Source organism: Flavobacterium chuncheonense (assembly GCF_042686145.1).
In the GTDB taxonomy this organism is placed as follows: domain Bacteria; phylum Bacteroidota; class Bacteroidia; order Flavobacteriales; family Flavobacteriaceae; genus Flavobacterium; species Flavobacterium chuncheonense.
In genome coordinates, this window is the sequence record NZ_JBHUPC010000017.1 from 173,014 (window position 1) to 218,581 (window position 45,568).

General features: G+C 30.9%; 49 protein-coding genes and 1 pseudogene (1 of these 50 cut by a window edge). 3 read left to right on the forward strand and 47 right to left on the reverse strand.

Annotation, left to right across the window (positions count from 1 at the left end):
* The 3 genes from ACFS5J_RS12060 to ACFS5J_RS12070 form a co-directional block, all read right to left on the reverse strand.
* Positions 1-234: the start of a class I SAM-dependent methyltransferase gene (locus ACFS5J_RS12060; RefSeq protein WP_379812463.1), read on the reverse strand. The gene continues 585 nt to the left of window position 1, outside the view; only the first 234 of its 819 coding nucleotides appear in the window; its start codon is at positions 232-234; the stop codon falls past the left edge of the window.
* 4 nt (positions 235-238) lie between these two features.
* Positions 239-751: an OsmC family protein gene (locus ACFS5J_RS12065; RefSeq protein WP_379812464.1), complete on the reverse strand. Its 513-nt coding sequence runs from the start codon at positions 749-751 to the stop codon at positions 239-241.
* An 83-nt stretch (positions 752-834) separates the two neighbouring features.
* A complete protein-coding gene (locus ACFS5J_RS12070; RefSeq protein ID WP_379812465.1) occupies positions 835-1,560 on the reverse strand; it encodes a hypothetical protein in 726 nt (241 codons plus the stop codon).
* A gap of 153 nt (positions 1,561-1,713) precedes the next feature.
* Here ACFS5J_RS12070 and ACFS5J_RS12075 point away from each other — a divergent pair, with 153 nt between their 5' ends.
* Positions 1,714-2,937, forward strand: a complete 1,224-nt coding sequence (locus tag ACFS5J_RS12075) for an OprO/OprP family phosphate-selective porin (RefSeq protein ID WP_379812466.1) — start codon at positions 1,714-1,716, stop codon at positions 2,935-2,937.
* A 77-nt stretch (positions 2,938-3,014) separates the two neighbouring features.
* Here ACFS5J_RS12075 and ACFS5J_RS12080 read toward each other — a convergent pair whose 3' ends face one another.
* The 19 genes from ACFS5J_RS12080 to ACFS5J_RS12170 all read right to left on the reverse strand — a co-directional run bounded on the left by ACFS5J_RS12080 (position 3,015) and on the right by ACFS5J_RS12170 (position 21,969).
* The gene (locus ACFS5J_RS12080; RefSeq protein ID WP_379812467.1) at positions 3,015-4,508 is read right to left on the reverse strand and encodes a YfcC family protein; all 1,494 of its coding nucleotides are present in this window, start codon (positions 4,506-4,508) and stop codon (positions 3,015-3,017) included.
* A 24-nt stretch (positions 4,509-4,532) separates the two neighbouring features.
* Complete coding sequence (locus tag ACFS5J_RS12085) at positions 4,533-4,937, reverse strand: OsmC family protein (RefSeq protein ID WP_379812468.1); 405 nt, start codon at positions 4,935-4,937, stop codon at positions 4,533-4,535.
* A gap of 93 nt (positions 4,938-5,030) precedes the next feature.
* Positions 5,031-5,642: a hypothetical protein gene (locus ACFS5J_RS12090; RefSeq protein WP_379812469.1), complete on the reverse strand. Its 612-nt coding sequence runs from the start codon at positions 5,640-5,642 to the stop codon at positions 5,031-5,033.
* A gap of 43 nt (positions 5,643-5,685) precedes the next feature.
* Complete coding sequence (locus ACFS5J_RS12095) at positions 5,686-6,258, reverse strand: hypothetical protein (RefSeq protein ID WP_379812470.1); 573 nt, start codon at positions 6,256-6,258, stop codon at positions 5,686-5,688.
* 235 nt (positions 6,259-6,493) lie between these two features.
* The gene (locus ACFS5J_RS12100; RefSeq protein WP_379812471.1) at positions 6,494-6,991 is read right to left on the reverse strand and encodes a hypothetical protein; all 498 of its coding nucleotides are present in this window, start codon (positions 6,989-6,991) and stop codon (positions 6,494-6,496) included.
* A 63-nt stretch (positions 6,992-7,054) separates the two neighbouring features.
* Positions 7,055-7,657 (reverse strand): CDP-alcohol phosphatidyltransferase family protein, encoded by a 603-nt coding sequence (locus ACFS5J_RS12105; RefSeq protein ID WP_379812472.1) that lies wholly within the window; start codon positions 7,655-7,657, stop codon positions 7,055-7,057.
* A 104-nt stretch (positions 7,658-7,761) separates the two neighbouring features.
* Positions 7,762-8,337 carry a DUF1287 domain-containing protein gene (locus tag ACFS5J_RS12110; RefSeq protein ID WP_379812473.1) on the reverse strand — a complete coding sequence of 192 codons (576 nt, stop codon included), beginning with the start codon at positions 8,335-8,337 and terminating at the stop codon, positions 7,762-7,764.
* 120 nt (positions 8,338-8,457) lie between these two features.
* A complete protein-coding gene (locus tag ACFS5J_RS12115; RefSeq protein ID WP_379812474.1) occupies positions 8,458-10,665 on the reverse strand; it encodes a S41 family peptidase in 2,208 nt (735 codons plus the stop codon).
* 334 nt (positions 10,666-10,999) lie between these two features.
* Positions 11,000-11,401 carry a hypothetical protein gene (locus ACFS5J_RS12120; RefSeq protein ID WP_379812475.1) on the reverse strand — a complete coding sequence of 134 codons (402 nt, stop codon included), beginning with the start codon at positions 11,399-11,401 and terminating at the stop codon, positions 11,000-11,002.
* A gap of 23 nt (positions 11,402-11,424) precedes the next feature.
* Positions 11,425-11,811 carry a hypothetical protein gene (locus tag ACFS5J_RS12125; protein WP_379812476.1) on the reverse strand — a complete coding sequence of 129 codons (387 nt, stop codon included), beginning with the start codon at positions 11,809-11,811 and terminating at the stop codon, positions 11,425-11,427.
* 162 nt (positions 11,812-11,973) lie between these two features.
* On the reverse strand, positions 11,974-12,801 hold the full coding sequence (locus ACFS5J_RS12130; RefSeq protein WP_379812477.1) for a PAS domain-containing protein: 828 nt from the start codon (positions 12,799-12,801) through the stop codon (positions 11,974-11,976).
* 301 nt (positions 12,802-13,102) lie between these two features.
* Positions 13,103-13,399 carry a hypothetical protein gene (locus ACFS5J_RS12135; protein WP_379812478.1) on the reverse strand — a complete coding sequence of 99 codons (297 nt, stop codon included), beginning with the start codon at positions 13,397-13,399 and terminating at the stop codon, positions 13,103-13,105.
* 11 nt (positions 13,400-13,410) lie between these two features.
* On the reverse strand, positions 13,411-14,400 hold the full coding sequence (locus ACFS5J_RS12140) for an exo-alpha-sialidase (RefSeq protein ID WP_379812479.1): 990 nt from the start codon (positions 14,398-14,400) through the stop codon (positions 13,411-13,413).
* Between the two features lie 107 nt (positions 14,401-14,507).
* The gene (locus tag ACFS5J_RS12145) at positions 14,508-16,271 is read right to left on the reverse strand and encodes a prolipoprotein diacylglyceryl transferase family protein (protein ID WP_379812480.1); all 1,764 of its coding nucleotides are present in this window, start codon (positions 16,269-16,271) and stop codon (positions 14,508-14,510) included.
* Positions 16,272-16,378: 107 nt separating this feature from the next.
* On the reverse strand, positions 16,379-17,140 hold the full coding sequence (locus ACFS5J_RS12150; RefSeq protein ID WP_379812481.1) for a hypothetical protein: 762 nt from the start codon (positions 17,138-17,140) through the stop codon (positions 16,379-16,381).
* Positions 17,137-17,736, reverse strand: coding sequence for an ABC transporter ATP-binding protein (locus ACFS5J_RS12155; protein WP_379812482.1), 600 nt, complete (start codon positions 17,734-17,736; stop codon positions 17,137-17,139). Before ACFS5J_RS12155 ends, ACFS5J_RS12150 begins: the two co-directional genes overlap by 4 nt.
* Complete coding sequence (locus ACFS5J_RS12160) at positions 17,733-18,548, reverse strand: hypothetical protein (protein ID WP_379812483.1); 816 nt, start codon at positions 18,546-18,548, stop codon at positions 17,733-17,735. Before ACFS5J_RS12160 ends, ACFS5J_RS12155 begins: the two co-directional genes overlap by 4 nt.
* Positions 18,549-18,554: 6 nt before the next feature.
* On the reverse strand, positions 18,555-19,349 hold the full coding sequence (locus ACFS5J_RS12165; RefSeq protein ID WP_379812484.1) for a hypothetical protein: 795 nt from the start codon (positions 19,347-19,349) through the stop codon (positions 18,555-18,557).
* A 1,507-nt stretch (positions 19,350-20,856) separates the two neighbouring features.
* Positions 20,857-21,969 (reverse strand): hypothetical protein, encoded by a 1,113-nt coding sequence (locus ACFS5J_RS12170; RefSeq protein WP_379812486.1) that lies wholly within the window; start codon positions 21,967-21,969, stop codon positions 20,857-20,859.
* Between the two features lie 1,034 nt (positions 21,970-23,003).
* On the opposite strand from ACFS5J_RS12170, the gene ACFS5J_RS12175 reads away from it, so the two are divergent.
* Positions 23,004-23,528, forward strand: coding sequence for a hypothetical protein (locus tag ACFS5J_RS12175; RefSeq protein ID WP_379812487.1), 525 nt, complete (start codon positions 23,004-23,006; stop codon positions 23,526-23,528).
* A 306-nt stretch (positions 23,529-23,834) separates the two neighbouring features.
* Here ACFS5J_RS12175 and ACFS5J_RS12180 read toward each other — a convergent pair whose 3' ends face one another.
* A complete protein-coding gene (locus ACFS5J_RS12180) occupies positions 23,835-24,614 on the reverse strand; it encodes a TlpA disulfide reductase family protein (RefSeq protein WP_379812488.1) in 780 nt (259 codons plus the stop codon).
* 362 nt (positions 24,615-24,976) lie between these two features.
* Here ACFS5J_RS12180 and ACFS5J_RS12185 point away from each other — a divergent pair, with 362 nt between their 5' ends.
* Positions 24,977-25,207, forward strand: a complete 231-nt coding sequence (locus ACFS5J_RS12185; RefSeq protein WP_379812489.1) for a uroporphyrinogen decarboxylase — start codon at positions 24,977-24,979, stop codon at positions 25,205-25,207.
* Between the two features lie 461 nt (positions 25,208-25,668).
* Here ACFS5J_RS12185 and ACFS5J_RS12190 read toward each other — a convergent pair whose 3' ends face one another.
* The 24 genes and pseudogenes from ACFS5J_RS12190 to ACFS5J_RS12305 form a co-directional block, all read right to left on the reverse strand.
* Positions 25,669-26,136: a 2,4'-dihydroxyacetophenone dioxygenase family protein gene (locus ACFS5J_RS12190; RefSeq protein ID WP_379812490.1), complete on the reverse strand. Its 468-nt coding sequence runs from the start codon at positions 26,134-26,136 to the stop codon at positions 25,669-25,671.
* Between the two features lie 706 nt (positions 26,137-26,842).
* Positions 26,843-27,091 (reverse strand): OST-HTH/LOTUS domain-containing protein, encoded by a 249-nt coding sequence (locus ACFS5J_RS12195; protein ID WP_379812521.1) that lies wholly within the window; start codon positions 27,089-27,091, stop codon positions 26,843-26,845.
* Positions 27,079-27,591, reverse strand: a complete 513-nt coding sequence (locus tag ACFS5J_RS12200) for an NYN domain-containing protein (protein WP_379812491.1) — start codon at positions 27,589-27,591, stop codon at positions 27,079-27,081. The genes ACFS5J_RS12195 and ACFS5J_RS12200 overlap by 13 nt, the downstream gene beginning before the upstream one ends.
* A 204-nt stretch (positions 27,592-27,795) precedes the next feature.
* The gene (locus ACFS5J_RS12205; RefSeq protein WP_379812492.1) at positions 27,796-28,293 is read right to left on the reverse strand and encodes a hypothetical protein; all 498 of its coding nucleotides are present in this window, start codon (positions 28,291-28,293) and stop codon (positions 27,796-27,798) included.
* A 237-nt stretch (positions 28,294-28,530) separates the two neighbouring features.
* A complete protein-coding gene (locus ACFS5J_RS12210; RefSeq protein ID WP_379812493.1) occupies positions 28,531-29,460 on the reverse strand; it encodes a DUF6268 family outer membrane beta-barrel protein in 930 nt (309 codons plus the stop codon).
* A gap of 219 nt (positions 29,461-29,679) precedes the next feature.
* The gene (locus ACFS5J_RS12215) at positions 29,680-30,276 is read right to left on the reverse strand and encodes a hypothetical protein (protein ID WP_379812494.1); all 597 of its coding nucleotides are present in this window, start codon (positions 30,274-30,276) and stop codon (positions 29,680-29,682) included.
* Between the two features lie 192 nt (positions 30,277-30,468).
* Positions 30,469-31,089, reverse strand: a complete 621-nt coding sequence (locus ACFS5J_RS12220) for a hypothetical protein (RefSeq protein ID WP_379812495.1) — start codon at positions 31,087-31,089, stop codon at positions 30,469-30,471.
* Positions 31,090-31,318: 229 nt separating this feature from the next.
* Complete coding sequence (locus ACFS5J_RS12225) at positions 31,319-31,672, reverse strand: hypothetical protein (protein WP_379812496.1); 354 nt, start codon at positions 31,670-31,672, stop codon at positions 31,319-31,321.
* 157 nt (positions 31,673-31,829) lie between these two features.
* The gene (locus ACFS5J_RS12230; protein ID WP_379812498.1) at positions 31,830-32,711 is read right to left on the reverse strand and encodes a TraB/GumN family protein; all 882 of its coding nucleotides are present in this window, start codon (positions 32,709-32,711) and stop codon (positions 31,830-31,832) included.
* 183 nt (positions 32,712-32,894) lie between these two features.
* Positions 32,895-33,932 (reverse strand): methyltransferase, encoded by a 1,038-nt coding sequence (locus ACFS5J_RS12235; RefSeq protein WP_379812499.1) that lies wholly within the window; start codon positions 33,930-33,932, stop codon positions 32,895-32,897.
* 125 nt (positions 33,933-34,057) lie between these two features.
* Positions 34,058-34,261, reverse strand: coding sequence for an integrase core domain-containing protein (locus tag ACFS5J_RS12240; protein WP_379812501.1), 204 nt, complete (start codon positions 34,259-34,261; stop codon positions 34,058-34,060).
* A 111-nt stretch (positions 34,262-34,372) separates the two neighbouring features.
* Positions 34,373-35,168, reverse strand: a pseudogene (locus ACFS5J_RS12245) (cation transporter).
* A 198-nt stretch (positions 35,169-35,366) separates the two neighbouring features.
* A complete protein-coding gene (locus ACFS5J_RS12250; protein ID WP_379812502.1) occupies positions 35,367-35,993 on the reverse strand; it encodes a hypothetical protein in 627 nt (208 codons plus the stop codon).
* Positions 35,994-36,207: 214 nt separating this feature from the next.
* Entirely contained in the window at positions 36,208-36,783 is a 576-nt protein-coding gene (locus ACFS5J_RS12255; protein ID WP_379812503.1) for a hypothetical protein, read from the reverse strand.
* A gap of 244 nt (positions 36,784-37,027) precedes the next feature.
* Positions 37,028-37,663, reverse strand: a complete 636-nt coding sequence (locus ACFS5J_RS12260) for a hypothetical protein (protein ID WP_379812504.1) — start codon at positions 37,661-37,663, stop codon at positions 37,028-37,030.
* A gap of 187 nt (positions 37,664-37,850) precedes the next feature.
* Complete coding sequence (locus ACFS5J_RS12265) at positions 37,851-39,110, reverse strand: hypothetical protein (RefSeq protein WP_379812505.1); 1,260 nt, start codon at positions 39,108-39,110, stop codon at positions 37,851-37,853.
* A gap of 474 nt (positions 39,111-39,584) precedes the next feature.
* Positions 39,585-39,914: a hypothetical protein gene (locus ACFS5J_RS12270; RefSeq protein ID WP_379812506.1), complete on the reverse strand. Its 330-nt coding sequence runs from the start codon at positions 39,912-39,914 to the stop codon at positions 39,585-39,587.
* Between the two features lie 132 nt (positions 39,915-40,046).
* The gene (locus ACFS5J_RS12275) at positions 40,047-40,823 is read right to left on the reverse strand and encodes a DUF6090 family protein (RefSeq protein ID WP_379812507.1); all 777 of its coding nucleotides are present in this window, start codon (positions 40,821-40,823) and stop codon (positions 40,047-40,049) included.
* A gap of 171 nt (positions 40,824-40,994) precedes the next feature.
* Entirely contained in the window at positions 40,995-41,534 is a 540-nt protein-coding gene (locus tag ACFS5J_RS12280; protein WP_379812508.1) for a hypothetical protein, read from the reverse strand.
* A 155-nt stretch (positions 41,535-41,689) separates the two neighbouring features.
* The gene (locus ACFS5J_RS12285; protein WP_379812509.1) at positions 41,690-42,136 is read right to left on the reverse strand and encodes a carboxymuconolactone decarboxylase family protein; all 447 of its coding nucleotides are present in this window, start codon (positions 42,134-42,136) and stop codon (positions 41,690-41,692) included.
* Positions 42,137-42,225: 89 nt separating this feature from the next.
* Complete coding sequence (locus ACFS5J_RS12290) at positions 42,226-42,792, reverse strand: Crp/Fnr family transcriptional regulator (protein WP_379812510.1); 567 nt, start codon at positions 42,790-42,792, stop codon at positions 42,226-42,228.
* A 190-nt stretch (positions 42,793-42,982) separates the two neighbouring features.
* Positions 42,983-43,462 (reverse strand): hypothetical protein, encoded by a 480-nt coding sequence (locus ACFS5J_RS12295; protein WP_379812512.1) that lies wholly within the window; start codon positions 43,460-43,462, stop codon positions 42,983-42,985.
* Positions 43,463-43,631: 169 nt separating this feature from the next.
* Positions 43,632-44,687 (reverse strand): ligand-binding sensor domain-containing protein, encoded by a 1,056-nt coding sequence (locus tag ACFS5J_RS12300; RefSeq protein ID WP_379812513.1) that lies wholly within the window; start codon positions 44,685-44,687, stop codon positions 43,632-43,634.
* A 249-nt stretch (positions 44,688-44,936) separates the two neighbouring features.
* Positions 44,937-45,455, reverse strand: a complete 519-nt coding sequence (locus ACFS5J_RS12305; protein ID WP_379812515.1) for a hypothetical protein — start codon at positions 45,453-45,455, stop codon at positions 44,937-44,939.
* Positions 45,456-45,568: the final 113 nt, after the last annotated feature.

Below are 45,568 nucleotides of genomic sequence, written 5' to 3' on the forward strand. Positions count from 1 at the left end.
TGAGATGTCTGTTGCGATAATTTTACCCTGTGGACCAATTTGCTCATGCATTCTAAATGTTAAAAGTCCTGTTCCAGCGGCTATATCCAGTATATGATCACTGGGTTGAATATTCGTTTTCGATAGTAACAAATCATGTGCGGGTTGTAATTGCTTCTGCCATGAATGTTCATAATAAGCAGCAGCTTTATCCCATCCGTATCGTTGTACCCTGCGTTGTAATTCTGGTTTCATAACGTTATGCTTTAATGAATTGTACCTGTCGAATGCAATTTTGGGCATTTGCAAAAACATCTAAATAGGGACTGTGTCGATCAGCTATGTTTAATAAAGATTCAATTTCCGATTCAGTTGCTGTACTTTTAATAGTAATCATATAACGAATTTCGGAATAGCCCGGAGCAGTATTGGACGTGCCAAAAAGAGCACCGTCATCATAATCGGCTTGTATTTCAACTTCTAAACTATCAATAGGGATATTCATTTTAGAGGCCCACATCATATAGGAAATGGCCAAGCAACTTCCTAATGCAGCACGACCTAAGACGCCCGGAGTTGGTCCTGTAGCAGTACCACCTACTTGTTCCGGCATATCGGTACGAAAAGTCCAATCTCCTTCAGTAATTTCACAAGAAAGCCCACTAACAATTCGTGTTTTAGATGTTCCACACCCCAATCCGAGGGAAGGTTTTAAAGTTAAGGCCTCGCTGATTCTCTCAAACTTGTTCTTGATTTCCGCTTGTTCTTCCATAAATCGTTGCTTTACTTAATATGATTTTATTTGTAAAGTATTCATTTACAGTTATAAAGGTACGATTTTTTAAAAGAATAGTGCTATTCGGTGTCAAAGCCATCAAACTCAAGAACTTTATATTGAGGACAATGGTTTACCACTAAATCAAAGTGTGTAATTCCATCTATTGTAGTAACATATTGTTTGTAGTTTTGGGAAAGACTAGTATAATGAAATTGATAAATATAATCTTTTATTTTTTCAATTGTCAAGTTGATGGTTTCAGCAGTATTCTCGAGACTTAATCCTTTTAATTCCAATTGAATCGATTCTGGGTTTAGAGCAACAATATTCTGAATGGGTAAAGCATACGATTCCAAAGGACCACAAAATAGAATTGCATTTTTATGAATTTCAAATCTTTGATCATTTCCATCGCATCTATCATATATAACAAATTGATTTTTTAATTTTCGTAAGCTGATGAAATGATTAGGAAAACTTTTTAAATGTTGTTCATATGATGGAGTATTATTTTCGATGGCTTCAAGAGTAGTATCCAAAGAAATAGAAAACCTTTCTGTTGTATTCCAATTGATTATTTTTTGATAAAATGTTGAGTTTTTGGTTGTGTCAATAAACAATTGATGTTGTGACAAATCTAATGAAAGTGGGTTATTGTTTTCAAGTATTGTATCGATTGTGTTTTCTATTTGAATAATATCCACAGAAGTATTGTCTAATTGTGATTCTGAAACAGTAGATAGCTTTTGGCTACAGCTGAAACAAGTAATTAAAGAAAGAAGTAAAAGTGTTTTAATGTTCATTTGTTATCAATAATATTTTTTCAAATTATGTTGAAATATACTAAAAAGTAGGATAAGGTTGAATATTATTTGTAAGAAAAATTAAAATATAATTTAATAAATGGTTAAATTTGAGAAACTTAATTGGACAAATTGTTCTTAAAATGGAAAGGTATGAATTTAAAAAAAGGTTTTCATTGGAATATTATAAAACAGTTTCCAACTTTATTTTTTTTACTCACAACGGCAATTGTCTTTTCGCAGCAAACACAAGATACTACTAAGCTTTTGAACGTTCGTTATGGAAGTAAAGGTTTTGAATTCCAAACAAAAGATAATAAATTTTTATTACAAATTCAGAGTCGTTTTCAGTTTAGAGTTGCTGCTCCATATGATCAAGATCCAGTAACGTATGATGATATTGATTTAAAAAACCAACAAGCTTTTAAGGTAAACCGTGCGCGTTTGAAAGTAGGTGGACATGCTTTTGAACCTTGGTTAAAATATTATTGGGAATATGAGTTGAGTCAATCCAATTTATTAGATTTCCGTTTGATGATAGAGAAATGGAAATGGTTAAGTTTAAAAGTAGGACAGTGGAAGGTTGAATATTCTCGTGAGCGTTTTATAAGTAGTGGACAACAGCAAATGGTAGAACGCTCTTTAATCAATAGACCTTTTACGGTGGATCGCCAACAAGGAATAGAGCTTTACGGACATTTAGATGGTAAAGGACCTGCTGATTTTAATTACTGGTTTGCAGCCTTAACAGGTACCGGACGTGGAAATAGAGAAAATGACGATCGCAATTTGATGTATTTTGGTCGTTTGCAATGGAACTTTATTGGTGATGTTCTCGATTTCACGGGTGGTGATTTGGAATTCCATGAAAAACCTTCGGCTAATATCGCTATGGCGGCCATTACTAATAGAAGTCCTTATACGCGTTTCTCACAATCTGGAGGTGGTAACCTAGAAGGTTTTGAAATCGATAATGCAGGACAATATCGCATCAATCAGTTTAATGTAGAAACAACCTTTATGTACAAAGGTTTTTCTTGGCAAAGTGAATGGCATCATAAGTATGTAATAGATCGTTTGAATGCTGATACCAAAACAAATATGAGGGGTTATTATGTACAAGCTGGGTATTTTTTCCATGAAATAGCCGATTGGTTTCCAAAAAACTTAGAAGTAGCCGGAAGGCATTCAGAGTATAGACCAAATACCGATATCCAACAAGAATTACAAATGGAATCTTCTCTTGCCTTCAATTGGTTCTTTAACGGTCATAAAAATAAACTCACTAGTGAAGTTACCTATTTTGATTTTCACGAGGCGAGTTTACCGTATAATCACGGTTGGCGTTTCAGATTGCAATGGGATATATCGTTATAATTTTTTGTGAATGTAGACAACTGGAACACATGCAATTGCTTTATTAATCGAAAGATTTAAAGAATTTTTAGAATGGATTAATAAACGGAAATCGTCAAGAAAACCATTGTGGTAATTAATAAAAGGAATAGTAAGGGTAAAATAAACTTTAACCATTTGTCAAAACCTATTTTTACGATGGCTAAAGCTGCTAAAATTAAACTTGTAGGGTTAATCAAGTAAAACAAACCCATGCCGTATTGATAGGTATCTACTATAGTTTCTCTACCAATAGCCACGGTATCAGCAAGAGGCGACATAATAGGCATGGTTAATACAGCCATTCCAGAAGAAGAAGGCATAAAAAAGGATAAACCTCCGTAAATAAAAAGCATAAAGTTGGTAAATACCCCTTTATGCATTCCTTCAGTAATGTGGCTGGCATAATACAAAACAGTGTCGCTAATAAGACCATCTTCCATCAATATGGTTATGCCTCGGGCTATACCAACAATGAAAGCTACGCCTAGTAATGTAGCGGCACCTTTTACAAACTCTTCTACAAATACACTTTCTTTAATTTTAGCAATAAATGCAATTATAATAGCACCTACAAGAAACGTGGTTGTCATTTCAATAAACCACCAATCCAAGAAGGAAACGCCAACAATCATTACAACAAAACTTAAAGAAAATACCAATGTAATAAGTCGTAATCGATTGGTGAATGTAAGATTGTTGCTTTTTTGGTTTATGCCAAAAAGGGCTTCCAACTCTTCTTTTTGATCGTATATTAGCGATTTTGTTGGGTCAGCTTTAACACGTTTGGCATATCGTAAGATATAAAGTATGGTAATTACCAAACATACAATCAACATTATAATTCGATTTTCCAGTCCAGTTGTCCAATTGATTCCTGCAGCATCTGAGGCAATAATAGTTGAAAAAGGGTTGATTGTGGAGCACATCGTACCTATACCAGAACCTAAAAAAATACAAGCAAGCCCAACAATGGCATCGTATTTGGCGGCTAAGAATACTGGAATTAAAATAGGGTAGAAGGCCATCGTTTCTTCAGCCAAACCGAAAGTAGTACCTCCTACAGCAATAAGTGTAGTCACTAAAATAATTAAAATGCACTCCATTCCTCGAAGTGTTTTGGACATCCAAGCAATTCCAGCATCAAATGCTCCGGTAAGATTCATAATGCCTATCAAGCCTCCAATAATTAGAATTAAAAAAATGATATCCGATGCGGCTATTATTCCTTTTATGGGCGCTTTTGCTAATGCTAGTAAACCTTGTGGTTTTGAAGTTAATTTTTTGTAAGTATTAGGAATTGCAATAGGTTTGTAAATAGCACCGCTGGTAAATTTTTCAATAGGAATTTTAATGTTGAGGTTTTCTAAAGTTTCTTGCGTAGCCGGTAATGCAATGCTTTTTGCTTCGCTATTTTTTATAAAAGTATTGGTTGTTGCATTATACGCCAAACTATCATATTTACCGGCAGGGACCAACCAAGTTAATACGGTTACAACCAAAGCAATTAAAATAAGGATAGTGTGCGCTGTAGGGAATTTTAATTTTTTCATATTGCTATGCTTTAGGAATATAAATCATAAAGTTATTTTTTCAATAGTACCTGTAAGGATACAAGTTGCTTTTACGGTATTGTAGATGGTTCCAAATTTCTCAATATTTTTTTGTAGCAAGTCGAGGTTTAAATTAGCATCCTGACTATAAATCTTTAACACGTAATGAATTTCATCCATTTTAGGTGGTTTTTCTTGGCGAATGGCACCGATAATAATTTCCGCATTATAATAGTCAAATTGCATTAAATTGGAAAACCGCTCTACATTTTTGAGAATACAAGCCGATAATGATCCTAAAAATAATTCAGCGGGATTCGGTAAACTATCAGAGGATTCTGCCGTGATACCAAAATCAATTTTAGATTGCTTAATTTGTATGGAAGCATTTTGATTGCCTACAGTAGTAGCTTTTACGGAGTAATTCATAAACAATTGATATTAGTGGTAATACTCAAAATAATTGTACGGAAAATCAGCATTAACAAATATAATCTATTTCAATAGAAAGTAGTTGTACGATTATGAAAAAGAAAAGGTTAGTTGTAAGAAAGTTGAAGTGAATTTATATTTTATTTTTTTAGGTACTATTGTACCACAATTCATTTGCTGTCCGTTAATTTTATAAATTAAGTTTTGATGTTCTAATTCGAAACCAGTTCGAACAATTCCATTTATACCTTGACTGTTTAATAACACAATATAAAAATTATAGGTTTCATTTTTAGCAATAGTGGTTCGTAATGAAGACCTTTTGTTTTCTTTATTATTAAAAAACATATTAATATCCAATCCATAATTAAATAGCGAATCCTTTTCAAATGTCATTTTTTGAAAGGGTAAGTACAGTTGAAAATTTATGGAGGGAGATGATTGGATTCCGAAGGTTGTGATTGGGAAATCGATTGTAAGCTCTATTTCTGATTTTGTTTTGTTGGTTATACTAGTCCAAAAAATAACATATACATACTTTTTGCCATCGAAATCAGTATAACTTAGACCTCCTTTTGGATAACTATTTTGAATCGTAATTCCATTATTTGTAGAATCAGTATAGTTGAATTCTGTATGAAAGTTTTGCCCCATAAATGTGAATGAGAAGCAGAGTAAGACTAAGGTTAATATACGTTTCATCAGTTTTGAATTTCTAGCGGTTTAGCGAAATACATTTATTCTTTTAATCCCAATAGTTTTGTATGAAATGATAAACCAAGCCATTTTCAGGATCTATAGCTAAGTAATTGGCATTCGGATATTTATTACAACGATAAAAAGTACAATTTTTAATATTTTTTATTTCATAGAAAAATGAAATTTTTTCTTTCATTTTAGGTGTTTTTTCTTCAATAAAAGTAAAACTATCTAAGATTTCTTGATCAACAGAAAGAACAACTACTTTATCTGAAATATCCGGAAGTCTCGTGTTTATTTCAGTGAGAAATTGGAATAACGAATCTTTATTGGCTTTATATTTATAATATCCTGAATAGAAATTTGGAGGAAAATTAATTTGAACGCCATTTATTTCCTCGGTCACTGGAATAGCTTTATAGAATTTTTTAATTGATTTTTTATCAGATGTAGTGAGTGATTCTAAAGTATAGTCTAATGATTTTTTCCAAGCTTTTTTGGAAAAGTCTTTTATCTCAGATTTTGATACTTCAATTAGTTCCTTTCCTTCATTTTTAACTTTTTGGCAGGAATATAAAACGGAAACAAATGATAAGAACATTACGATTTTAAATTTCATATTATTACATTTAATCTTTAGGGTTAAATTAATTCCAAACCTAATTAATAATGAATTGCTTTAATTTGATTTTTTCAATAGAATATCAAGTTCTAGGTATTTGTCTTTCATGATACTCAAAGCAAAGGCCGCTGCAGCGATGAATACCGATTATTGAATTTTTTAGAATATTCTTTCAAGTTGTCGTATAGTACTTTTTATTTGATATGTCTATGGACAGTAATTAATAACTTGGTTAATTAGGTTTTATTATTTCAACGGACGCGTTTGACCTTAATCGATAAGCAGTAGCAGATGTTACTTCTTTTTTTGTTAAAACAATGAAGTTCAATTCTGCTACAGTGTCAATATTTTCAATAGGTAATAGATAGTTTTTTCGATAAATATAGAAATTAGAATGAGTAGGAGATTTCTTAAGTTTTTTGGTATCCGTTATTTTACCAAGTACAATTGCAACATAGTTTTGATTTTCATTAGGAGTCTTGGGATTAGTCAAAAATTGTTGATCATTAACATTTATTTTCAAACCAAACCTACCATCTGTTTTAGGTAGGACAATTTTGTTTTTTCGTGTTGCTAATAAAATTGTATCGTTTTCATAAAACATGAAAACTTCTAGATTATTAATTTTCTGTTTTTTATGGTTATGGTAATAGTGTATTGGAACGTCATTTGATTGAGCAAATGAATGGCAACCTAAAAGTAATATAATGATGGACAGTAGATTTTTCATAAGGGATACCGTTGTTATTTTAAAAGTTAGAAAATATACTGATACTTTTTAGCGAAGTAATTTTTAACCATTAAACAATTTGTGTCGTTTGATTGCTTTTCCCTTTCGCAATTGTAGGGCGTGATAAAAGCTTGGAACATCATTGGTCCATTTTTTTAAGGCTATGATTATTCCTATGATTTCAATTCTTGTAGCTAATCCTAACCAAAAACATAAATTGAATAAAATAACAGATTCACCTTGAATGATAATTTGAACTAATGTAGCAAAAAGTACCAAAGTCCACAGCTTTGCACCTATAGTGTGTGTCGCAATTTCTTTTTTAAATTTTATATAACTTACAGCATAAGTTAAACTCTCCACTCCGATAAGGAGGAGCAGTTTTAATGCATTTGATTTAAAGAATTCAGGACATTGAATATACGTTGCAATTGTAAATGCAATAAAAAAGAATTGATCAATAGTAGAGTCTAAGCGTCTTAGTTTCTCAGAAGAAACATTGTATTTACGAGCAATTATACCATCAAAGATATCGGTGAGTAATCCAATACTTAAAAGTAGTACTGCTATAAAACTATAATATTCAAGTTGTAAAACACTGAATACAATTATAACACATCCAATTGCTAGTCTTGAATATAGTAATACTATGGGAAGTTTTTGCATGAGATTACTTTTTGCGGATTATATGATTTTTTTTATGTTAGTTCCAAATAAAAGTAACGTTTCTTGAACTTTTTGGTAAGTCATAATTATTGCTAATGTACCTTTTAATAGCGGTAATGTCCTATAATTTTAAATTTAAAAAGACAATCTTCTAAAACTTGTCCATTACCAATATTATGAACGATTAAGTTGCGCTTGCCGTCTTTTGATATTTTGTTTACAACAATTCCTATGTGAGTTATTGCGCCTCCTAAATTCCAACAAACAATATCTCCAGGTAAATAGTCTTTAGCTTCATAGGTTATGGCTATTTCAGCACCTTTTCGTTTGAAAAAGGTCATCAAATTTGGAACCCTACGATGATCAATATTTTTGTCGGTTGTTTTAAGTCCCCAAGTTTTAGGGTAAGCATTAAAATTAGCTTTCATATCTTCGTGCACTTCCTTTTGCAAGTCAATACCCGTTTTGCGATAGGCTCGAATTACGACATCAGTACAAACTCCTTTATCACTTGGTACATCACCATTTGGATAGGCAATTGAAAAATAACTTGGATCATAAGTTACCTTTTGTTGAGTCAGTTCCAAAGCGTATTTTGACAAGTTGCTTTGTTTGATTTTGTTTTGTGAAAAGCAAAAACTGAAACCTAAAAAAAATAGGAGTAGTGCGATTTTTTTCATTGATCTACTAATATTTGTTACTATAAAATGGAATAATCACTACCAAGTCATTATTTCAAATATAGGGCGATTTTTTTCAATATAAATACTTTGTTTTTTAGCTGAAGTTGTATTTGAGTATTATTTTTTTAAAATTACTTCAATCGCCTTTTCCATTAATTCATCTTTACCTTCTCTTATACCTTTAATTGTAGGATTAACTTCAATATCAGGAATTATTCCAATTTTTTGGGTCTCCTTTCCATTGGGGTAATATACTCCAATTCCTGAAATCATAGTTCTTAGTCCACCAGGAAGCATAATTGTTGATACATTTCCGTCAGCTCCAGCTGTTGTACTTCCTATAACAGTTGTATTATCACCAGCTTTGAAAGCCATAGTGGTATATTCAGCTTGACTTTGTGATAATTCATTAATTAAAACGACTAATTTTCCTTTGTATGTTTTCTCTTCATTCGGTATTTCTAGATTATTTGTAAAAGTAAATTCTCCTGGGTTATTGATAGTAGCATTTGTAAATTTAACAAATGGAGTAGGTGTTGACATAAAATAGGAACCTAGGGTAAAGGGAACGAATGTAGAGGGGTAATTTCGAATGTCAATTATAATCCCATTTGTGTTTTCAAATTCATTTTTTATTTTATCGATATCGTCTTCTTTTATCGATTGCAGCGTAATATACCCAATGTTGTTATTTAACATTTTAAAGCATTTATCATTATTTTTTCTGTACCAACGATAAATAGCAAGACTATCTTTTGGGTATAAATTTAGAGTCTTTTTTTGAGGAATATAATTCCCAGACACAAACTCAATGTCAATATTGTTTGAGTTTGAACGTAAAAGATCTGCTGAAATATCTCTTAGCCTAGTCGGATTATTTGAGGCAGGATAATATTTAGACTTTTCTTTGACGATTTCGTCAATGGAGACCCCATTTATTTTGGTAATTACATCCCCAATTTCCAATCCAACTTCGTTTTTTAGTTCTTCGTTGTAGTAATCGGTTACCGTTAATTGATTTTCAATGAAACGAACATGTATTGGTGCATAATGAACACCTTTCCACTGGTCAATTTTATCGGCCCCACCCCATAAATTTGCATGTGTATCTTGAATGTCACCAATTATTTGAATGGCTGCCAATTCGTATTCTAATTCGTCTTTAGCATTGATGAAAAGCGGAATATATTCTTTTAATTTTTTGTTCCAATCTTCATCCATTAAGTGTTTGTATGGAAAAAAGTAATGTATCATATTCCAATAGCGGTACAGCGACAACAATCTAAAACCAGCATCAGGATAAGACATGTTTTGATATGCTTTTTCATTTTTAAAATCAGGATTTCCAACATCTTTTATCATCTTAATATAATATTGTTTTCCTTGATTTCGATTGTTGTATAGGTGTACTAGTTTGTTTTTCAAAACTTTATTTTGATTGTTAATCCAGTTTAAGTCGGGTTTTAAAAAAGCATTTACTTCAGTTGGTTGACAATTTTTACATTCCTCTATAGAACCAAGTGAGTTAATCCAATCGATGATGAGTTGATCTCTTTCTTTATGGTTTTCTATTACAATGTATTTTGGAAGGAATCTGAAAAGTTCATAATCCCAATTGTAGTTTCCTTTTGCAATTTCAGGATGATGGTATTTAAGAAAGCCCCAAACTCTTCCTAATAGTTCGAGGTTATCTATTTTTTTTGCAGTTAAATTAGAAAGTGAAAGCATCGATCCATTATCAAACTCAGTATCAAGTTGAGCTTTTGGTATTTCTCTTTTGACTTCCTTCAATGTTTGAATATCCTTATCGTCAATGGAAAGTGTAAAGTTATCAAACCAAGCTTCTCCTTTTCCAGCAAGTATACCTGCTACAAAAATAGATTCTGCTTCTTCTGGATAATCAAGAGTAATAGTATATTTCTGCCAATCTCGAGTTCCTGCAATTTTTTGATTTTGCATATTATCAAAAGCCAAAGAACTTCCATTTCCGTCGATTCGTAATAATAAACCAGCAAATCCATTTTCTACATCTTTAATTTTCATGTAGCCTTCGAGTTTTATTGTTTTGCCAATGTAGTTTGCGGGTATTTTATAAGCAATACAACCAAATTGACCTCGTAGTGTATCAGCAGTAATTTTTGCTGCTTTTTCTCCAGTATAAGCATATTTGTCTATTGCTAATTCATAAGCACCCCAATTCATCCATCCTTCAGAAAGCACTTCTGTTTCTTTTTGATTTTCAAATCCCAGATTAAATTTTTCAGAATTTTGAGCCTTACAATTTAATGTTACTATTGTAAGTAGAATAATCAGTTGTTTAAGCATCTCTTTAAAGTTTACTGAATAGATTAATTTAAAATTAGCTTTTGTTTTATTGATTTTTAAGACTAACCTAATCAAATATACAATTTACTTCAAAATTTTTATCACGTAATGTAAGATAATTCAACAAATAAAATAATTTTTTATTCATCACGTTTAGTAGCTTTTATTAATTGCTATAATTATTTTAAATTTTTCTGCTTTTAAAATTTAGATATAAAAAAGATTTGACCCCTAGTAGAATAGTTTACAGATACAATGAATTTTGGACAATAAAAAATTATCGTCAATTTATGAGGCTTTATTTATGAGCTTTAAATGTATAGGGAAGGAGATATTATTGTTTCGCATATTTGGCCTCACAGGATTCGATACAAGGATAATAAACAATTAAAGTGTCTCCATTTTGTTCAAAGCTATAGTTGTAATTTGGATCAGTACAATCAGCTGAATTAAAGGTCATTTCCGAAAAGGAATAAGTACCTAAAGTGGGGTTGTCGGCATCGATGGATAAATCACAAAGATTGCCATTTGACGTTATAATATTATTTTTTTTGAAAGTTATCGTTTTATCACTTTCTATAGGCATAAACGTACCGCTTCCATCACCAGGATCTACTAAAATGGCAACTAACTTCCAATTGCCAATTAAAGTGTTGTTTGGATTAACGTCATCTGATTTGCAGCTTGAAAATAAAATCCCAATTAGTGCTATAATTATAATTATACTTTTTTGCATAAGAATATTTTATTTAAAGAATTTTAATATTGCAAAACAGCAATTCCATTTTCACAGGCTACTCCACTAGGTTCCTGAGGTATTGAACAATCGCTCATGATTCCCCATTTTTCGTTAAATTTTTGCTGTGCTATGCGCAATGCTTCTATTTTTTCAAGAAAAAGTACGGTATCAATATTTATAGAGTAAGCGATATAACCAACAGGACCTCCACATGCCTTACTACCATAACTGGTAAAAGTCCATTCCGTAGAATTAGTGCAAGTTACACTATTTGCTATTTTTTCGATTTCGGAATAGAGTTGATCTAATTTCAGAGCATCCAGTTCCTGGCTTGATCCGTCATCATGGTTACAAGAAAGGAAAATCACAAACGAGAAGATTATTCCTAAAATCTTTAATCTATTCATAAACAGTTTTTAGTATTGAGATGTTTTAATGCATTTAAGGAGTTGTATATTGGTTTAACTTTCCAATTTGTGTAATGTTTTTAGTTATGTAGCCATACGAAAATATTTCATTTGAATTCAATTTATTGAATTGTAACGAATTGCTATACGCTTATGAAAATATCAAAAATCACGAAAATGTCTTTTTCCATTTTGAGCCAATTCGTATTCACTTTTGCTTAATATGTTTTCGCCAAGTTTCATATCGGTTTTGCATAATGAATCCAAAAACTTATTTTTTAATTCGGGATGATTACGCACTTCCTCATTGAGATAGTTATAATCTACATTAATGCATATGGCGCCTACAATTCCCATGTTTTCTTTGTAAATCGGTATAGTAGTGCATTTAAACTTTCTAGCCCCTATATTTAATTCATAATTAAGTTTATCTTCTTGATTTGAATTCCTTCTTTTTAAATCCATTACCAAATTTGTAGCCGGTGCTTCAACATCTCGACCTGTAATGTTGTTTTTAATATGATATAAAGCTTTTGATGGATTGCTAAGATTATGGAGCAAAATTTCAATACCACAATCAGGAAAACTATCGCCAATTAGCCTAACGATTCGTTTGTAATTTTCAAGAAATTGAGTAGAATCATCAAGTACTTTGTCACCATTGTAAATTTTGTAGAGCTTTTCATAGTTTTGCAATGCTGTTGATTTTAATAATGCACGCACGTTATTTTGTTCACCTATTAGGACGAGTTGTTGTCCAGCCTGATGATTTTTGTTTTTTAGTAAATGCAATACCGCTTCATTAAATTTATCAAAGTCAAATTGAAGCATTTTGGTATCATCTATGGTAAAAGGATAAAAAGGATAGCTTTCTAGCGGAATTCCATGATTTTTCTTTCGTTCTTTGTATCGTCCATAAAGGAAACCTATACCAAGAAATATTCCGGATGCAATTAATCCATATACAATATTTAAAATTCCTTCAATCATTAGCTAATACAATAAGAAAATATAAAAAAATGAAGCGCTAGAGTCTGATTAACAATAGTTTAAAAATAATAAATATTTTTGATTTTTTTGAGAATCTAAATCTTAATTTTATTAATGTTAAATAAAAAATGATTTTAATAATACTTAGTTGAACCTTTCGATTTTAATTTCTGCGCATTTAAAATTAAAGCCACAACATCAATAAAATACTTTAAATTGCTTATACGCCTACCTTGTAATTGAATTTTTATAGTGTTTGAAAAAACAATTCCAAATTCTAACGTAACAACAGGGCCATCCATTATATCAGAATAATGTTCAAAAAATCCGAAATATTGATTTTATAAAGTGCTTCAACTATTGTATCAAATTCTTTTTCAGTTAGACTAATTTTTTCTTTTTTAAATTTGTCACAATAGGTAGCTTTTAGTCCAAATGTTTTTTTAAAAGGTCTATATGAATAAATAGAAATTTCAACATCAGAGAAGGTAATACTTGATTCATAGAATTTTAAATCTATAAAATCAACGTTTTGTTTTTCTTGTGCATTGGAATTTAAAAGATAAAGAAATACAATTATAAAGAATTTTAGTTTCAAGGCTTTAGTTATTAATTTTTAATATTTAATTTTTCCAATTTATCGAGGCTTATTTTATAGATATTTCCAAAACCGTTTTGCATGCTATTAGCGCTTTTTTCTAACGCATTAATACTTTGAAGTTCGGTATTATCAAGCAAAGTTCGCTCACTTGTGAAATAAAACGTTCGGTTTTTCCAATCTATGAATGGGCAAAAATCTAATGTATTGGAATTGATTGCTTCACCCATGTTTTTAGATTGGGTCCAATTGCCACTCTTATCCTTTTGACTAATATACAAATCGCCACCTCCTAGATCGTCATTTCTACCAAATGAGCTAAAGATAATCATGTCTTCTTTAGGACTTATATAGGCGTTAAATTCATATAATGTTGAGTTTATTGCTTGTGGTAATGGTTTAGGCGAATTGAACTTTCCATCAATAAATTCAGACATAAAGATATCCTCTTTACCCACTCCATTATTTCTTGTTCCGGTAAAATATAGATTTCCTTTTTCACTTAATGATGGATAAAATTCATCTCCATTTGTATTAATAAGTGAGTCTAAAGCTATTGGTTCAGTCCATCCATTTTTAACTCTATCGGTAAACCAAATATTGTAATCATTTCTTGTACTGTCATGATATATAGGTCTGTTTGAAGCAAAGTATAACCTATTTCCATTATTAGTATAAAAAGGTTCAATGTCCTGGTATTTTCCTGATATGCACATTAATTCTGGCTTTCCCCAATATCCATTTACTTTCTTTACGATAACCAATGCTCGTTTCCTCTGTTTATAATCTCCAATGGTATAGATGATTTCATTACCTTGAGGGGTAATAGCGATGTCGCGTTCATATAAAGGAGTGGAAATAATGTTTTCTCCTAATAGTGTTAGGTTATCGGTCTTAGTTTTAATGTCAATTAGACTGTTGGTTTTTGATTCTTTCCAATTTTGTTGGCAATTTGAAAAAAATAAAATTATTAGTAAGTAAAAAAAGTTGTTACATTTCATGAATTGTCAAGTTTAAATACTGTAAATCGGTGGTGTGTAATTTTAGATACTTCAATGTTGTTGGTTAAAATGCATAGGAACAAAGCATTAACTTGATAAATGATCTGTTAGACTAGCCTTGAAAATCGGGCGTTTGAATATGGAAAGTCAACTCCCATTGCAAAAAAAGTGAATAGACCACCAATAATTGCAGATAAGATGGTCTCCCATCCAAAATCGGGTGTTATTGGCACAACTTCAACCTTAATAATAGTCATGATGATACCTATAATAACAGATAATATAGCTGTCCATTGATATAATCGTAGTCCTCTAATGATAGGTGTTTGAACCTCGCCCCTGTAGGCTTCCTCTACAAAACGACCTATACCCGTCAAAATTAAATAAAGACCAAAAATAAAAGGGTATGGAAAATTATTTTGCCAAAGTGACAATAAAATAAGACCGATTGGAAATAGCCATAACATAGCATAAAGAGGTGTTGGATGCAGCAATTGAGCTCTTAAATCTGAAAGACCACAAACGCGTGAACGTGGGTGAAAATACTTAATGCCTATGTTTGGGTTATTAACTTTACCACCGTGGCAACAACCGTTTACTAAACAGCGAAAGCGACCAATGCTCTGCACCCAAGGCATAAAAACGGAGATTACGCCTATAATAACCCACACATTATGTCCCATTGCCCATACGACTAGGCTGGCAAAAATAATACCGACTAGTGCGCCATAATAGCCATAGGGTCTTTTCAATTTTTCTGAACCTTCGATTAGTTGCGCCCAAAGTGCTGAAAATACTATAACAATAATAGCAAAAACTAATATTGCCCAAGTATAAGTATCACCTACTAAAATTCCGGCCATGAAAATTCCTAAAAAAGTTCCAAAACCAACATAGAACCCATGATTGATTACTCTAACTTTACCGAAAATCCATTCTTGCCATGAATTAGCAATTTTTTCAGCTCCTTTTCTTAAAAAATACCAAAAAGAAAAGTAGTTGTCTACAAATAAAAATATAACAATTGAACTCACAAGATGAAGTATGGTTGTATGACAGTAAGTTATTTGTAAAACGATCAACAAAACAGCAATCATGCTAAATGAAATACCGAGTAGTTTCGATTGTTTATAAATACTGTAGGCTGAAAGTAATATTAAAAATATAGGAACAAAATAAAAAACACCGCATTGAATGGAATTATATTGTGTCCCTAAATAAGGGTATAAGAGTGTAGTGAAAGTAGCAATACCTAAAGCCATAAGACTCTTTATGATCCAATTGAGTAGCAGGTCTTTTCTTCTTATGACAAAAGGGATAAACATGATATAGATTAAACTTAACAACGTAATATATTGTTTCTCGATTGAGAAATCTAGAAATATGTTTTTTTTATGCTCATGTACTGCTTGTCCAACTAATTCAATATTGATGAAATTACATAAAAATAAGGATATGCCAACCCATATTAAAGACGCAAACCGTTCATTGTAATCAGGTGTGTCTTTTGTGTTTTTTGGAAGATCTAGAAGTGTTGTGATCTTATGATTTGGAAACCTTTTTTTAAGATCTATTGCTTCATATCCCATTACAAGCGCAATAATTGCTAAGATAGTGATTGGTGTAACCAACCAAAGTCCACTAGCAGACTTTGTAAGTATAAAATAACCAACCATTAAAATGATAAACCCAAAATATATCGGATGTCTGACAAAATGGTAGGGTCCATTAATTACAAATTTTTTAGGAGGATAAGCATTCATCGGTAAACCTTCGCCATATTTTATTAAGGTATACATGGCCCATAACATGATGAAACCCCCAATAATGAGTAGTGTGTAACCAGTAAAGGATGAGTTAATTGCAGTCAAGCTTACAAGGTGTTCTGTATTTTTGGCCCAAAGATATATTACAAGGGGAATGAGTATAAGAAATGTGATAGCATAAAGTATTTTATTGATTAAAGTTGCTGTTATATTCATCTTGTTCGCATTTTAAAGGAAAAAATTATCATTGAAAGAATTAAAAAAAATAAACCGTATAAAATACCATTTCCCATAGCATTAATCGCCGAATAATCTGTTAGAGCAGTAATAATAGCAGTTTGGGAAGGAAAATAGGCAGGGAGAAATTTTATAATGATTTGATTTTGTGCTTCAGCATAAAATAATGGATTCTGTAACCAGCCAACATCAATGTTGACCAGTAGAACAATCATTAAAATACCTTCTAATTCCCCTTTTATAAAGCTACCGATTAAAAATCCATAGCTGCCATAAACAAAGCCTATAAGAATCAAACTTGTAATGAATCTGCCAAGATTAGCAATGGAATAAAATGAATTGGTGAGTAAGCCTACATAAACAGCAATAAACACAATTGTCAAAAATAGCACTAGTAAAATTGAAATGATTATTTCAATTGGATGATAGCCACAAACAATGAGTCTTTTGTTCACAGCATTATTTTTTTGAATAAGATTCAGTGCTAAAAAGGAGACCAGAAAACCTGACGATGCGACTGAAAAAAAAATAAAAGAAATAACTTTCTCGCTGATGTTTATAAATACTTCTTCATCAAGTGAAGAAAGTTGGAATGGTAAAATCCTATCAGAAGTCGTGAATGCAACAATAGTTAAAAAAAATGCTGGAATTATCATAAGTAATATTAATACAATCTTTTGACGAACGAGCATCTTCAAAATCATTGATAATCCTGTTAATATTTTAATTGAAGTCATACTAAATTCCCATTTTCAAGTTCAAAAATTTGATCAAGTCTCTCTTTTTCATTTAATAAATGTGTTACTATAAGAATAGTACAGCCTTGATTTTTAAGATTATTAGAGTAATCCCAGAAGCGTTTATAGGTATCATAGTCAAATCCGTTATAAGGCTCGTCAAGAATTAATATGTCAGGCTTATGAATTAGTGCTATAGAAAGGTTGAGCTTCTGCTGCGTACCACCACTCAAATTGATAATTTTTTCTTGTTGGTATTTTTTATAGTTGAAGTGATGCATTAATTCTTCCGATTGATCAATAGACAGTTTCTTGTCTATTCCATAAGCAGCTGAGAAGTATGTGAAATGTTCTTGTACAGTTAAATGGGGGAAAAGCATTGTACTTTGTGGACAATAGCCTATTTTACCATTTTTTCTAACTTTTCCCTTGTCAGGAGCTCTTAGACCAACAATAATTTCAAGTAATACCGATTTACCAGAACCATTTTCACCTACAATACCCGAGATACTACCTGCTTCTAGTTTGAAAGAGATATTTTTTAATACTTTTTTCTTACCAAAAGACTTAGTTATATGTTCAGTATTTAAAATCATTGATTTTTAGCATTAAAATTAACCCATTCATGGATTGCCATACCCTGTATAATGGTGCTATTACTTTTTTGAAGTTCAGCGATACTAACCCATTTATGATTGTCAGCCATTAAAAATTGAGAAGGAATCAGTTTATTAAATCCTGGTAGGTAATTTAAAAGTTTTTGAACTACTTGAAATATTTTTTTTTCAGATTCTAGAACAATATTGCGATTTAACTTCAGAATAAAATGCTTTTCAGTTGAAATAATCTGGTCGTCTTCTATTTTACAATTCATGATTTTTTCACCGTTGTACCATAACCATTGCTGTTTATGTTCTTTTCGTATTTCAATCCAAACGATGGTGTCATGAAGTGAGTGAAATCTTCCCCAACGAAGATCATCCATAGGGATATGCCAAGGAGGGGTCGTTAAAATCAATTGCTCCACATAACCTTTTCCGTAGATATGTTTGTCTTTGATTTTAAGGTGTACTTCTGATGCTGGCTGAAAACAATTCCAATCAAGATATCCGCCATCAGATTCAAATAATCTGGCATATATTGGATTATCAACAGCTTTCCAGGTCCCTTGTATCTCAAATTTATCGTCATGCCAACTGATAAAATTATCTTTTATTTCTGGTATTTTTACATTAAAAAAATGTGATTTTATTGTTACTCCACTTTGAGGATTGTGGTCTATCCAACTAGCATAAAAAACGGAAAGCCCCTTCCAAGATAATTTAGCACTGTAAAAGATCATAGTTTCACCATTGTTTCCTATAAAATCAAGAAACCATTTATTGAGATAGAAATTAGATCTTTCCATATGAAACTATTTTTTTGGGGTATCTGAAATAATTTTTTTGAAAACTTTCTTTGCGGGTATTTCATAAACTAATAAAAAAGTCCACTTTTCAAATAAAGTAAAATGGCCTTCGTGTAGTTTTTGATGGTGCTCTTTTAGTAGTTTCATACCATCTTTGGCTCGTTGATAAACCCAATTTTTTATTTTTAAAGAAGTAGGATTATTTAGATCTTCTTTTTGAATGTCAAATTGCTCACAATCTTCTTGAGAAATGTTGACATAACCTGCAGCCAAATCGGCTTCTATATCTTCAATGTCGTATTGGTAACGGCATGCTACTCCAAGAGGCTCCAAAAGCTCATATTTGTCAGGATCGTCTTTAAAGACCTTCAAAGTTGCTCTTATGGTTCCTCTAATATCCAATAAATGAAAATGATGTTTTAATTGGTCTTTTGGAAAAATGATCATTTTATCCCTACGCTTTGCATCAAAAAGTAGTGAATTAAGTATATCTTCGGTCTCAGTATGGAAATCTTCCCCAAACTTTTCAGCCAATTCAAAACAATAAAGCATCAAATAATCTACTTCATCTTTAGGATTTTTCATGCTTTTGGAAAATTTAATTTTCTCTAATATATAATCACTCTCATTACGATACCCTTTAGGTAAAGGGACATCACCATCGACAACATCATCAAGAAATCGCATTAATACATAATAGGATTCAAGAAATTTACCTCGAGTAGGAGCAAAAGCAACATATTTAAATAAACGCAGATAACGTAAAAAAACACGATATTTCCAACCTCTAGTTTTAAGCATATGCTTAAAAATTCGATTACGCATCTCTCTGTACTTTTTGTTGCTTCCTTTTTTCAATGCTAAATTTTTAAAAATAGTGTTTTTTACACTTTTTATTACCTATAACATTTTGAAGTAATCCATGTTTTAGGCTTTAGATTAAAGATAATAAAAAATTTTAACACTTTGTAATGATTTTTTTTAATAAAAATAACTGTAAGATTAGTAAAAACTAAAGTTATTTGAGAACCCTTTTAATGTTATTTTTTTGAGATTCACTCAAGTAAACAGTTCAAACTTTTAAGTTTTTTAATGAAAATAAGTTATGTGAAAATTTTCAAATTCTCATTTTGTTAAGTTGTAGTCTATTTGTTACTTTGGAGAATATTCTAAAAAGGACAATTAGTGTTGAGATATTATTAACCATTTATTTTAGATTCAAATAACTTTTCTATAAGTTTCATTTCGCCTTTGGTTTTATCAAAAAAACAACAAATTCTTAAGAGAAGAGCTTTTTCCTGAGTTTCTGCGATATCTTGTATATAGTACAAATTAGTATACAAAAATATAGTGTTTTTATTATTGTTTCATAGCAGGGGATTCAAGTACTTTCGTTTTGTACGGGTATAACAAATTCTCCAAAATTTTAAAACTTGTATATACATATAATTTGAAGTTCTTTTATCGTCCATTTTCAATAACAACAATATCAGCAACTATTGCGAATTTTACGGATTTAAATTCATTCAACACGGGATTATAGCACCAACTAGAGCAAAACGAATAGTCATAAAGTAATTGGACTAAGTTTTATTTTAAAAATCTTCTTAATAAACTTACGTTTTATTCTTTATGAATGGAGTTAAAACAAAGAATTTAAAATTTACAGATAGTAAAAGAAATAATTTATAAATAAAATTATCATTTTGGATTCATTTGCAGACACTTTTTTTTAAAATGCTCTAAGTATATATAATTTAGAAGTATTAAACAAAATAGAAAATACAATATAATGGGTATGGTATAATAGGTATATTCTAAATATTCATATTTGAATGATAAACTCAAATAAAAGCATTGAATTAATAAACAATCTATTACGATAAACCTTTTTTTGCTGAATATTAGAAACATACTGCTTAGCACGCTACTACATAGAAATAAACCAAACAAAGGGAAAAAATAACTTCCGCCACAATTTATGCACAATAAATCAAAAGTGTGGCCTACCATTCCAACAATAATCCATAGAATAGTTGATAGTGTTAATGTGCCTCCCGGATGTGTTATGGCTAAAAAAAATAATATCATTAAAATTTTTAATCCAATTTCTATTTTTGAATTATTTACGCTTGTCATTTTGAAAAGATTGTTTTTAATAATGTAAGTTTAAAAATACGTTACAATAAGATTAGTTATAAGTATTGCAATACGGTTTTTAATACTAATTTTTTCAATCAAATAATTAAATTTTGTAGCTGCTTTTTAAATCGCCATCAAAAAGGGGACACGATAGTTAAAAATAAACTTATTTTTTTTTAAAAATAATAAAACCGATAAATAACAATACTAGTAAAATAGCAATCATATATACTGTTCTCCAATAGAGTTTATCAATCATGTTTTCCATTTTATTAGAGACCAGTTCAATACTTTGATGGGATAAAGTGGTTAAATCTTGAAAAGTTGCTTCCCGCTGAAATGTTAGTTGTTTGTTCAATTCTTCTAATACAATCGTTCTTTCTTTTTTTATTTCATCCAAAACTAGGGCTCTTTCTTGACTAATAGCCTGTAATACTGCTTCACGTTCACCTCTAATATCTTGAAAGGAAGCAATGCGTTGGTTTTCAATAAATTCAGGAGTAGATTCCATCACAGCCACCATTCGCTCAGTTAAGTCTGCTAAAGAATCAAAGCGGTTAGTTAAATTTGGATTTGTCAAGGTGTTGTTGAGTAATAATTCAGTTTCCCAATGGACTTGTTTTGGCATCATCACCATGTAAGAACTGATTTGCGTACGCATTTCATCAAGATTTTGCGACATGTCTACAGCAATTTTTTTAAAGGTCACTTTCTCAACATTTTGAATCTTAGTCATGAGTGGGATGGTAGATTGTCTAACAAAGTAAGAGCTCTTGAGAGGGTGTTGCTGGGCAAAATCGGTAACAATCTTGGTTCCCTCTGAAATGTCATTATCAGGTACCAAATTTCGACCAATGTTCAATAAATCCTCCCATAGTATATTCAATGCATGAATTGCAATCATTTGGTGATCACCAAATAAATTTTTACCAGCTCCATTTTCAAAATACAATTTCATTTGATAGGTGAATACCGATACATCGATATAACCAAGAAAAGCATCACTATTGTATATGGCTACATTTGCAATCGGAATGGCATTCATTTTCCAGATTAAAGCTTCTTTATCAATTAAAGGATTGGTAGATAATTTAATAATGCTGTCTGCCGACTCTGTAATAGTTCTTTCAAATTTGTAAAAGAAATCGTTTGTAGTGGCTCTCAATTCCAAAGGTGATAACTCAATGCTTCCACCACCAGGACCGACAGATGTTTTTTTCTTTTTTTGAGCAATGGCTACTTGACTGATTAAAAAAAGAAAGAATATACATTTAATCAATGTGTTTCTTCGGAGAAGTTTGGTCGTACTATTCGAATGTTGATGTACCATAGTGTTGCCTTAAACTATTTTTTATCGTTAATTCGTGTCTTCAATTTAAAGAGTAGTACCATGCCAATTGTAGGCAAAATACAATTTCATTATTTTTAAAATACAAAAAAATGTTGTTATGCGTCTTTATCGCCCACTAACGTTCTTTTTTTTGTGACATTAATTCATTTGAATCCGTTTATTTGCTTCATTATGATAAAGATACACTTAAAAAGGCATTTAAAGTAGTATTTTTAACATAAAATAGGATACTAAAAAAAAGTAAAAAATAGTGAAGTTAAAATAAATCCAATATTATATTTTCATGTTCTCGAGTGATGCGTTAAACAATCCAATCTCAACGTTTGTTTTACAATTGAATGGATTGGTATCAAATAATGTTTAATTTTAATAAAAAATGTAAAATGTAAACGGATAATTTGTGAGATAGCGCTATCTGCATAAACTATTTTTTAATCCGATTATTCCGCAAATCATGAGTACAATTAAGGCCCCACAAATAATGTAATTATTCATTACATATTTTTCATAACCATTGTACCTTATACATGAAATTAGTTTAATACAAGGAACAACAGTCAATAATATTGCGGCATTTTTCTGAAATACTACTTTTTGACTTTTTTTGTTATTTTTTTAGTATCATATTTTATTTTTAGTATTGAATTTAATACGAATTCTTTAGTATAATCTTTTTATTTATCAGATGATTAAATGCATATTGGCGGTAAATGTTAACTCCAAATTATATTGCATCTGTTAAAAATCGCTATCGGATAATAATTCTAGAAATAATCTAATTAGTAATAATAAGAAAAATTTTATATTTTCGAAATCTAAATGTCAAATTATAGAATCAGGAATAGCACTCTCAAATGATTTTTTCAACCTACTGATACCAGAGTTAGCATAAATAAATGGAGTAATTAAATATTTAAAAAATTAAAATGAAAACACCTACTTGGGCCCTAGTGGTCGGCATTATGATGATTTTTTTTGGATGCATTAGTTTAGCATTAGACTTTAGATCAATATATACTCCTGCGATGTTTGAAATGCATGAAAATTTAAGGGGTGTAATGACTCAAGAAATTAATGAATTTGAGTCGGATAGTATCAATAATATAATTGAAGATACTGATGAATTAAGCCAAAAAGACATGATGAAGCAGTTGAATAATAAGATGGACGATTTGTTTTATATTTCTGATTTTACCAAAACATGGTTGGTACGTTTTGGTTTTTCAGGGCTCTTTGTGTCAATAATTTATATATTAGGCGGAGTTTTTTTATTAATTGTAAAGTCTTTTTCCATTAAACTAGTCTATACATCGATAGGATTGAGTATTTTATTTAATTTTATTGAAGCTATAGTACTGTCTCTTGATTCTAAAGGTAGTTTTGTATTAATATGGAATGGGATTTCACAGGCGTTTGGTATTTTAATTGATGTTATACTTTTAATTGTGATTCTTATTTCTAGTAAAGAAGCGTATAGAATGAATTAAGTTTATTTAAGTATAGTTTATGAAGTTGAACGATCTATTAAAACTTTAATAATCTTAGAAAAGCTGATACAATTGGTAACTTAATAACAAATAAATCAAATAAAAGAATTGCATTTAGGTGTGCAAAGGACATTGTATTCAATTGCATTTAAGCTATTGTTTTCCTTCATTAGAGAAGGCTTTAGTATAAAAACGCTATTAGGGTTTACAATAACAGATGCTGAAAACTTCTGTTTCCAATAAAGTTTAAAATAAAGGTTTAAACTTTTACTCAAAATTACTGAAGTTATTGTCAAGGCTTTTGATTCATTCAGCTATGAGTCGCTCTATTGTAGCACGAATGCGCCCCATGTCTTCCGCACACATTGTATGCAGCTCCGAACCGTTATCTTCGTGGTATTCCATACCGGGATGAATAAACTGAATTATCCCAGACTTGTCTAGAATGAACGTTACTGAAGTTGCCGGACGATCAGGCCCCGTTAACCACCAGTCCTTAAGAGTTCCTTTGCGCCAATCCCAATCGATTCCTACAGGAAACTTATAAGCTCTGGTTTCAACCATTCGTTGTACACGTTCTACATCAAGTGGATCATTTCTTCCAGCTTTAGGATGGAAAACTCCAACAATAGTGAAGTCTTGGTCAGCGTATTCCTCGTACAACTGAAGAAGGGCAGGGGTACTACTGGCACAGTAGGGACAAGTGTCGGTAAACCAGCGAACGAGTACAACTTTTCCTTTAAGCGCTTCAATAGTAAGCGGTTCGGTATTAATCCATCCATCAAACTTGAATGGTGGAGCTTGAACGCCAATAAGATCATCTCCTGCAGTACGATCCATGTCTGCAAGGTTTGCCAACCCTACTGAAATTAAGGAATCCGCCTTCGCCTCAGACATTCCATCCGCAAGGTAAAGTTCACGTTTGTGATCCCAAGACAACACGGTTACATAAGTTTTTACCTCATCAGTAGTTGAATGGTTCATTTTCTGGTTTTTATTAGTGGGGACTTGTGCAGAACACGGAAGAATTACACCAAAGAGTGTCAAAACCAAAATTTTCCCAAATATATCTCTTAAATGTTTCATTGTGATTTTCGTATTAGATATTGTTTATAATGGATTAATTTTTTTAAAATGACCAATTACTATTTGCAATTATAAGTAGAGGTGGTAAGAAATACCTATTTGTATCAAATATACGTCAAACTTTTGAATTTCAGGTAATTATGAGTTGAATTTAAACCTAGGATAGCAACGTCAAGAAGGTGATCATTTAGCTTGTAACTAGCTTTAATTTTTACTTTAACAAGAAGAGCACAATATCAAGTATAGCGGATTGTAAATCCAAAACTTGGATTTTATAGTATTAAGTTATAAATATTGTTTTTTATAACTTGCTATAATTCAATATAGTTAGTATTTTTATATATCATTAAATCAGTTAAAAAATGGATATTTCTTTAACAGAAGGGGTTGGTTATTTAGCATCGGTAGTTTTGATAATTTCATTTTTAATGAAAAATATCAAAACGTTGCGAATTATAAATTCAATAGGTTGTTTATTATTTGTGATTTATGGTTTTATGTTGGCCATATCTTGGCCAATAGTGATTACTAATGCCTTTATATTTGGAGTTAATTATTTTTATTTGACTAAAAAGCAATCCTCTAGAAAATAATTTTACAATTAACGGTTTGGCTATGATTTGTTACGTCGTTAAGTTCTAAACGGAGTAAGTACAAACCAAATTCCTGCAGGTTTTTTAAGTAAACGATAGCTAGCACTTACTTTTAACCTTTTTAAGGTACAATTTTCAATTTAAATAAATAAAAAAGAACAAAGAAAGGAATAAGTTTTACTTAACAACAAGAACTTTAGATTCCATCAACAGTGATACCCCTCCCTTTTCTACTTTTATTTAGAACGAAAATTTACATTTGTTATTAGTCGGTCAAAAATAAACATTATGCTTTCCTGCTTTGTGTTCGGGCGGTAAATCTGAGCACAACTAATTAATTCATTACAAATGTTCAATCGCAGTTTAAAGGGGCAGAATGTCAGTCCCACACTACGCCAAAACCGCGTTAGTAGCAAGTGGCTTTTGTCCTTCGTTGTATACCATGTGGCCGTATCAGTAATCTAAGCCCCTATAACATCTGGTTTTGGGTGTCCAGCGGCTTCACATAAAGCAAGATAAGTGTTGAGAACAAACGTTGCATCCCATACACTTTCAACTTTACCATCTGCATCAAGATTAAGATTTGCACCTTGAATAGCAAACCATACATCAGTAACCTCTTTATTGGTTTCCGGAACGTGTAATGTATGTACCGAACCAGCTGGTTCATACAAATATGAGCCTGCTGTATTAACCGCTTCATACTCAAGGTATTTCCATGAACCCGAAAGTGTAAAAGCAAAAACTTCACCCGTGTGCAAATGCTTAGGTAACATAATACCTGGTGCAAATTGTATACGGATAACCCAAAGCCCTGAATCGATATTGACATGTGGAACTTGTATATCCATTCCAGGAATAAATTCTACAAATGGCAACTGACTCTCTCCTCTGTGCAGTGCTTCTGGTATATTGATACTTGGTTTCATAGTACTATAATTTTGATTAGTATAATTTAAACAATTAGATACTTAAATTTAGTTACTTAAGTCCAAATTAACAACTTTTTAAAGGTATGATACTTGTAAATTCGTTATGCCGTTGTCATGAAGGTCATGCCGGTTTTGTAAAGTGGTGGAATTTATATTACAGATACTTAGAAATATACCAAAAAGTTTGAAAGCAAAAGCTTAAGAATAGGAGTGAAGGGCAGGCACTAGCTGCTCCAATCACAAACCAATCTCGCATTTTCTTATAAATCGCGGAAAAGGACTTTTTTTACTTAATTCTGATTAAATCACCATCAATATAATCAATAGTTATAGCTTCAGCATTCTTTAAAATGAATGTTCAAAGTTTTCCGATTTTATAGAATCATTTACTACATCAGTAGATAATTTTAAAAACTTTCACCAATTTTTAACTTCAATAATTGACATATCTATTTCAAAAGCTGTAACAGTTGATCAATCATCATCATTTTCATCACACTCTTTAGCACCAAGCAACTCAATAGTAGATTCATTTTCGATTCTTAAAATCTAAAATGGAGCGCCTTTATATTTTTTCAAATTTTTCGTTAGAATTGATATTATCAATCCCGCCGCTTGTAGCAGTTGTGTGAATTTGTGATAAAAGTATACCAAAACAATACAGGTATAATCCAGCAATAGCAAAAACGGTTGTAAGTAGTAGTTATTTTAATTTTACCAAAGGATGATTTAAACCATTTATTTCATTTTTGACAACAAGATATTTCTCAATATTTTCAAACAGTTGCGATAAGTTTTTATAGCCAAAAGATCTTGGATCAAAACTTGGGTCAATTTGCCTAAGAATTCCTCCAACTCTTGCAATATGTGTTTCATCTTCCTCACTCGTAGCTAAATCAAATGCTTTGTCAATTTTTTCTAATTCTTTTGTAGGGATTTTTACAGTATTAATGGGCTGTTCTTTCTTACTGTTTTTTTAGCGACTTTAGTATCTGTAATTTCAGTTAGTTCTTTTGCCTTAATTTTTTTCGAATCTAAATTTTCGGTTTGAGTGAAAACTTCACACGAATTCACAAAAGCAATCGGTGTTGTTTGCTTCCCAATTCCCATTACAAACAAACCTTCTTCTCGGATTCTTTTGGCTAAACCTGTAAAATCGCTATCACTAGAAACAATGCAGAATCCATCAATAGATTTGGAATGTAGAATATCCATTGCATCAATAATCATTGAACCATCAGTAGCGTTTTTTCCAGTTGTATATGCAAAATTCTGCATGGCGTTTATTGAATTCTCATTTAATATAGGCTTCCAACTATTCATTCCTGAACTTGTCCAATCACCATAAATTCGTCTAATCGTTGCTTTTCCATATTTGCTAACTTCAGCAATAATTTCTTTTATTAGACTTGCTTGTGCATTGTCTCCATCTATAAGTAGCGCTATTCTCATTTCGTTTTATAATTACTGCTATCGGTTAGTAGTCTTAACTAGTGGTACTGATCCCAAAACCAAGCCATTTCAAATATAACGCAAACTTTTTAATTTTTAGAGACTCGAGCACAAAGTGTGGACTAGTATCCAAAATCCTTGATAGTTTCAAGAAGGCGTTGAGAACAAGTGATAATTTGTTACCATAGTGCTGCAACGTATATTTTAATTGAATATTCCACTCCCCATTATAACAGTACTAGCAGTAACAACGCCAATAATTACAACCTTCAATTTCATGTTTGAACCGTATAAATGACCATATAAAGTGGTTAAAATATCCAAATCAGTTACTTTTGTGTTTGATATTTCAATTTCGTATTGATTCTTATCGAGGAATTGATTTTCGTTTCTAATTTTTAACAACGTATTATTTTCCTTATCTGCCATTTTAGTTCCCCATTTCGATCCAAAAACACCTGTTATTTTGTATCCTGTTTCTTGAATTTTTGTAGCTCCAGAAAACGAATTTGTTTTCAAATGATAAATAACTTTTTCATTGTCATAAATTTTCGTTTCCCACCCATTACGAGATAATTGGTAGATTTTTTCTCCGATTTTAATTTCAGTATTTTTGAAATTCTTTTGTATTGTAATTCCTCCAATTAATACCTCTTTCTCGTTATAAACATTTATTATGTCATTTTCTAATTTTGCGGTCATAAATTTCTTTTATATGGATTTCTCTTACTCACGTTATAGGTTTTACTCAACAATTTAGGCTATGAAAAGTTGTGTGTAAATAAAAACGAAACGATCAGCCTAATTTAATAAAATAAATAAACGAAAAGATTAAGTTGGGTAGAATACAACAATTTTATAGGGTAAATGTTGAATTTTAGTGCTTTTTTATAAGGATTGGTTAATTGTAGTGTACAAAATATTTGCAATGTAATCAATTTATATTTTAATAGCGTAGACTAATCTTATGTTTGCATAGGCACCATTACCAAAATTAGAGTTTGCATTCAGCTGAGTTCTATTATCTCCAATTGTAATAAGGGGTAAAGCCAAATCAATTTTGTCATCCTGTTTATACTGAGCGTAACTTCTTCCAAAAGAATATCCATATCTCCCCTCAATAGATAGTCCACCCGCAATAGTATAACTAAAAAAAAGGCCTAAATCAATACTTCTTCTTTCTATATAGTCATCCTGATAAGTTTCTTCTCCTAAACGATAAGATGTTACCAACCCGAAATGGTGAGTCCCTATATTAAACTTTTTGTTTACTTTGTATTTAACTTTGGAATAAATAGGGAGTAACCCTGATATAGACCACCTTTCAGACATTTTCCATTCTAGGTTCACCAAGGGGACTACATTAGGACCAAATGCTTCTTGATTATACAAGATTCCATAACCGATTTCCAATCGTTCATGATACACTTTATTGTAAATAAATGTTCCTCCAAATTGGAAATGTTGACAACCTATATTTTTAAAATCACTCATTAACCTAGGGATGAAAACTGCTTGAATTGAATTTCCGTTTGATAGTTTCTGAATCAATCCAGTTCTTAAGACAAGTCCATATACATTGATTGGGTTGGCTATATTATCAGTCATATCAATATTAGTATTTACATTCCACCACATATAATTAACACTATTATACCAAATCTGTTTTTTATTCAAAACAATTGGAACAATCAAATTAACCATAGCGCCGCTTTCGGTTGTTTCGCCAGTATAAGGAGATGAAGTGTCAAAAGATTGTGGTGTACTAAAATGCCCTGATACGGTTAAGAGTTCTAATGTTTCTTGAGCAGTAATTAACGATACCGACCCGATAATCAAAAATAAAACTAAAAAGAATTTAATATTCATCTTTTGAATTGCGATAAGTTGGTTTTGGTATTCTTAAAAGACTGAAATTTTCAATTTTAATGTTATTTTCAACAATAAAACTACAAATGTTTGCCAATGGTTGCGTGAAAATCTGCTAAAATTTTTCCGTCATAAACCGAAGATACTAAATTTACGGGTACTTTCCGAAGGAAAATTCGAAGCAATGAACGGAATATGGTGATAGCAGTAGACTTATTTTTAATTTTTATATTTTTCGATAAAAACATTGTTTGTTAATTCATGAGTATCAACAAACATGTATTCTTCATAATAACCTACTTCGGTTTTACCGTCAACAAATATTTCTGTTTCTATTGTTATACACAATACACCTTTAATTTTATGCTCAGAATTTGTATTAAAAAAACTAAAATTGACTCTGTTCGAACCATTAGATTTAAATGATAAAATTTTATCTTCTTCGGTGTTTGCAGATGTAATTGCTTTAAATTCAATATTTAATATTTTCTTTTTTTCATATACAACATCTAGATGTCCTTTATAATTGAAAGGTTTATATTCTTTAAAATCTAAATTATAAAAATGACTATTTAAAGAATCAATTCCTGTTCCAGAAAAATGTTTTGCTTGATTTAAGAAGATATTTTCTTTAGTAGTTCCGTAAACTTGAAGTTCAATTAATTGATCAGTTGCACTTTCTCTTTTTTTAAAACTTTTAATCCAATAATAGTTGTGTTTTGTGAAATCTAAAGTTTCTGTGTTGTCTTGCCCTTTTTTGTTTCCACAAGAATTTATTAAGGCAAAAAGAAAAAGCAAAACGCTAAATTTTTCCATTTTAAATACTTTGATTTTTATTGCTTTAATGCTAAAGGTTCGCGTCCATAAGTAGAGGCATTTAGCCAAAAACAAACTATTTCAAATATAACACAAACTTCTTAATGTTGAAGATCAGCGACGAAGTGAGCACAGGTGAATTAGAATTCGGAAGAGCCTTTGATGCAAACCTTTTTTGGTGCGACATTTACATTATTCACAGGTTGATTTTAAGGATGTCTTTCCATTTTCTGTAACCATTTTGAAACCATTATCTAACATTGGTTGAAAACTTTTTCGTCCTGTAAACTGCCAAAGGGCATATCCATACTGACATTTATTTATTATACCAGCCTTGTATTCATTCAACATGAGTTCCTTTAATTCTTCCCAATAGTGTCGAGGGGAGTGGATAAATATTAGCAATGGATTAAATTCTGGGTCAACTATTTCTTTCTTGTAGTACTTTTTTATACGCTCAATACTAGGAAAACCATATTTTTTAGTAATTGCTATCAATCTTTCGGTGTGTTGAGCATCCATCGGATTAATATATTTTTTCCAAATAAGTGTAGCAATACTGTCTGATTCAAATTTTCTTTTTTTCAATTCTTCAACTCTCAAACTATCAGGAAGATTTTCTATTCTGTCGGTTTCTGATTTGTCAAAGGTTTTAAAAAGGGTGTACTCACGCATAGTTTGGTCATATCCATACATAAATTCCAGTTCTTCTACTATAAGGTTAATATCCTTTTGCAAAAGGGAGTCTTTAAAAGATTGTGAATAAATAGCATTATTTAATAATAAGCTAAAAATCAAGAGGATTAATTTCATTTGCAAGGTTTTTTTGAAGAATTGTATCAAATATTCAGAGTTGGTTATAATGAAGCAAAACGGTACACAGCCACAAGTAATGGCTTGAATCAACACAAAGCCATAACAAATATATCGTAAAGTTTTGAATTTCTAGAAACCCGAGAATAAAGTGCGAAATGCCTAGCAAAATTCGAAAGTAGGCGGGCAGCCATATTAAGAGCTAAACAATGTTATCACAAGTATTTTTTTATTCAAGATTTTCCACAAACTTTTTAAAATCTGCAGAATAATAATTCCCATCACGATTCAAATCTGCATTTTCTACATTGTAATTGATTAAGTCTCTATCAGCTGTAATTATAATTGAAAATCGCTTATTTTCAAATTGTCCAATTGCAGAAATTCCACATTCTGATTCATTTCTAACGGTTATACCTTTTGGAATTTTAAATAGGCAATTTTCGCCCATAAAATTTCCTACTTCAATATCTTCTTTTAATATTCCAAGCTCATGTGATGGAGAATTGATTTTATTCCAAAAGTATAGTAAAACAAAAAATATATTGAACGTAATTGATAACCAAAATATAATCTTTTTCATGAAGTATTGATTAATAGTTGTGATAACGGTTTGGTGTATGATCAGAAGCGGGTTTTTACTCACAAACTTTTGGGTAGTTACTCACATAGAATTTTGTTTATACTTTTATAGTTTTGCTTAAATTGTTATTATTTATAAACCGTGTTTGCGGCAGTTTTTATTTCAACTGCACAGGTTCAATTTTATATCCTAAATTCATTAATTGGTTAATCAATCCACATTCATACCAATAATGACTAAACCCAACAGCAATAAAACAATTATTAGTTTCAATTAATGACTTTATTGTTTCCATCCATCTTGCATTCCTATCAGTTAACATTAAGGAATTTAAACAAGGCTTATCTAACTGTAAATCTATATTTAAATTTGTAAACCAGTTTATCTCTTGACAACTACTGGTATCCTTAGTCCGTATTCTATTAACAGCATAAGAAAGTCTTTTTTTATGGGTTCTTCGTGGCATTCCTTCAACATCTTGATTTATCCATTTGATTTGATTGGCTGTAGTTTCTAACCCAATCACCTTCAAATTAAAATCCTTTGCTCTAGATACAATATAATCATCTAGCGTAAACGATGTATCCCCTTCAGCTCTTTTTTTACAGATATATTGCTTGTGATGTCTGTTCAGAAAAGTGTACATCTCGGTAGGTGTCATTTTGGTATAGTCAGTATTGCTGTTTTGAAGTAGTGCTTTGATGAAAGTATAATCTTCTTTATTGAAATATTTTTCCCAATCAGTTGTTGTAGTCCTTTTAGATACAATATCTGGAAACATTTGTCCAGGAATATTCAAACTTTCAAAGATTGCAATTTCACTAGATTCAAGTGCTTCATTTGCTATTGGTAATGAATCAAAAAAAGACTTTCCAAGAGCGTGATGTGTTCCAAATAGGTAGGTTTCTTTGTTTGAATTTTCTTTAGTGACTTTAAAAAGAAGCGTTTTATTATTATCAAATACAGCGCTGTTTTGACCAAAAAGTAAAGTAGAAGTCAATACAAAAAGTAAGAATGTAGTACGGTGTTTTATTTTCATTTTTTCTTAATTAACGCCAATGGTTAGGGGCTATAAGCAGTAGTACCAAAACATAACCAAGCCTTAACAAATATAATTTTATTTTAAAATAATTGAAGATGTGAGCATAAAGCTTTCGGCTACCACTAAACGGTGCTTGTAATACGAAACCCGCCTATTGCAAATGTGCTGTTAACGGTAGTTTTATTTATATGCTATTGCAGCACTTGATGGACCGGCCAATGGAATGATAGAAGTTGCCTTGAAACCAACGGTTTTTGCCCACCTATTAAAATCAGCAAACGTATAATCAAAACCGTTACCGGTTTCTATTAGCATGTTTAAACTCATCATCATGCCGAAAACATTTTTATTTCGCTCATCATCTATTACTCCCTCAATTGCTACAAATGCACCACCATTTGGTAAAGCATCGAAAGCTTTCTGCATCAGCATTATTTTGGTTTCTTCATCCCAGTCGTGTAATACATTTCCCATCACAACAACATCGGCAGCAGGTAGTGTATCCTTAAAGAAATCACCTTTTGCAGTTTTTACTCTGTCATCCAATTGAAATTGTTGTATCGTTGCTTTGGCAATAGGTTCAACTGGTGGCAAATCCCATGTGGTACAATTCATATGGGGCTGATTTTTGGCAACCATCAACGAAAGTAATCCTGCAGAACCGCCCACATCAATAAGTCTTTTGTATTTTGAGAAATCAAATGTCTGAGAAAATGCCATAAAATTTCCCATTTGAATTCCACTCATGGCATGGATAAATTCTTTTAATCTGTCGGCATCAGAATATAAAGCCTCAAAAAGATTACCTCCGCCTTTTGATTCATTTTGAGGAAGACCTGTCATTAATCCTTCTTCTAGATTGCCCCAAAAATTGTAAAGACGATTGTTCAACATCTCCAGCATTCCTCCAATATAAGAGGGTTTATTTTTGTCGAGAAAAAAATCCGTTTCGATACTGTTTGAATATTTCGAAGTTTCAAGTATACCCTCACGATTAAGAAAACCAAATGTTGTAAGCGAGTCTAAATAATCATAAACATTGCGGTCGGAGCATTTAAAACCTAAAAGTGATTTCAGTTCAACAGCTGAAAGTGTTTTCTTTTCGGCAAGTATTGTGAAAATTTGAAATTTTACGGCTGATAAAAGAATTTTTGAAGCCCAAAAACCAGTGCCTATTTTCATAATATTTTCGGGAGTGGGATGATTATGTTTTTCCATAATGTTGATATTTTTTATTGCCTATTCGATACAGTTTTCAGCTTACCCATTTTATGTTTTAGTGTTATTAACCCTTAGTTGTAAGGCTTTGTGTATTGTCCTTAGAAATAGGTTAACCATTTTGGTTATGAGTTCAGCTTATAAAATTTGTATTCATGTATTTGATTCTTGTGTGCAAACTCAAGTGTTTTCATCTCTAAGCTATAGTGCCTTCTTTCGTTATTGTATGTGTTCACGGCTTGTTTAAGCATTTTCTGAGCTTGCTCTAAATTAGGGAATGTTTTCAATAAACCAAACTCATAGAACAAAAGATTATAAGAATATGACAACTAGCGGAATTTCAAGACTCGAGCACTATGTATGAACTGCCTGGCAAAATTCAGAAGTAGACGAAAACAAGCAATTACTTATTGCCATTGTTGTGCGTTCGTTTTTTTGATTTAGTTACTCAATTTTAATATTCTAAAAGCTCCTTGAATTACCAAAACAAAAACTATTGTTCCAATTATTAAATCAGGTTGGCTTGAACGCAACCAATTTACCAAAAGTCCAGCAATTATAACTCCTAAATTTATAATTATGTCATTTGATGTAAAAATCAAACTCGCTTTCATATGTGCCTCTTCTTTGCTTTTTGACTTTTGCAAAATATAAAGACAAATGCCGTTAGCGACAAGAGCAAAAATCGAAGCGATAATCATTGTTGAAAAATCGGGAAGTTGCTCTTCTCCGAAAAATCGTCTTATAACTTCTACAAATCCAACAATCGCGAGTGTTATTTGAAAATATCCAGCAAGTTTTGCAATCCGATTTTTCTTAATTAAAGTTCCGCCTACCGCAAACAAGCTAATTCCATAAACAAAACTGTCCGCAAGCATATCTAAGCTGTCCGCAACAAGTCCCATAGATTTTGAGATAATTCCAGTGGTTATCTCGATTAAGAAAAAGGCAGAATTTATTCCGAGTACTGTCCAGATTAGTTTTTTCTGGTTTGAGTTTTCATTAAATTCCGTTTGCTCGGTTTGTTCGGTCGAGATTATCTTTCCGCCTAAGTTCAGTTCAAGTACTGACTTTTCGATTTGGTCGATTTGTCCGCTGTGAAAAAACAATCAATTTTCGATTAGGAATGTCAAAGTCCAAATTCGCAATACAAGAGATTCCCTCCAATTTCATCCGGATTAAATTCTCCTCAGAAGGACAATCCATTTTTGTAATTTCAAATATCGTTTTGTTCATTCAATTTATCGTTTTTAGGACATTAACCACAACGGTTTGCGGCTACAAGTAGTGGCGACGGGCCAAAACAAAGCCATTTGAAATATTCCGCAAAATCTTGAATTTTCGGAAACCCGGTACAAAGGACGAACTGGCGTAGCAATTTTTGGGTTATAGCTAACTAAGGGATTACTTGTAACCGATGTTGGCAAATCTTATTTATTTGAAATATTTTTTTGCCTTTTCCCAAATTTGATGTTTCCCATGCTCACCTAAATAATAATAGAATTTTCCATCAGGCTTTATTAGTATATAATTACCGTATCGTACTTCGTATGGAAAAAATAAACTTTTCAAAATGTTTTCTTTATCTGTTAACCAATTGATTTTGCCATGATGATAGTATTCCAAATTATCAGATTCAGGGGAGTTAACCCAAAATTGGTTAATATTTGCTATTTTATAGAGTTTTTTTAAATAATCTCTGTCCAAAATATTCCAAGTAGATTTTAATTTTTTGTTTTCTGCTTTTTTAGGAAATGCAGTTAAGTAGTTTATTACAATACACTGAGTTGAATCAATTTTCTTATTGCTTAAATCTGTCAAATACATTTTTAAAATTGTAAAAGTGTTTTTGTCAAGTTTTCCAAATCCCTGGCGAGTTATTAACAAACCAATTTGAATCGTATCATTTTCATAATATATATCCAAATTTTTATTGTAATCTCTTGTCTCTATAAACTTTTGATTACTTATTTTTTCTCCACTTTCATTATAGAAAATTATTTGCTTTTCTTGACTAAAAAGAAGACAATTGAAAAGAAAAAAAAATAATAGAAATTTCATATTTTGTGTTTTATTTTAAAGTTTGCCATTGGACTGCGCCTTGTAGCCGTTGTGTAAATTTAAGACAAATGTTTACCAGTACAAAACTCCTCGTGGAATTTTCGGAGACTCGAGCACTATGTGCGAACTGGCGAAGCAAAATTACGAACGGAAGCCAAGCCTAGCAATTGCAACAAACGGCTGTTATGTGGCGTTTTTTTAGAAAGTTTTGTTTTTAAATCATATTAAATTTAAAACTTAAATTTTGTCTTTCTTGTTGAATATTATGTCTAAACTCTTTTAATATATTTATTGTTTCTTCATTTAAATGTGTTGGTGGAGTAGTTCTACGAATGTTAGAAATAGGATTTATGGATTCAATTAAATCATTTTCAACTTCTTCAATAATTTTATTGTCTGTCATTTCAAATGTTGCCCAAACAATATGTGTAGTTCCATATTTTTTTAGATTTCGAGGTAACTCTTTGTGGTATTGCTTTTCCCACATTGTTGGAAAAGCTAACAAAGATTTTGCTCTAATTTCATCTTCAGTATGAAAATGTTTTACAATAAAAGCTCTTTCATCTCGTAGTTCTTCTAAAACTCGTTGTTTTAAGGAAGTAACTTTTCCCTCTCCTGATTTTCCAAGATAAATATTTGTCCAAAATTTCTTCTCGTTAAAATTTCCCCAAAGGTAAAAACCTCTTTGCGTCGGAATTGTATCAGCAATTTCTTTTGATATTTTTCTATAAGATACACCTGCGTTTGATTTTACATCGATGCAATCGGTAGCAGTTTCCAATTCAAGCATTTTATATAACTTTTCAAGACTTACGATTCCGCTTTTTTTTATTACGAATTCATCGTTGTTTTATATATGATCTGTTTTCATTTTTGTATTTTATATTTAATTTTATCGATTTCGGTTTTTCCAAAATGCCACATAACGGTCTGCAGCTATAAGTAGTGGCGAAGAACCAAAACCAAGCTATTTCAAATATACCGCAAACTTTTGAATTTTCGGAGAAAATTCGGAAGGTTGCCATAACCTGCCATTACTTATAACTGCTGTTGGCGTTAGTTTTTATTTTATTTTTTAGTTTTTGGAAGTGATCCCAATTAAACGACCGATCGATAAATGATATTTGCAAATTAAATAGCAAAGGGAGGTCGGAACTACTTTTAATATAGACTTCGTATGAATTAGCAGCATTCGAGCCAACTTTTTGATTAAGTAATGTCATACGATTAATATCGAATAAATAGTAAATGACTTCTTGTTGTAAATTCTTGTCAATAGTATAAGTTGTTTTTTCTGTTTGAAAATATTTCTTTCCTTCATTCTTATATCGACAAGCTACGGAGTCATAAGTAAAAGTCACTTTTGTTAAGTCTTTGTCTTTGTGAATTTTTAACCATTCACGATGTCCACCCCATTCTCCGCAGTCAGCATACTCTGCCAAAATAACTAAGGTGTCGTTATAAATTTTACCTAATAGTCCTTGAGTAGTATCAATTCTTAGACTATCAGGAAACCCTGAAAAATCAGGGCGAAATGATAAACGATTAATTGAGTCAAGAAGTAGAAGATTTTGATCAGTTAATTCCTTATTTTTCTGTTCTAAGTCAACTTTGTTTGAACAAGACACGTTTAAAATTGAAATTGCTATTAAAGTCCAGAGTTTCTTCATTTTTTAAATTAACGCCAACGGTTTGCCGCTTGTGTCAGTTGCGTAAATTTAGCCTAAAAGTTTACAAGTACAAAACTCCTCGTGGAATTCTTGGAGGCTCGAGCACTGTGTGAGAAGTGATCAAGTAAAATTCCAGAGTAACGCAAGCCTAGCAATTGCTACAAACGGCTGTTAGCAATAGTTTCTATTATTCAACGATTATTTTCTTTAACCAGATCTTATATTCTTTTAAACCAAATATTAAATATTCTTCATTGTTTTTTAAAACTTTATATGGACTAAATGAATCATTATTACCTTTTGCTCCATCTACAAATTTCCATAAAATTTCACCTTGATTGTTGCTTTTAATCAGTGTGGCCAAGTTATAACCATTAACATCATTAAAAAGTGATAAATAATTACCGTCATCATCTTGAATAATATCTTTTCCGTAATATTTAAATTGTTCTTCATACTCTTTGATTTCCCATAATATATTTCCAGAATCATCCATTTGAACAATCCATCTAGCTTCAGTATCATTACTGTAATCTATGCCATATTTTCCAATGAAATTTGCTTTATTATTGTTATCGATTAATATACGATTAAAGTAATCATCAATTCTTGGAATGCCATATAGTTTATCAAAAACCATATTATTATTTAAATTATATTTCATTATTGAAGCATCATAACTCGTAAAAGCTGTATTTCCTACATAAAAATCCACAACTCTTTTTCCTCCAAAATTATATTTATTTCCAAGTTTGTCATAAATGATGTTATAAAAATTATTGACATTGGTGTAGTTTAGTTTAATGTTTGATAAGATATCACCATCAGAATTAATTTTCACTTCTCTAAAATAAAAGTCTTCTGAATTTTGAAATGTTGAATCAGATCGAAACATAATTTTAAGTTCAGTAGATTTATTTGTAAAATCAATTGCTTCATCTAGATGTATATTTTGATCTACGTTATTTGCACTATAATTTTTTATCCATAAAATGTTACCTGAATTATTGAATTTTAATCCATAGACTTCGTAATTACCTAATCCAATATTAGAGTAATTCATTTTACTTAATATAGAAATATATTCATCATTTTCTACTTCTAATACTCCTGCAAGATGATCTTTTTCAGTACTTTCATTAATTATGAATGTCCAAACTAGATTGAGTTGGTTATCAATTTTGCTAATTCGTATTCCTGTATTGAAGGGGAATTCTGTAATCAGTTCATTAGTAAAAAAAATAAAACCATCATTTTTTTTGATTATTTTGATTATATCAAATGCATTGAAAGAATTTAGAATTTGATTATCAAAAGTAATTTCTATTCTTGGAGTGTTTAAATCAGGATTGTTAGGGTCATTAGTATTATTCATCTCATTTTCCTCTTTAGAACAACTTACTAAAAAGAAAATAGAAATAATGTAAAACAATGGATTAAGTTTCATAATTTTAAAATGGGTGTTAACGTTCTGCCGCTTGTAGCAGTTGCGTAAATGTATAGTAAAAGTTAAAAAGTACAAAACTCCTTATGGAATTCTTGGAGACTCGAGCACAAAGTACGAACTGGTGAAACAATTATCGGGAAATTCTTGACCTAGCCATTTACTTAAACTGCTATTAACAGTAGTGCTTTATTCAAAATATGGATCCATTATTCCGTTTTTGTTGTAACTCTGCTTTTCGGATAATTGTTTCTTGTTGATACTTGCTGAGATTGCATTTGAATCTAGAAATTTGTCTTTACCAAGTATCAGCCTATATCGAATTTCAGTACTCAATTTACCTTTAAATTTTGGGATAAGAAATTCCCAATATTCATTAGGGTTTAAAAAAACATTATGATAACTATTTCCGCAACTACTAGAAGGTAAATACTCAATGTTCTTCCATTCTCCATCAACTAGTGCTTGTGCAATAATTTAAATCCTGCTGTCTGATGCTAAAAGTTTTATTTGCTCTTCTGTAGAATTGATTAAATATAATTTATAAGCTAAATATTTGTTCCCAATTGAAGAAGTGTTCAACGTGTCAATTCTGAGTATGAAGCTTTTTGCATTGAATTTCTCTATTGCATTTTTTTTGGGTAAGTTATCATTTCCGCCGTAGCCACCTAATGCAGTAGTGTCAACCGTAGAAGAACAAACGTATTTATTGCCACGAAGCATAAACTTGATGTTGAGTTCTGTTAACTTTTGGGAATAAGAATTTCCCATAATTAATACTAAAAAGATAAAAAGTAGTCTTTTCATATAGGGTTTTCTTTGTATTACTGCTAGCGGTTTTGCATAACTTGCGACACGGTTTTAAAGTTAATTAATTTTTCGGTTAGTGAGTTTATGGTTTTCCCCTAAAGGAATCAAGCTACAGATTCAGCCGTGTTGCTAGTTATACGATGTTGTGCTTTTGTTATTGTTATTTAATTCATCTTCGATTAAAGATATTAGCGTTTCGGCATCGGTTTTGGTAGATTTTAGAGTTTTTACGATTCTGTTTTTTTTTGATATTGCTTGTCTAATATGGTTTCTAGACTCAATACTCGACACCAATTTTATCAAAGCATTTTTTCTAACAGCTTCCTCATCGGAATAGGGTATAAATTCTACGCCTGCAAATACTGCGGATTCAAATTGATTGTCTAAAGCCCAAAATTCAAATGATTTTATGTTAGAATCATATTCCCATTTAATTACATTTTCTAAATAAAACAAGTTGGAAGTATAGTAGCTACTAATAGCGTTAAATAGATTGTTAGAATCGAGAATTTTTGAAATTCCTAAATTTTTTATTTTTTCAAAGGCTTGAGTCGTTACTCTGTAAGTAACAACTTTTGTTGGTAGTAAAAAATAGAGTGAATCGGCAGAAAATGAATCAAAGTTTTCAGTATTTAAAATTAATTTACCATTAGAGATACTTTTTTCATATCTTCTTATATCTCTATTAAGGCCTGTTATATCTGCTTTTAAATCTGATATCATATTATTTAATAAATCAACTGTCTGTTTAGTTTTTATGCGCTCTTGATTCCAATTATTAATTGAAAGGGCAATTAAAATTCCTATCACTACCAGAATAATTTCCCCTACAGCATATTTTAGATACTTACCTGTTTTCCCTTCTGAGAGGAGACTTTGCCTGATTTTTCGAAAGAACTTTATCATTGGTTAGTGGTTTGTGGTTAGTCATAATGAAGCACAACGGTCCGCGGCTAAAAGTAGTGGCACCGAGCCAAAACCAAGCCATAACAAATATAAACTATTTAAAGAAAATTCGGAACATTTTCGCAATATTCCAGAAATAGCCATTACTTATAACTGCTATTGTGCTGAGTGTTATTTTTTATTTAAATTTTCACATTTAGTTTTTAAGAGATTCATCTGACTTTCATAAATACTGTATTCAACACCACAACTAAAAGCTTTACGTGGATTTTCAACTAACTTATTATAATATTCACAACCTAATACCGTGTTTCCTTCTTGAAAAGATATAAAAGCTAATTCCTTTAATGCTTCAAATTGATAATATTTCCAAACGGTATAATTTTCAAGGATTTTTAAAAAAAGAAGTTTTTTTTCTGATATGTCTTTAGTTAAATTCGCGAGGTGATACGTATATATTGTTATATTTTTTGAATTTGGATATTTTTTATACAGTGTTTGATAAGTCAAAAATGCTTTTTCAGCAGAATACTCTTCAATATTGTCTAATTTTTTAGTTTTTTCACGATCTTCATCAGTTGGTAGATAATTTTTATCGTTACCGTTTAAAGCTTCTAGGTATGCATTAGCTTTCTCATAAAGTAATATTTCATTTTCATTTTGTGAAAACAATATATTAGTAAAGAAAATACATAAAACAATTAATCTCATGATTCAAAATATTGTCTACAACGTGTTTGTATATGAAAAGTAGCAGATTTATATGCAATTATTTTCAGTTTAAAATAAAGATAGCAGAAAAGAAATAAACTTTAAGTTTAGCTCTTAACTGCTATTTTTTATATACAATGTTGGCAACAGTATTATTATTTTACTTCATAATTTCCTGCTGTAAATTTAAACGTTCTAACTAATTTTGTCCAAGTATTTAGTTGAGAAATAGCTAAAGTTAGATTGCAGATTTCGTCTCTGTCAAAGAATTTAGTTAGTGAATCAAAAACTTCATCTGAAATTTCTGCACTTGTATCTGTCAGTAATTCAGTAAATTGAAGAACTGTATTTTCTTTTTCTGTAAAAAATGAGGTTTCTTTCCAAACGCTTAATGTCGACATACGCAACTCGGTTTCTCCTGTATGTTTTAGTTCTTTGTAGTGCATATCTATACAATAAGCACATTTGTTAATTTGTGCTACTCGTAAACGCATTAGTTCTAAAAGCTGTAGGTCTAATGTTGACTCTTTAATGTAATTTTCAATGCTCATTAATTTTTCTATCATTCCTTTTGGAATCTGGTTAAATGTAATTCGTTCCATAATTTTTTAATGTTTTAAATTAATTATGAAACAAATTTATCGGATACCTGTATTTTAAAAATTAAGATATCTTAAGAAAGAAAGAACAGTTAAGTTTTTCTTAGTTCACTTAAATATTCGGGTGTAATTTCCAAATATGAGGCAATCATATATTGAGGAACTCGCTGGATAAAATTTGGAAAATGGTTTATCAAATCATCATATCTATCCTTACTTTTCATTTTTAAATAGATATCATTTCTACGTTGAATAGCAATTAGCATATTTTCAGTGATAATTCTGAATAGCCTTTCAAATTTTGGAATAGAAATGTAGAGATTTTCCAAATCTTCTTTGTCAAACATTAATATTTGAGTTTCCTCAAGGGCTTGAATAGATGAAAGAGAAGGTGTTTGGTTGATGAAACTTTCCATATTTGTTATCCACCAATTTTCAAGAGCAAATTGAGTTATTTTTTCATTCCCTTTATTGTCAATGTAAAAAGAGCGAACTAATCCCTTTATGATGAAATATTTTTTTTTACATATTTGTCCTTCTCGAAGTATATAATCTTTTTTTTGAAATGTTTTTGATGTTAATTTAGAGTAAAATTCATCTATTTCAACGTCATTAAACTCAACATATCGGTTAAAATACTTTTTGATTAGTTCTTTCATTTATGTCTAGTCCTTATTGTTGCAAATGGTTCGCGGCTATAAGTAGTAGTGGTGAGCCAACAACAAGCCATAACAAATATAAACTATTTAAGGAAAATTCGGAGACACGACACAAAGTGCGAACTGGTGAAACAATTTTCCGAGCACTCACAGACTTAGCCATTACTTATAACTGCTGTTAACACAAGCATTAATAGGTAGGAATTGATTTGTGAATTTCAGACATGATATTTGAAATTTTATTCCAACTCCTTTTTTCATTTTTAGTAATTTCATTTAATTCTGAGCTATTATAGAAAGCTAAACAATGTTCTAACACTTTCCTTTTTTGGTATAAAGGTTTTAAATCATCTGGATAATGTCCTAGAGAGTTGATTGAATCAAGTTTTATTTTTTTTATTTCCTTTTCTATTATAGGTTCCAAAGTTTTGTCAAAAATTGCAATACCAGTAGGATTATAAAATGTTTTATCATTTTCCCATAAAGATTTTTCTAATTTTGGATTTTCGTATCCTTTTAAGACACAAAGACAAAAAGCTCTTTCTTTAAATTCAACATCCCAATTTTTAAAATTCCATTGTTTTCTTTCTTCTTTTAAAGTTTTCGATATTGTACAAGAATTAAAAAAGATAAAGCATAAACAAAATGGAACAAAGTATATTTTTTTCATGAAGTGCGTTTCAATGTTTGTGCTAACGCTTTGCGTTTATGAGAAGTAACGGATTAAAAAGCACTTCACTTTCAGTTTAGTAATACTTTTATTAAAAGCACAAACCTTTGATTTAGCACTGACCCCGTTATTTCTTATACACGCTGTTAGCAGCTGCTCTTTTTTTTTGTTATGGTTTAAACTTCTCAAATGTTTGACCGTTAAACTTATATGCTCCGTTCTCGTGTGTTCCAAGCCAAAGGTCACCATTGTTGTCTTTGTAAATGCTAAATAGTGTAATGACTTGTGAGTTATCTTGAAGGGCATAATGAGTAATTTTCGTCCCATCGTATTTCCAAACACCACTTCGATAAGTTACAAACCATAAATTATTATTGTTGTCTTTTACTGTTGATAGATACTCATTTAGACCACTTGTATTTTTCCCATCTAAACTACCTATGCTTTCGTGTCTTGTATAAAACTTATTGCTATTTAATGTTAGGCTGTCATAAATACTGTAACGGTTTTCAGTATTGAACCAAAAGTCACCATTTTTATCTTCTGTAATGGAACGCACTCCGTTGGCTCCTTCGTTACGAAATTCGGTCACATCTTCTTCGGTTATCCAATCAAACGATTTTCCATCATATCGGCAAACACCAACAGGGTTTGTACCAAACCAAATATTTCCTTTTATGTCTTTATAAATACTGTAGACTCCAAAAGGATTGGGCAGACTTGGTGGCTCAGGCAACTGCAATTTATATAAAGTTGTACCGTCATACCGATAAACGTAATTTTCTAAATCGTACGTATGTTTAAACCATAAATCTGTGGATTTAAGTTGCCAATCATTGCTGGGGATTGGAGCTAATGTTTTAAATGTATTTCCGTCAAACTTAACAATGGTCGGCTTTGGATAAAAGCTGGTGAAGTATAGATCACCAGATTCATCTTGTTGTATTTCATCAACTCTATTGTTTGGCAAACCGTGCTTTGTTGTGTAATTTATCAATTTTTTTCCATCATATCTATAAACTCCTGTTTCCCAACTTCCGAACCAGTAAACATTCTTTTTGTCTTGATAAATTACCATTATACTGCTTCCAAGTTCTTTAACGGTGTCTCCTTTTACAGATTGTGCGTCAAACTGTACTGTGCTTTTTTCCAAAGTAGAAGTTTGTCCATTGCACGATGTCAAAAGTGTTAAAATACACAGAAATAAAAGTATGTTTGATTTCATTATTTTCTGTTTGATGGTTGTAGTATCTTTGCTAAGTTACCGCTTACGGTCTCGGCTATGAGCAGTTGCGTAAATCTAGTACAAAAGATTACAAGTACAAAACTCCTTATGGAATTTTCGGAAACCCGAGCACAAAGTGCGAACTGGCGCAGCAAAATTCGGAAGTAGGAGAGCAGCCACAATAACAGCTAACCAATGTTAGTAAACGTTATTTTTTATGTAATTATAAATTTTAAAACTCTTTTCTAATTATTTCTCATTTAGTTTAGAAAAAATTTCTTGGAATGTATATTTATTATTGTTTAAATCTATAATTTTTTTAATTTCAATTATCTTATTATCAGGTATATATAGTTTTTTTAGTTTTATCGAATCATTTTTCCAATCTTCTAAATTTCCTTTTTTGAATGCTAGTTCTTTACTAGTTTGTAGTCTTTCTTTTGCAAGTTTGTAGTCTACAGTATTTTTAATTTCTAAAATTTTTTCTAATATCTCTTTGTGAGTAACTTTCTCTTTATTTTCCATGCTTTGCAATATCATTGTGACAAAAAACATTTTATTTGAGCAAATTTCGATATCAATTGGATCTAATCCACAATTTACAAAATATGAAAAATCTTCTATAGGTTCATATATTTTTTCTTCAAGACTTTTATAATCAATTGTATATTCTGAATTTAATAATTTTTCGTCACAATTTTTAATTTCTTGTGAAAAGATATTTTGAAAAATTAAAATTAAAATTACTGAGATTGTAGTTTTTTCCATAATGTTTGCTAACGGTCTCGTGTATGAGCAGTAGCGGATTTCAAGCCACTAAACTGTCAAGTAGTACCGACCTTTGATTAATGTTTTTATTTTACAAATAAGCACTGAACCCG

Coding starts and splice junctions, on each gene's coding strand:
- ACFS5J_RS12065 (WP_379812464.1), bottom strand. CDS start 751: ATGGAAGAACAAGCGGAAATCAAGAACAAGTTTGAGAGAATCAGCGAG.
- ACFS5J_RS12070 (WP_379812465.1), bottom strand. CDS start 1,560: ATGAACATTAAAACACTTTTACTTCTTTCTTTAATTACTTGTTTCAGC.
- ACFS5J_RS12075 (WP_379812466.1), top strand. CDS start 1,714: ATGAATTTAAAAAAAGGTTTTCATTGGAATATTATAAAACAGTTTCCA.
- ACFS5J_RS12080 (WP_379812467.1), bottom strand. CDS start 4,508: ATGAAAAAATTAAAATTCCCTACAGCGCACACTATCCTTATTTTAATT.
- ACFS5J_RS12085 (WP_379812468.1), bottom strand. CDS start 4,937: ATGAATTACTCCGTAAAAGCTACTACTGTAGGCAATCAAAATGCTTCC.
- ACFS5J_RS12090 (WP_379812469.1), bottom strand. CDS start 5,642: ATGAAACGTATATTAACCTTAGTCTTACTCTGCTTCTCATTCACATTT.
- ACFS5J_RS12095 (WP_379812470.1), bottom strand. CDS start 6,258: ATGAAATTTAAAATCGTAATGTTCTTATCATTTGTTTCCGTTTTATAT.
- ACFS5J_RS12100 (WP_379812471.1), bottom strand. CDS start 6,991: ATGAAAAATCTACTGTCCATCATTATATTACTTTTAGGTTGCCATTCA.
- ACFS5J_RS12105 (WP_379812472.1), bottom strand. CDS start 7,657: ATGCAAAAACTTCCCATAGTATTACTATATTCAAGACTAGCAATTGGA.
- ACFS5J_RS12110 (WP_379812473.1), bottom strand. CDS start 8,337: ATGAAAAAAATCGCACTACTCCTATTTTTTTTAGGTTTCAGTTTTTGC.
- ACFS5J_RS12115 (WP_379812474.1), bottom strand. CDS start 10,665: ATGCTTAAACAACTGATTATTCTACTTACAATAGTAACATTAAATTGT.
- ACFS5J_RS12120 (WP_379812475.1), bottom strand. CDS start 11,401: ATGCAAAAAAGTATAATTATAATTATAGCACTAATTGGGATTTTATTT.
- ACFS5J_RS12125 (WP_379812476.1), bottom strand. CDS start 11,811: ATGAATAGATTAAAGATTTTAGGAATAATCTTCTCGTTTGTGATTTTC.
- ACFS5J_RS12130 (WP_379812477.1), bottom strand. CDS start 12,801: ATGATTGAAGGAATTTTAAATATTGTATATGGATTAATTGCATCCGGA.
- ACFS5J_RS12140 (WP_379812479.1), bottom strand. CDS start 14,400: ATGAAATGTAACAACTTTTTTTACTTACTAATAATTTTATTTTTTTCA.
- ACFS5J_RS12150 (WP_379812481.1), bottom strand. CDS start 17,140: ATGACTTCAATTAAAATATTAACAGGATTATCAATGATTTTGAAGATG.
- ACFS5J_RS12155 (WP_379812482.1), bottom strand. CDS start 17,736: ATGATTTTAAATACTGAACATATAACTAAGTCTTTTGGTAAGAAAAAA.
- ACFS5J_RS12160 (WP_379812483.1), bottom strand. CDS start 18,548: ATGGAAAGATCTAATTTCTATCTCAATAAATGGTTTCTTGATTTTATA.
- ACFS5J_RS12165 (WP_379812484.1), bottom strand. CDS start 19,349: ATGCTTAAAACTAGAGGTTGGAAATATCGTGTTTTTTTACGTTATCTG.
- ACFS5J_RS12175 (WP_379812487.1), top strand. CDS start 23,004: ATGATGATTTTTTTTGGATGCATTAGTTTAGCATTAGACTTTAGATCA.
- ACFS5J_RS12180 (WP_379812488.1), bottom strand. CDS start 24,614: ATGAAACATTTAAGAGATATATTTGGGAAAATTTTGGTTTTGACACTC.
- ACFS5J_RS12185 (WP_379812489.1), top strand. CDS start 24,977: ATGGATATTTCTTTAACAGAAGGGGTTGGTTATTTAGCATCGGTAGTT.
- ACFS5J_RS12190 (WP_379812490.1), bottom strand. CDS start 26,136: ATGAAACCAAGTATCAATATACCAGAAGCACTGCACAGAGGAGAGAGT.
- ACFS5J_RS12200 (WP_379812491.1), bottom strand. CDS start 27,591: ATGAGAATAGCGCTACTTATAGATGGAGACAATGCACAAGCAAGTCTA.
- ACFS5J_RS12205 (WP_379812492.1), bottom strand. CDS start 28,293: ATGACCGCAAAATTAGAAAATGACATAATAAATGTTTATAACGAGAAA.
- ACFS5J_RS12210 (WP_379812493.1), bottom strand. CDS start 29,460: ATGAATATTAAATTCTTTTTAGTTTTATTTTTGATTATCGGGTCGGTA.
- ACFS5J_RS12215 (WP_379812494.1), bottom strand. CDS start 30,276: ATGGAAAAATTTAGCGTTTTGCTTTTTCTTTTTGCCTTAATAAATTCT.
- ACFS5J_RS12220 (WP_379812495.1), bottom strand. CDS start 31,089: ATGAAATTAATCCTCTTGATTTTTAGCTTATTATTAAATAATGCTATT.
- ACFS5J_RS12225 (WP_379812496.1), bottom strand. CDS start 31,672: ATGAAAAAGATTATATTTTGGTTATCAATTACGTTCAATATATTTTTT.
- ACFS5J_RS12230 (WP_379812498.1), bottom strand. CDS start 32,711: ATGAAAATAAAACACCGTACTACATTCTTACTTTTTGTATTGACTTCT.
- ACFS5J_RS12235 (WP_379812499.1), bottom strand. CDS start 33,932: ATGGAAAAACATAATCATCCCACTCCCGAAAATATTATGAAAATAGGC.
- ACFS5J_RS12250 (WP_379812502.1), bottom strand. CDS start 35,993: ATGAAATTTCTATTATTTTTTTTTCTTTTCAATTGTCTTCTTTTTAGT.
- ACFS5J_RS12255 (WP_379812503.1), bottom strand. CDS start 36,783: ATGCTTGAATTGGAAACTGCTACCGATTGCATCGATGTAAAATCAAAC.
- ACFS5J_RS12260 (WP_379812504.1), bottom strand. CDS start 37,663: ATGAAGAAACTCTGGACTTTAATAGCAATTTCAATTTTAAACGTGTCT.
- ACFS5J_RS12265 (WP_379812505.1), bottom strand. CDS start 39,110: ATGAAACTTAATCCATTGTTTTACATTATTTCTATTTTCTTTTTAGTA.
- ACFS5J_RS12270 (WP_379812506.1), bottom strand. CDS start 39,914: ATGAAAAGACTACTTTTTATCTTTTTAGTATTAATTATGGGAAATTCT.
- ACFS5J_RS12275 (WP_379812507.1), bottom strand. CDS start 40,823: ATGATAAAGTTCTTTCGAAAAATCAGGCAAAGTCTCCTCTCAGAAGGG.
- ACFS5J_RS12280 (WP_379812508.1), bottom strand. CDS start 41,534: ATGAGATTAATTGTTTTATGTATTTTCTTTACTAATATATTGTTTTCA.
- ACFS5J_RS12285 (WP_379812509.1), bottom strand. CDS start 42,136: ATGGAACGAATTACATTTAACCAGATTCCAAAAGGAATGATAGAAAAA.
- ACFS5J_RS12290 (WP_379812510.1), bottom strand. CDS start 42,792: ATGAAAGAACTAATCAAAAAGTATTTTAACCGATATGTTGAGTTTAAT.
- ACFS5J_RS12295 (WP_379812512.1), bottom strand. CDS start 43,462: ATGAAAAAAATATACTTTGTTCCATTTTGTTTATGCTTTATCTTTTTT.
- ACFS5J_RS12300 (WP_379812513.1), bottom strand. CDS start 44,687: ATGAAATCAAACATACTTTTATTTCTGTGTATTTTAACACTTTTGACA.
- ACFS5J_RS12305 (WP_379812515.1), bottom strand. CDS start 45,455: ATGGAAAAAACTACAATCTCAGTAATTTTAATTTTAATTTTTCAAAAT.